This is a genomic window from Paenibacillus sp. J2R1T-4 (assembly GCF_059692235.1).
On record NZ_JCAUBA010000003.1, the window covers coordinates 288,356 to 346,026 of the forward strand.

The 57,671-nt window shown below is 49.5% G+C and carries 43 protein-coding genes (1 of these 43 cut by a window edge); 6 read left to right on the top strand and 37 right to left on the bottom strand.

Features of this window, described 5'->3' with window-relative positions; genetic code table 11:
- Positions 1-589, bottom strand: the 5' portion of a protein-coding gene (locus AC58QD_RS08100) for an NAD-dependent epimerase/dehydratase family protein (protein ID WP_497331869.1). Its footprint begins 347 nt before the window's first position; 589 of the gene's 936 nt are visible here — the first part of the coding sequence; its start codon is at positions 587-589; the stop codon falls past the left edge of the window.
- A 102-nt stretch (positions 590-691) separates the two neighbouring features.
- Between AC58QD_RS08100 and AC58QD_RS08105 the strand changes: the two genes are divergently transcribed.
- Positions 692-2,332 (top strand): glycosyl hydrolase family 28-related protein, encoded by a 1,641-nt coding sequence (locus tag AC58QD_RS08105; protein WP_497331871.1) that lies wholly within the window; start codon positions 692-694, stop codon positions 2,330-2,332.
- A gap of 9 nt (positions 2,333-2,341) precedes the next feature.
- On the opposite strand, the gene AC58QD_RS08110 is transcribed toward AC58QD_RS08105, so the two are convergent.
- The 19 genes from AC58QD_RS08110 to cas5c all read right to left on the bottom strand — a co-directional run bounded on the left by AC58QD_RS08110 (position 2,342) and on the right by cas5c (position 26,993).
- On the bottom strand, positions 2,342-3,511 hold the full coding sequence (locus AC58QD_RS08110; RefSeq protein ID WP_497332172.1) for a DegT/DnrJ/EryC1/StrS family aminotransferase: 1,170 nt from the start codon (positions 3,509-3,511) through the stop codon (positions 2,342-2,344).
- Positions 3,512-3,550: 39 nt separating this feature from the next.
- Positions 3,551-4,657, bottom strand: a complete 1,107-nt coding sequence (locus AC58QD_RS08115) for a GNAT family N-acetyltransferase (protein ID WP_497331873.1) — start codon at positions 4,655-4,657, stop codon at positions 3,551-3,553.
- Complete coding sequence (locus tag AC58QD_RS08120) at positions 4,650-5,459, bottom strand: GNAT family N-acetyltransferase (protein WP_497331875.1); 810 nt, start codon at positions 5,457-5,459, stop codon at positions 4,650-4,652. Before AC58QD_RS08120 ends, AC58QD_RS08115 begins: the two co-directional genes overlap by 8 nt.
- Positions 5,456-6,082, bottom strand: coding sequence for a sugar transferase (locus tag AC58QD_RS08125; RefSeq protein ID WP_497331877.1), 627 nt, complete (start codon positions 6,080-6,082; stop codon positions 5,456-5,458). Before AC58QD_RS08125 ends, AC58QD_RS08120 begins: the two co-directional genes overlap by 4 nt.
- Positions 6,083-6,106: 24 nt before the next feature.
- The gene (locus AC58QD_RS08130; RefSeq protein ID WP_497331879.1) at positions 6,107-7,111 is read right to left on the bottom strand and encodes an LCP family protein; all 1,005 of its coding nucleotides are present in this window, start codon (positions 7,109-7,111) and stop codon (positions 6,107-6,109) included.
- A gap of 32 nt (positions 7,112-7,143) precedes the next feature.
- Positions 7,144-9,069, bottom strand: coding sequence for a polysaccharide biosynthesis protein (locus tag AC58QD_RS08135; RefSeq protein ID WP_497331881.1), 1,926 nt, complete (start codon positions 9,067-9,069; stop codon positions 7,144-7,146).
- Positions 9,070-9,175: 106 nt separating this feature from the next.
- Entirely contained in the window at positions 9,176-10,414 is a 1,239-nt protein-coding gene (locus AC58QD_RS08140) for a glycosyltransferase family 4 protein (RefSeq protein WP_497332174.1), read from the bottom strand.
- Positions 10,395-11,669 carry an O-antigen ligase family protein gene (locus AC58QD_RS08145; protein WP_497331883.1) on the bottom strand — a complete coding sequence of 425 codons (1,275 nt, stop codon included), beginning with the start codon at positions 11,667-11,669 and terminating at the stop codon, positions 10,395-10,397. The genes AC58QD_RS08140 and AC58QD_RS08145 overlap by 20 nt, the downstream gene beginning before the upstream one ends.
- Before the next feature lie 33 nt (positions 11,670-11,702).
- Positions 11,703-12,941, bottom strand: coding sequence for an oligosaccharide flippase family protein (locus AC58QD_RS08150; RefSeq protein WP_497331885.1), 1,239 nt, complete (start codon positions 12,939-12,941; stop codon positions 11,703-11,705).
- On the bottom strand, positions 12,938-13,654 hold the full coding sequence (locus AC58QD_RS08155; RefSeq protein ID WP_497331887.1) for a CpsD/CapB family tyrosine-protein kinase: 717 nt from the start codon (positions 13,652-13,654) through the stop codon (positions 12,938-12,940). Before AC58QD_RS08155 ends, AC58QD_RS08150 begins: the two co-directional genes overlap by 4 nt.
- The gene (locus AC58QD_RS08160; RefSeq protein ID WP_497331889.1) at positions 13,602-14,369 is read right to left on the bottom strand and encodes a YveK family protein; all 768 of its coding nucleotides are present in this window, start codon (positions 14,367-14,369) and stop codon (positions 13,602-13,604) included. The genes AC58QD_RS08155 and AC58QD_RS08160 overlap by 53 nt, the downstream gene beginning before the upstream one ends.
- Positions 14,370-14,846: 477 nt before the next feature.
- On the bottom strand, positions 14,847-18,623 hold the full coding sequence (locus tag AC58QD_RS08165) for a heparinase II/III domain-containing protein (RefSeq protein WP_497331891.1): 3,777 nt from the start codon (positions 18,621-18,623) through the stop codon (positions 14,847-14,849).
- 467 nt (positions 18,624-19,090) lie between these two features.
- Positions 19,091-19,813 (bottom strand): VOC family protein, encoded by a 723-nt coding sequence (locus AC58QD_RS08170; RefSeq protein WP_497331893.1) that lies wholly within the window; start codon positions 19,811-19,813, stop codon positions 19,091-19,093.
- A 41-nt stretch (positions 19,814-19,854) separates the two neighbouring features.
- On the bottom strand, positions 19,855-21,405 hold the full coding sequence (locus AC58QD_RS08175; RefSeq protein WP_497331895.1) for an RNA polymerase sigma factor: 1,551 nt from the start codon (positions 21,403-21,405) through the stop codon (positions 19,855-19,857).
- Between the two features lie 89 nt (positions 21,406-21,494).
- Positions 21,495-22,070, bottom strand: a complete 576-nt coding sequence (locus AC58QD_RS08180) for a dihydrofolate reductase family protein (RefSeq protein ID WP_497331897.1) — start codon at positions 22,068-22,070, stop codon at positions 21,495-21,497.
- A gap of 168 nt (positions 22,071-22,238) precedes the next feature.
- Positions 22,239-22,505 (bottom strand): winged helix-turn-helix domain-containing protein, encoded by a 267-nt coding sequence (locus AC58QD_RS08185; protein WP_497331899.1) that lies wholly within the window; start codon positions 22,503-22,505, stop codon positions 22,239-22,241.
- A gap of 1,065 nt (positions 22,506-23,570) precedes the next feature.
- A complete protein-coding gene (gene cas7c, locus AC58QD_RS08190; RefSeq protein ID WP_497331901.1) occupies positions 23,571-24,452 on the bottom strand; it encodes a type I-C CRISPR-associated protein Cas7/Csd2 in 882 nt (293 codons plus the stop codon).
- A 33-nt stretch (positions 24,453-24,485) separates the two neighbouring features.
- Positions 24,486-26,324 (bottom strand): type I-C CRISPR-associated protein Cas8c/Csd1, encoded by a 1,839-nt coding sequence (cas8c, locus tag AC58QD_RS08195; protein ID WP_497331903.1) that lies wholly within the window; start codon positions 26,322-26,324, stop codon positions 24,486-24,488.
- Positions 26,325-26,336: 12 nt separating this feature from the next.
- Positions 26,337-26,993, bottom strand: a complete 657-nt coding sequence (gene cas5c, locus AC58QD_RS08200; protein ID WP_497331905.1) for a type I-C CRISPR-associated protein Cas5c — start codon at positions 26,991-26,993, stop codon at positions 26,337-26,339.
- Positions 26,994-27,367: 374 nt separating this feature from the next.
- Between cas5c and AC58QD_RS08205 the strand changes: the two genes are divergently transcribed.
- From AC58QD_RS08205 to AC58QD_RS08215, 3 genes are all read left to right on the top strand, one after another.
- Complete coding sequence (locus AC58QD_RS08205) at positions 27,368-28,051, top strand: response regulator transcription factor (RefSeq protein WP_497331907.1); 684 nt, start codon at positions 27,368-27,370, stop codon at positions 28,049-28,051.
- Positions 28,038-29,477 carry a HAMP domain-containing sensor histidine kinase gene (locus tag AC58QD_RS08210; protein ID WP_497331909.1) on the top strand — a complete coding sequence of 480 codons (1,440 nt, stop codon included), beginning with the start codon at positions 28,038-28,040 and terminating at the stop codon, positions 29,475-29,477. Before AC58QD_RS08205 ends, AC58QD_RS08210 begins: the two co-directional genes overlap by 14 nt.
- A 130-nt stretch (positions 29,478-29,607) precedes the next feature.
- A complete protein-coding gene (locus AC58QD_RS08215) occupies positions 29,608-30,645 on the top strand; it encodes a hypothetical protein (RefSeq protein WP_497331911.1) in 1,038 nt (345 codons plus the stop codon).
- Between the two features lie 70 nt (positions 30,646-30,715).
- Here the strand turns inward: AC58QD_RS08215 and AC58QD_RS08220 are convergent, their stop codons facing one another.
- From AC58QD_RS08220 to AC58QD_RS08265, 10 genes are all read right to left on the bottom strand, one after another.
- Positions 30,716-31,801 (bottom strand): sialidase family protein, encoded by a 1,086-nt coding sequence (locus AC58QD_RS08220; RefSeq protein ID WP_497331913.1) that lies wholly within the window; start codon positions 31,799-31,801, stop codon positions 30,716-30,718.
- 39 nt (positions 31,802-31,840) lie between these two features.
- On the bottom strand, positions 31,841-33,358 hold the full coding sequence (locus AC58QD_RS08225) for an aldehyde dehydrogenase family protein (protein ID WP_497331915.1): 1,518 nt from the start codon (positions 33,356-33,358) through the stop codon (positions 31,841-31,843).
- A 15-nt stretch (positions 33,359-33,373) separates the two neighbouring features.
- Positions 33,374-34,549 (bottom strand): iron-containing alcohol dehydrogenase, encoded by a 1,176-nt coding sequence (locus tag AC58QD_RS08230; RefSeq protein WP_497331917.1) that lies wholly within the window; start codon positions 34,547-34,549, stop codon positions 33,374-33,376.
- A 47-nt stretch (positions 34,550-34,596) separates the two neighbouring features.
- On the bottom strand, positions 34,597-35,643 hold the full coding sequence (locus AC58QD_RS08235) for a LacI family DNA-binding transcriptional regulator (RefSeq protein ID WP_497331919.1): 1,047 nt from the start codon (positions 35,641-35,643) through the stop codon (positions 34,597-34,599).
- 303 nt (positions 35,644-35,946) lie between these two features.
- Entirely contained in the window at positions 35,947-37,941 is a 1,995-nt protein-coding gene (locus AC58QD_RS08240; RefSeq protein ID WP_497331921.1) for an alpha/beta hydrolase family protein, read from the bottom strand.
- A 127-nt stretch (positions 37,942-38,068) separates the two neighbouring features.
- Positions 38,069-38,884: a sugar phosphate isomerase/epimerase family protein gene (locus AC58QD_RS08245; RefSeq protein WP_497331923.1), complete on the bottom strand. Its 816-nt coding sequence runs from the start codon at positions 38,882-38,884 to the stop codon at positions 38,069-38,071.
- A 24-nt stretch (positions 38,885-38,908) separates the two neighbouring features.
- Positions 38,909-40,774, bottom strand: coding sequence for a putative phage tail protein (locus AC58QD_RS08250; protein WP_497331925.1), 1,866 nt, complete (start codon positions 40,772-40,774; stop codon positions 38,909-38,911).
- 65 nt (positions 40,775-40,839) lie between these two features.
- Positions 40,840-41,721 carry a carbohydrate ABC transporter permease gene (locus AC58QD_RS08255; protein ID WP_497331927.1) on the bottom strand — a complete coding sequence of 294 codons (882 nt, stop codon included), beginning with the start codon at positions 41,719-41,721 and terminating at the stop codon, positions 40,840-40,842.
- 12 nt (positions 41,722-41,733) lie between these two features.
- Entirely contained in the window at positions 41,734-42,660 is a 927-nt protein-coding gene (locus AC58QD_RS08260) for an ABC transporter permease (RefSeq protein ID WP_497332176.1), read from the bottom strand.
- A 139-nt stretch (positions 42,661-42,799) separates the two neighbouring features.
- Entirely contained in the window at positions 42,800-44,452 is a 1,653-nt protein-coding gene (locus AC58QD_RS08265) for an extracellular solute-binding protein (RefSeq protein WP_497331929.1), read from the bottom strand.
- Between the two features lie 329 nt (positions 44,453-44,781).
- Here AC58QD_RS08265 and AC58QD_RS08270 point away from each other — a divergent pair, with 329 nt between their 5' ends.
- Positions 44,782-46,017, top strand: coding sequence for a response regulator transcription factor (locus tag AC58QD_RS08270; protein ID WP_497331931.1), 1,236 nt, complete (start codon positions 44,782-44,784; stop codon positions 46,015-46,017).
- Positions 46,014-47,834 (top strand): sensor histidine kinase, encoded by a 1,821-nt coding sequence (locus AC58QD_RS08275; RefSeq protein ID WP_497331933.1) that lies wholly within the window; start codon positions 46,014-46,016, stop codon positions 47,832-47,834. Before AC58QD_RS08270 ends, AC58QD_RS08275 begins: the two co-directional genes overlap by 4 nt.
- A 394-nt stretch (positions 47,835-48,228) precedes the next feature.
- On the opposite strand, the gene AC58QD_RS08280 is transcribed toward AC58QD_RS08275, so the two are convergent.
- The 7 genes from AC58QD_RS08280 to AC58QD_RS08310 all read right to left on the bottom strand — a co-directional run bounded on the left by AC58QD_RS08280 (position 48,229) and on the right by AC58QD_RS08310 (position 57,569).
- Positions 48,229-49,329, bottom strand: coding sequence for an MBL fold metallo-hydrolase (locus AC58QD_RS08280; protein WP_497331935.1), 1,101 nt, complete (start codon positions 49,327-49,329; stop codon positions 48,229-48,231).
- Between the two features lie 115 nt (positions 49,330-49,444).
- Positions 49,445-50,305, bottom strand: coding sequence for a tetratricopeptide repeat protein (locus AC58QD_RS08285; RefSeq protein ID WP_497331937.1), 861 nt, complete (start codon positions 50,303-50,305; stop codon positions 49,445-49,447).
- A gap of 13 nt (positions 50,306-50,318) precedes the next feature.
- The gene (locus AC58QD_RS08290; RefSeq protein WP_497331939.1) at positions 50,319-51,266 is read right to left on the bottom strand and encodes an ATP-binding protein; all 948 of its coding nucleotides are present in this window, start codon (positions 51,264-51,266) and stop codon (positions 50,319-50,321) included.
- Positions 51,267-51,450: 184 nt separating this feature from the next.
- On the bottom strand, positions 51,451-52,332 hold the full coding sequence (locus tag AC58QD_RS08295; protein ID WP_497331941.1) for a carbohydrate ABC transporter permease: 882 nt from the start codon (positions 52,330-52,332) through the stop codon (positions 51,451-51,453).
- Positions 52,333-52,392: 60 nt separating this feature from the next.
- On the bottom strand, positions 52,393-53,349 hold the full coding sequence (locus tag AC58QD_RS08300) for an ABC transporter permease (protein WP_497331943.1): 957 nt from the start codon (positions 53,347-53,349) through the stop codon (positions 52,393-52,395).
- A gap of 84 nt (positions 53,350-53,433) precedes the next feature.
- Complete coding sequence (locus AC58QD_RS08305) at positions 53,434-55,056, bottom strand: extracellular solute-binding protein (protein ID WP_497331945.1); 1,623 nt, start codon at positions 55,054-55,056, stop codon at positions 53,434-53,436.
- Between the two features lie 188 nt (positions 55,057-55,244).
- Entirely contained in the window at positions 55,245-57,569 is a 2,325-nt protein-coding gene (locus tag AC58QD_RS08310) for a helix-turn-helix domain-containing protein (protein ID WP_497331947.1), read from the bottom strand.
- Positions 57,570-57,671: the final 102 nt, after the last annotated feature.

Sequence of the window (57,671 nt, forward strand, 5' to 3'; positions counted from 1 at the left end):
GTTCACCCCGCAGCAGTCGATCGAGGAATATCGAGACTACTCCGGCTTCACCCTCTGCGATTTGGCGCGGACCATAGACATTGGCAAACCGTAAGATCGTATACGCAAGCCCGTGCATTTCGCCGAAAAGTCGGATGTACGCCTCCGGAACACTTTTGGATATCCCGTAACACGACAGCGGACCAAGAGGATGATACTCGTCGATGCTTAAGTAGTGAGGTTGGCCATAGACGGCGGCCGAGGATGCATACACCAGCTTGCGCACTTGATGGTTCACACACTGACGAAGCACATTCAATGTTCCTATAATATTCACATCAGCGTCCAGTACTGGATTCCGTTGCGATTGTCTTACATCAATCTGAGCGGCCATATGAATCACCACATCGGGTTTCTCCCGAGCGAACACTTCACCTAGCGCCTCACTGCGAATATCGTTCGTGTATAAGACCGCATGGGCATTAACGTTAGAGGAGCCTGAAGGTCCTGCCAAATGGTCCACGACTATAGTCTCTATTCTTTCCCAGATCAACCGGTCCACTACATGAGACCCTATGAATCCAGCGCCCCCTGTTATTAGTACTTTCATACTGATTTCCCTCGCTTCGTCTGAGACCGTGTTGTCCGTCCTACACGTCTCTTCTATTAGTTTCATAACATACAAGAATCATAGGAAAAGGAGTGAATGGTTATGGCACCTTCGATCCCTAACGGATCCATCACAACGGCAATGCTTGCTAATAGCGCTGTTACCTCCGAGAAGCTCGACCCGGAAACAACCGGCATTGTGAACGTTCGATCATTTGGTGCAAAAGGTAACGGCATTGCGGATGACACGGTAGCGATTCAGAAGACGATTGTCGCTGGTACGGCAGGCAATAAATTAATAGTTTTCCCAGCGGGCACCTACAAAGTGTCCTCAGCCAAAATGCGCAACCCTTCAAGCAGCGATTGGTGGTGTATACGAGTTCCATCTGGAGCTAATCTTTTGTTCGAGCCTGGATCCAAGCTGGTTCTTGCTCCGAATCCTCCCTCCGACACCCGCGTCCTGGTGCTGTCAGGCGCCTCCAACATTTCCATTACCGGTGAACTAGAGATTGATGGAAGCGCCTCAACAGTGAGGGGGAATGTGAATGATCAGCTTCACGGCTTATTCATTTACAGCGCTCAGAATGTAAGTATTGAATCTGCCTACGTCCACGATTGCTACAGCGATAACATATTCGTCGGTGGCTCTGAGGAAGTCCCATCCATTAATATCAAGATCGGGTATGCTCGATGTATGACCGCAGGCCGCAAGAACTTCGTGGTCCACTTTGTTGACCAGCTTCATGTGGGTACAGCAGTGCTCGATAACACACGCGGCGGCGCTCCAAGATTCGCAGGTGAGAATTCGCTTGATCTGGAACCGGATGATTTCAAGGGAACTCGCAGCTTCTATCAGCGATTCGATTATTTAACGACGACTGGTTATGGCAATGATCTATCGGCTGGATTATCCGAGACGATTGCCAGACAATGGACGCTAGATATCGGCACCCTCGACATGCGAGTGGCCGGTACGACCGCGCCTGCACTGCTCTCCTACGGACTAACTCTGAATATTGATCAATTGTCTATTCAATCGTCTGACAGTCAAGCGGCTTATGGCTTGCAGACTTTGTATGCCCAATTCATCAACATCGCCAAAGCCCGCTTCACCAATATTGGCGGACCCGCTATTTATGCGGCTGCAAGCGCTGGCGGCAAACCCAGGCTTAGTATCGGATCGCTTGAACTGTTCGGTGCAGGCTCCAAGCTATCAAGCGGCGTTCGAATCGACGGCGGTGATCTGAATGTAAGCTCCATCGAAGCACAGGATTTGAACGGCAGCACCTTGCATGTCTTCTCCACCGAGAACGATATGAGTGTGAATGTGGACAATATGATCGTCCGCAACAGCGGGGTCAACCAGGCTGTACTAGTATCCTCCTATGGAGCGGCAAAGCCTTATGTTCACCTTGGGAATATCGCTGTATTCGACACTCGCCCTGCCAAAGTCAAGCGGATCACCGAGTTTGAGACACAGGCTGCTATGCTAGGCACATCGCTCGGCACGATTTATAATCCTTACTCCATTCCGGAGTGGTTCTCGACATACGGTAATTTCAAACGCGTTCTTCGACTTGTTGGGGGCACCGTACTTCCCGCAGTGTTTATTGTGGAAGGCTCTCCAGAAGGCATAGTTACAGCTCCAATGGGTAGTATCGCGATGCGCACAGATGGAGGATCACAATCCTCGATGTATGTAAAAGAGAGCGGTACAAGCAACACAGGATGGAAAGCGAAGTAAGGAGCGTCGTCAATGGCGAAGCGCACTTCTCCCGTTCTGAATGCAAGTCTCGATCGTCTCGATGACACGCGCCTGCTCTCCCTCTGTTAAGGAGCTTCCGGAGGGCAGGCAAATTCCATTTGCGAATAATTGATCACTTACGCTGTAGCCCTCGAAGTACGGGAAGTAAGTCGACCTTGTGAACAGCGGTTGCAGATGAAGCGGCTTCCAAACCGGTCTAGCTTCTATATTGTTATGGGTCAGACTGGCTATGATTTGCCCAGCCGAAACCCCTAGCTCTTGTGCATCTATGGTAATCGCGGTTAACCACCTCGTACTGCGGCCGATAGGGGCCTCCGGCATGAAATGTATGCCGGGTATGGCTCCAAGCCTGTCCCAATATGTATCGCAGATGCGGCGTCTTGCTTCTACACGATTGTCTAACAGCTCCAATTGTCCTCGGCCAACTGCAGCCAGCAAGTTGCTCAACCGATAGTTGAATCCCATCTGAGAGTGCTGATAATGAATAGCCGGATCCCTTGCCTGGGAAGCCCAGAACCTTGCCTGCTCAATCGCTTCCAGATCGTCGGAGACAAGCATCCCGCCGCCTGAAGTTGTAATAATCTTGTTCCCATTGAAGGAATATATGCCATAACGTCCCCAGGTTCCGCTGGCTTTACCGTTATAGACAGCTCCCAATGACTCGGCTGCATCCTCAATAAGCACAATACCGTATCGCTCGCAAACTTCAATAATCGGTAGAAGATCAGCGCTCTGTCCGTATAAATTCACGACAATGGCCGCCTTCGCCGGAAACCCCTGATCGCTCATCTCCCGGCAAGCCCGCTCGAATGTAAGAGGACACATATTCCATGTCTCTGGCTCGGAATCTACAAATACGGGAACGGCTCCCGCATACAGAATCGGATTGGCGCTTGCTGCGAATGTCAACGTAGAACAAATGACCCGATCACCAGGGCCTACCCCGGCAAGACGCAGCGCCAGATGAATGGCTGCAGTTCCGGAGCATAGCGCAACTGCGCCTTTGGCGCCGGTGAAGGCCGCCATCTCGCGCTCGAAGGCATCTACGTGCGGACCAAGAGGCGCAATCCAGTTCGAATCGAAGGCTTCGTTCATATATTCCTTTTCCCGACCGCTCATATGTGGAGGGGACAAATAAATTCGCTGTTGCTTGCTCATTTCACTCATGCGCTGCTCCCATTCCTTCCAATTATCGATTTATTTAACAAGGTGAAGGGTTGTGCCTGTGTTACACCGCGGATCCCGATAGATCGGGAAATAAGTGCTGTCCTGCAGCGCATCCGCGTTTCTGGAACGGATTTGGTCGTATAATTCCGTGTCAAATACCCGTTTGCCTAAGTAATAATTGAGCTCGTTATGGACACCGAACCCTTTTTTGAACAAGTACAAGCTGTCATTGCCGCTATATCCTCCGCCCAGATGAAACTGTTGGATGCCAGCCTCCATTCCCCAAAGCGCTGCGCTGTGGATCAGCATCTTGGTCGGCGCCCAGTGCAAGTAATCCCGATTCCAGCCGCTTAAGTGATAATGCATTCTGGGAGATTCATGCATAATGAGACAAGCTGCTATAGTCGTGTCCCCATGCCATACCTCGAATAGCTCAAGCCGCCCTTTTAACAGCCGACAAGTATCCTCTAAGAAGGCCTGGGTGAAATAGTAGAAGGGATCTGCCCGCAAATCTATTAAAGTGCCGTAGTAGAGATGAGCGAATGTATCCATTCGATCGGCTATTTGATCTGTATGGGTGACCGTTAGCGGTGATGAACTCCATTTGCGGAGGTTGGTCTTATGATTGCGGCAGTACCGCCGGATAAGCTCAGCCTCAGACCCGACGGTCAGATCGATATAAGCTGTATTCCGGATGAGCTGCGATTCCACTGCAGAATAATCAGAAGCATTCTCAATCATGGGGTGAAACCGTACGAATTCAGTCAATATATTACGTTCGCGGCAAAAGGCAGAAAAGGCTGCATCAAAGCTGCGGTATAGCTCCTCCCGCTCCGTACCTGTAGGAACATTCGTTATCGGCCCCCCGTACCCGTAGGGTGTGCTGATGTCATACCATTCTCCCTTTAAGCCTAATTCTCGAAGAGCGGGTAGATGTGTAATACACCGGAGCAGGTACGGATACGCAATGATCAGTCCATCCCGCTTGTACACGAACAGCTCTGCTCGCTGCTCCCCTTCGACCTCATACAGCCGGCAATATTCCGCTGAGAAGTAAATATCCTTATCCGTTAATTGGCTTATATAGGCATTCCATTCCACTGTTCTTGAACTGCCTAACACCTCAAAACTATCCATAGTACACCGCCCGGTCCTCCAGCTTTTTATGCATCCGTACACTTTCACTGATCTTGATCAATCGGCTATCACACTCTGATAAACCTGGTTCTGGAGATAACACGAGCAATTTGCGTCTAGGATCAAGATGCGACAGTGCAGCAGTAAGCGAACCGTTCCAATCCCAATCAGCATTCAGTGCCCGAATCCGGAAGTAAGTTGAACCGAGGCGCCCTATCTGTACGGTTCCCCGCAGCAATCTGATCTGGAGCGAGGAGAAGCCGTACGCCGTGTGATGGGCTTCAGCCATTGGATTATCCTCGATCAAATATGGTGCAGTTTTTTCCTTGTCACGGCTATCTTCTTTTAATGGATCCTGATCCCCCTCATACCAATAGGTCCGATCCGACTCCACAAACCCAAGCCTCAAGTACCAGGCATGTGCATGTTCATTCCAGGCAAATACATCGAGATTCAGTGAGCGAATCCCTTCCTTCAGCGCAAGCACCTCTCCTAATGCCACCAAACGTCCGCCTATTCCATGACTGCGATAAGCTGTATCCACATTCAGATTGTTAAGCACCAACTGCTGATCCAGTCTTCTCCACTCGGCAAAGCCAATCATTAAGTCGCCATCGTACGCTCCAATCAGCCAAGTAGCTGAATGGATGCTGCTGCACGAAGCGGCTCGCAAATATTGGGCGTAACCGGAACAAGAAAAGATCGTACGGTCGTACTCTTTCCCGGGCATTGAATCCCTTAACAAGCTGCATGCCCTTTCGATATCGCTATCCCTTTCAATTGGACGAAAATTCACCTTCACGCCGATCCCTCCCTCGCTTGGTGCCTGTGCGCATCCAGCGGAAGATCATGCAGGCTCGGGTTCTCCACGACGTCTTCCTGTCGGATCACTTTGCGCACGGTCTTCCATAGAATGCGGACATCCTGACGGAAGCTGAGCTGCTCTACGTATGCAACATCAAGGGAAAGCCGTTCATTCCACGACAATCGGTTCCGGCCTGATACTTGGGCAAGCCCGGTAACACCAGGCCTCACCGAGAACCGGAGTCTCTCTCTGTCCGAATAATAAGGCTTATATCTCATAAGTAGCGGGCGAGGACCGATCAGACTCATTTCCCCTTTCAGTACATTGATGAATTGGGGCAGTTCATCCAGACTTAGTCTGCGAATGATGCCGCCGAACTTGTTATATCGCCGTTCATCGGGCAGCAATTGCCCGTCTGGACCATATAAGTTGGCCATCGTGCGAAATTTATAAATCTCGAATGGCCGTTCAGAGAGCCCCGGTCTTTGTTGCTTGAACAAGATCGGACTCCCCAGCTTAACCCGGATAAGCAGAGCCACTACAGCCATTAATGGAGCGAACAAGCCTAATAAAATGGCAGCCCCAGCACAATCGAAGCTTCGTTTCAACATACGGTACATGGAACCCCTCCTCTTTCCTTTTCCTTACTCGATCATCTGGAAAAGTCGTCCTCGCATCGACAGAACCTCTGCTGAATCTGCGCTCCAATAATACACATCGCTTCCGACAAGCGGATCATACCCATAACTGTCCTTGCCTGGGATTTGTTCATATGTGAAGTCGTCCGTGTCCATCCCTTTGAACAGCCAGGCCAGGCTAATCAGGTCTGAATCGGTAAAACTCGTGTCCATGATGTCCCTCCTGCCGCTCTTAATGAGTCCAGCCAGATCAGGCAAATGCTCAGGCTTAAGCAGTTGCCTGGCGACAGCCCGAACAATACGGAATTGCTCGATCTGACGGCCAAAATCGCCTCCGGAGACGGAATATCGCTCGCGGGCCAAGAATAAGGCGTGTTGTCCATCCAAATGTTGATCCCCTTGGAGGATTACAATCTCCGGTGTAATCGTAACGTCCTGCTCGATATAGAGGTCAATTCCGCCAATCTTGTCAATGAAGTTACTGACTCCTGCCAAATTCGTCTTGATGTAGTGGTGCACCGGTATGTTCAGGAAATCACTAACTGCCTGAACCAGCGTCTTCGTCCCTTGTTGGTTGCCGCCTTTAGCTTCGCCAACACTATGAGCATGGTTAATCTTCGTGTAACCCACACCTTGGACATAAACCCTCGTGTCTCGCGGCACGGATACGATATTGACCTTACGGCTGTCCGGCATGACGCGTACGACCATTATCGAATCAGCACGGGAGCTTTCGTCGCCCCAAGAATCTGTGCCGATCAGGACCACGTTGAAAGCATTGGTGTCGTCGTTCGTTGTGGGGCTTGGGCTGATGCTAGTACCTGGTATGGACACAGGCATTGGGTCAGAAGCATCCTCATCAACTGGAACTGGCTGCGGCAACGCCAACACATGTGGAACAGCAGAGCGGAAATGCCATTGCGGACTTAATCCATACAGCCCGATCCCGATCCCGATTGCCGTGAGTAGGACGAACAGCCCGAATACTTTAAACTTCCATCGATTTCTCATCTGGAGCGCCCCTTTGACAGCTTCGGAATGGATCATGTGCCTGCATGCAATCCAACCTTCACAAGCTCACGGTCGCGTTCACGCTCCACATCGGGCTGCTGCTCTTCTTGTACCCCCAGATAACTGGGGACGATTTGCTTTAACAGCTTTTTCACTTGATAGCTTCCCGCAGATTGCTCATAATTTTTGGTCAAATTCTCCAATATTCCAAGAACCATCTGGAGCTCTGCACGAGGAATGCTTGTCGGTCGACTTACCATAATCCGGTCATTGGTCGTAACCATCAGCCCTTCCTCTTCGGTCAACAGCTCTTCATAGAGCTTCTCCCCCGGCCGAATACCAGTCACCACAATTGGAATATCCTTGTCCGGCTCAAGTCCCGATAACCGAATTAAATCCCGTGCCAGATCATAGATCCGTACCGGCTTACCCATATCCAACACGAACACTTCTCCTCCTTGCACCAATACACTGGCTTGGATGACGAGTTGAACGGCTTCCGGAATTGTCATAAAATAACGGACCATCTCCATATGCGTGACGGTAACGGGGCCTCCGGCTTCAATCTGTCGCTGAAATAGTGGAATCACACTGCCGCGGCTGCCAAGCACATTGCCAAAACGCACAGCTGCGAAAGCTGTCTTGCTGGAAACATTCAAATCGTGAACAATCATTTCTGCAATGCGCTTGGTTGTGCCCATAATGCTAGTGGGATTAACCGCTTTATCTGAGGAAATCAGGATAAAACGCTTGATGCCGAATTTGTCACTTGCAACAGCTACGTTCCGCGTCCCGATCACATTGTTCTTGATCGCTTCGACCGGATTCATCTCCATAAGCGGGACGTGCTTGTGTGCAGCTGCATGATAGACAAGCGTAGGCCGGTAGCTGTGAAATACGCTCTCAATCCGCAACGAATCTTGAATATCGGCGATGATCGGATGGATCGCTTGGTTCGGGTATAACCGCCGCAGTTCGTTTTCAATCTGATAAATACTGTTCTCCCCATGACCGACAAGCAGGATTTCCTTAGGCTTGAAAGCAGCGACCTGGCGGCATAGCTCCGAACCGATCGACCCGCCAGCCCCAGTAATGAGGACCGTTTCATTTTCCAGACTTTCGCGTATCTCCAAGCAATTAATCTGCACCGGTGCCCGACCCAGAAGGTCATTAACCGATACCTCACGGATCATATTGACCGACATCTTGCCATTCAGAATATCCGACATACTGGGCAGCAGCTTAATCTGCGCCTTTGTCGTTTTGCAGATCTCAAGGATGTCTGTTACCGCATTGCGAGAAGCTGCTGGCAGAGCAATGACTATGTAATCAATATTCAGCCGCTTAACGGCCTCAGGGATCTGATTCCGCATGCCTACGATGGGCAAGCCCATAATTTCCAGATTCTGCTTCGCGGGATCATCATCTACAAAAGCAATTGGCGTCATGAACTTGAATCTGGAATGTTGGATCTCCTTGGCGACCAGAATTCCTGCCTTTCCTGCTCCGACAATAAGCAGGTTTGCCCCAGAGGCGAGCGGTTCCTTCACTTTGATGAATTTGTCACCTTGCAGACGACTGATCATGCGTGAGCCTGCAACACCCAAGAACACATATCCAGCAGCCGAGTATACCGATAAGGGTAGCCGATACGAGGGAATGAATAGATGGACAGATAGATTCACGGCGAGCACACCGGCGAACGTCAAGGCACTAACCTTTAGTAGCAGTACCATCTCCTCGAGTCCCGTATAGCGCCATATACTGTGATACACTCGGAAACCGAAGAAGCAGACAATATGCACAGTCACATGAATCAAGATGGCATATGGAAGCATGCGCAAGTACAACGCGGGTATATCGAAATCAAATCGAAGCGAAAATACGAACCAAAGCGAAGCTCCGACAATGGCTGCATCCAACAAAGCCAACCGCAATAAACGCGTCTTAATGACCATTTCTTTCACCCTTATCGACCGAATGAATTCCTTTGTAGCATGAGCCAAGTTATTAGCAATCTTAGAAAAACAGGACAGTAGTCCAATAGCGAAATGGAAGCTCTCGTTAACGCTCAGTCGGTTGTACTGCAACCGGCAGCGCGTTGTCTGCGGCGACCTCTTCTACAGCATGCTTCCGCAGGGCATCCATGTAGATGGCCTCCATCTCGTTCATCACGGATGGCAAGCTATAGTCGATCAATCTGGCTCGACCTGCTGCGCCCATCCGAGCAGAAATCACGGGCTGATTGCGCAGGCGAATCAGCGCATTAGCCGTCGCGATCTTATCCCCGACGGGTACCAGAATGCCGGATACGCCCTCAGCCACCAGATCGCGAATCCCGCGAATGTGGGTGCCCAGTACGGGCTTGCCGGCAGCCATCGCCTCCATGATCGCGCGCGGCAGCCCTTCGCGATAGGACAAAAGCGCGACCGCGTCGCAGGCTTGCAGCAAATCGGGTATGTCTCGTCTGTATCCGAGCATATGTACTCGATCCTGCACGCCTAGCCGCTCGGCCAGCTCTCGCAGCGCCGGTCCAAGATGCCCCGTCCCGGCTAGCACCAGATGGATGTTGCTCGCCTGATCGCCAGCTTCGCCCAATGCTTCAATGAGCTGCTTCTGATTCTTGTTGGCATTCAGTTCCGCAACGCACAACACGATATACGCATCACGTGCTTGATCCTGTACATGAGGCCAACCTAGCTTCCGTCTCGCATCCCGCTTCGTATCGGGATTGTCCTCGATATTACCGCCGTAGGCTTCAAGATCGATGCCGACGCCAGGCACATAGACCACTTTGCCTTGTACCGGAAAACTCAGCGCCCGCTCCCAATCCTCGCCATTCATGGTGATCAGAATATTCGTCCAGCGGGCCATAATCCTTTCGAGCGGATAATAGAGTAGCCAGTTCAGCAGCGGCGCTCCCTTGTGGAAGTGAAATCCATGGGCCGTATAGATCGTGCAAGGAACACCTGCCCTGCTTGCCGCTATTCGGCCTAATAATGCAGCAACCGGTGTATGGACATGAACAAGCTGAAACTTCTCTCGGCGGAAACTGTCGGTTAGCATCGCCAAAGCCTTCAGGTTATCCCTGCGAAACGGGCTGCGGCAAATCGGAACGTCGTGGCAGATCACCCCTATCTCTTCGAGCTGCTTGCGTTCTTCTCCAGGCTGAGCGTAAGCATGGACTTCGCAGCCCTTCTCTTGCAGAAGCTTCATGTAAGGGATGTGGAATCCAGTGAAATGCCCATAGATCGAAGCTACCCAAGCTGCTTTTAACGGAACGTTATGGCTGCTGCCCTGCATCAAGATTGTCCCTCCTCTCTATCGTTGAACCGGAATAGTCTTGCCTAGCTTGTTGCTGTGCGGTTAGTCGGATACAAGCAGCATTCAGCGCCATCATGAACCACCAATACCGTTGGTAAAGCGCCTCAATGCCCATAGACAACCCGATCATCGCAGCATGAGACAGGAGGAAAGCCAATATGACAGGTCGGTGTACTGGATCGGCTGCTTGATAGGAGCGAATACCCACGTAGAAAAACCAGACCATGAAACCGCCGTAAACCAAGAGACCGATTAAGCCGAATTCCGTCATAAACCACATGGGCGTGTTATGGATGATGATGCCAAGATTGAGATTGTACGTGCCTAGACCGATACCAAAGAGCGGGCTTTGCGCGATCCATTCCAACGCTTTGGTGATAATATCAAGCCGTGATTGGATCTGGGATGGACGGCTGGCCATGGAGCTGAAAATATCCAAGTAAGCAGTGCCTTTGTACAACAGCAAGACAGTAAAGGCGGCTGAGAATCCGATCCCGATCTTGAACAACCGGGTTGGCTTGGTAATGGAGAGGGTCATGAGAATCAGGAACAAACCAATCCATGAAGATCTGGAGAAGGTCATCATAATTCCACCAGACAATGTCAATGTTGCCAGCACACTCATCCATCTGCTCAGCAGCGGTCTTGAACCCCCGCTAGTCATGATGTGGACTGCGAATGCCGTAACTAGCAACCCCCCGTATGCATTCGGATCGATTAACATGCCGGACAAGCGACCGTCCTGCACCATGAATGGAACGGCCACACCGCTGAAGAAGGCGAACAGCGCAGTAGCATTCATCCAGAGGACACTGAGCAGGAACACTCGCAGTAACCGGTACAGACGATCCCAGCTATCGGCGGCTTGGGTCAGCATGATGTAGGTCAGCAGCAGCAGGATGAATCCGAAGTCTTTTTGCAGCAAGGCATACTTGGAGATGAACCCGTTCTGCCACATGGCTACGAACGAAGCCAAGATGAAGATAAGCAGCATGCCCCAGTGCCAGGAGCTGAACATGCGCCGGTCGATCTTAAGCTGCTTGCCAGCCGCCGACAGTCCGATCAGCAGGAACAGATCTGATGGTGCGAAGCGAAAGGCTCCGCCGAAGTCGAATTGTGCGGGCAGACATAGAACGTAACCAGCAACTGCGGTTTGGAACAGCCAGCCCGTTGTGAATCTGGTCCGTTTTGTAGCATCGAAGCGTGCAGAATGCCATACTGCGGACAAAGACATGATTTCCCCCACCCTGGGAAAGCTGTGCAAGCATTACGCAGCTGCTGCTTCCCGCTGAACTCGTTTTCTTTCCTTGTTGATTATGTAAGACAGCAGCAATACGCTTCCCCCTGTCTGAACAAGAAGGGCGATAATGGATCCCGCGGCCGCGCCAACCATTCCAAGCTTTGGCACGAGCAGAAGACAGGCTAATCCATTGCAACCCGATGCGCAGAGAAACAGCGGAATTTGCAGTATGAAGCGGCGAGTTGCCGTAATTCCGTACCATAGAAATGATGAAGTAAATACAAAGAAGGTGGAGGCTAACAGCCAGAGAAACAGCTTGATGTCTGAAGCTAGCTCACTGCTGTATAGCAGCGTGAGAAGCTGTGATCCGAATAACCAGCCCGTCGCCATAGCGAGTACACTGAGCACGGTGCCGAGCTTCAACATGCGGACTAACACCCTGACAAACTCCGTGTACTGCCCCTCTGTAAACCATCGAACCAGTCGAGGGGTATACGCTTCGCCAAGCGCAGTCACTACTACATTGCAAGCAACGATCATATATGCGAGCGAGGCATATATCCCCAGATCATGCTGCCCTCTGAAGTAGGCAATGGCGTACTGCGGGATGTTCGCATTCAAAGACATAAGCGCAAGCACAATTCCAAGCGGAGCGCTCATATGAAGAAGCGGTAACAAGAGCTTGCGAGCAAATAGGGGTCGTATGACCTCCATCTTGCGAGCACGGCGGTAGTCGTATCCGATCGTAATGCCTAACCATCCGATAATCATGGTGAGTAAAGCAAAAGAGAGGCTGTGTGTTGGTATATATACCAGAACGAAGCTGAACGTGGAGAACATGCCTTTCGCGATTCTGGAGAGGGAGATGGAATCTAGCTTTTCGTACTTCTGACATACCCCTAGGAGCATATCGCTTATAGATTCAATGAACCTGAACATACTGACAAGCACGATAACTAGACTGGTATTGCGGTCGAATCCACTGAAGCAAGCTATACCAATCGTAATTGTAAAAGCAACGGCAGTCGTGATGAGGCGAAGTCCGATGAAGGCTCCAAATTTATGTGCTCCAGCTGGTTGTACAATCCATACAGAGCGCAGATGCAGATGAGATAACATGAAGATTGGCGCCGTAATGGCAAGCCCGAGTGCGTATTGTCCGATATGCTCCGTGGAACCGAATTTATTAAGCAAGCTGACGATGACGAATTGCGCCCCCGCATATACGATGTTCCCAAGTAAATACCGGATTGCTAAAAGGGTCATCTATTCTTCCCTGCGGATGAAGCCCAAGTTGCGAAGTCTTCCCCTTTGATCGCGTAGCTTATCCTGCTGCTTCGACCTTTCCGATTCAGCACAGCTCCAAGGAGATGCGCTCCTTGCTTTTCCAGCAGCTGCTTGGCTGTGTTGGTGTGCTTCTGCAGCACTTTGCCGGATTGGACTACGAGCAAGACGCCCTCCGTCAAGCTCGATAAGGTCAATGCATCGGAAGCTGGCATCAACACAGAAGAGGAGTCGATGATCAAGGTGTCCCACTTGTCATGCAGTTCGGCTAGCAAGTGTATCATCCCGTTGGATCCGAGCAACTCCGCCGGATTCGGAGATACGGGTCCTGACGGAAGCACATCGAGTCCCGGCGAATCCCTAATGGCATACACACAATCCTTCAGCTGGGCCTGATCCACTAGAATGCTCGTTAAGCCAATTATGTTAGGGAGCTCAAAGGCTTCGTGGACTGCCGGCGTACGGAGATCTCCGTCTACAAGGAGTACGGTTCTTCCCGTTTCTGCCATGGCGACAGCCAGATTGACCGCAACCGTCGACTTCCCTTCGCCGGGGAGTGAGCTTGTAACCAAGATAGAGCGAATCTCACCGCCTACCCGGGTATAGCGAATATTAGTGCGAATGGCGCGGAACAGCTCCGCATTAGCTGATTTCGGTTCGACCAGGCAATACAATCGAGGTATCTTCTTTCTCATATCCGCTCTCTCCCTCTGTTGGTTTGCTGCGTTTGTGCAGCTTCCTCCTCTTGCGGGTCTTCAACCTCCCAACGGTTCCTAGCAATGGAAGCTGCAAGTCGAGCTCGATGTCTTTTACACTTCGGATCGTTTTGTCTGTCATCTCACGTAAGATTGATATCCCGATCCCCGCTACTAGCGCAAGACCGAATGCGACCACCATGTTGAAGAACGGCTTTGGTGTAACCGGAATAGGACTGGACGGCACTTTGGCTTGATCGAGGAACAAGATGTTCTCCACACCCATGATCGACCTGATGTTCTCGTTGAACGCCTCCGCAAAACCATTCGCTATATCGGTGGCCCTCTTCGGATCTGAGTCCGTAGCGATTACGGTGGTCAGCAGCGACTCACTGCTCGTTCTTGTCTTGATCTTGGCAAGCAGCTTCTCAGGAGTGATGTCCAGCTGGAGACGTTTCACGACCTCTTCCGCGATCCGATTGCTTCGAATAATTTCTCCGTAAGTCGTAACTAACTTTTGTCCGGCGACAATGTCATTTACGGCCTGCTGCTGTTTGTCTCCCTGAATTAACAAAGAGGCAGTCGCTTCATATTCCGGCTTCAGCACATAGTTGCTGATATACCAGGCAAAAGCGAGCGCAGCAATCGACAAAGCAGTGATAAATAACGCCCGGCGCCTCACTAGTTTCAAAATGCCGCCCAATTCAAATTCCATCCGCAATTTCTCCTTCGTTCGACTTGTTTCTGAAGCTCTTTAAACGACTGCTACACTAAACATCTTATTCCCGACCTTCCAGGTTATGTCCAAGTTAATGTAAAAACTTATTATCCTTGGACGAGTCGATCAAATGGGTTGAAATTCTCTAGTTTTGAGGTGAAAATCGGTCGGTCCATGTAGGTTTGGACAAGCGTAAAGCCTTGCACAGCAAGGGAACTCGCCTCCTCACTTCGACCTACTCCCATGGTCCCAAGCCTGTACACCGAACCACGGTTTGAATTTACCCAAATACCTAAGCTCGTACGGCAGGCTTATATCCTTCGGTCTGCGCACAAAGAACCGCCGCAGAACGAAAAGTCCCGGGCGGTATAGAATAATGTTTCTCGGCAAAGAAAATCGAGGTCAAAAGAAAACGACCGCCCCTTATTCAAGGAGCGGTCGTCTCGCTAGTCAGTCACACTGATCACTGACTCATTACAAAGTAATCTCTACACTATGCGTTGCCGCTGTTACGCTGTTAATAGTCAGCATTTTCGTTGTGGCGTTATACGCATATTGTCCGGAGGTTAAAGTCACCCCATCCAGCTTCACTGATGAAACGGACGGAGCGTACATCTGCGGAGACCCAGTACTTGTCAGTGTCACCGTTCCTGACCACACGGTTGCCGATGTCTTGCCGACAGCAATACCGCCGCCTGCAGGCATACTTACCAGCACCTGAGATCCATCAGACAATGCTGTGCCTGAAGCCGATGAATTCACTGCCGCATATCGTTCATAACCGCCAGCAGTAAGCTTGCGAGCCATGCACTGGGTAGCCGCACATGTAATCGATAGATTACTTGCTGTCGTTACTGCTGCGTTCGTCGGGTTGACGAACACTTGGTCAGACGCGCCTGTCAAAGTGATGACTAATCCTGTTGCCAGTCCGTTAGTAGCGGTATTCACTGTGTATGCTGAAGCTTTACTGATGACCGTACCCGCAGTCGTTAAGCGGATGTAGTCCAGCACACTGTTGTACCCGCTGCTGGAAGCATTTTTGCCTGTAGCTGTAATTTTCAAGGCATGCGTTCCTGCGGTAAGGGAGCGATTCAGATAGCTGCGTTCATCCGTATCCACGTAATCATCATACATATCGAGTCCGGTCCCCAATGTAACCCCATCCAACTCTACTTTCAAGATTCCGGAACCAGTCGTCTTGAGGAAACCGAGTCTCAGATCGTAGTTGCCGTTGGATGGAACGGTGAAGTTGTACGTAACATAAGAATTCACACTGCCGCCCGTATAAGTGACCGCTCTGTAAAATTTATTCATGGCGGCGGAGTTCGCACCGCCTGAGCTTGCTGCTGCAGGGAGCAACGTTTCTGCTTCGATGATGCCTTCCCTATGAACCTTAGGACGAATGAGCGTCACGAAGGATTCCGATGTTACGGTTGAGGAAGGCTTAATGCTGCCCCAAGTGCCATATTGCTCCGCGCCTGTATATTGCGTATATAATCTGGTGCTGCTGGTTGGACGAAGCAGCTGTACCGCTGCAGAAGCTTTGGCCTTCTCTATCAGGAACGATGTCGGAAGAGTCGTTCCTACTGTAAGAGGCGTGCCTCCCGAGCTGAATACGCCGCCTTTATCCGTGTGGAATAACATTTCCGGCGTACCCGCGGATGCCAATGCAACATTATCTACGATCAGATTATAGTCTGGCTTAACCGATATAATTCTTCGTTTCCACTGCGTTACATCCGGAGTAGTTGCATAAGAGGCAGTTGCATCGCCAATACCAAGCTCGAATACAGGCGAAGAGAAGTACCCTACTGTGCCGCCGCCCGTCTTGAGCGTCTGGCCTGCTCCATTCACTAACATAGCATTGTGACCAATCGTGCTTGTCGTCATTGCACTCTTCGCTGCTGTGGTGTTGTTGAAATATCCTGGATCCGTCAGCAACCATTCGCCACCTGCATTCAAGATAAAGCTGTTATCGTCCTGATGATTATGGCCATAATTGGAATCATCCGAGTAGAAGGCGAGCAATTGATCACTCTCTCCCCAACCCGTGCGGAAAGCCTGATAGCCAATATCCGAGAATTGGGCTGACTCGGGAAGCCCGGCAGTATCAGGATCCGTAAGAGCTCCAGAGTTATTCAAGTAGACGAATCGTCCCCAGTTAGCAGAATCCGAGAGCTGCTCCTTGGCATACCAACCTGCCAATCCATCTCCATTGTTAGCCAGGATAAGCGCTGGTAATCCTATATTGCCTGTCGTATCAGAATCGCTGAAATTCGCATTCCCTGTCCCTTGCGGGCCATTGAAATATACAAGCCACTTCGATAGACGATCTGAGACGAATGAATGATCAAAGGCATCATCCACGCCCGTTACTCTGCGGACAAAATCATCTGCCGCAAAAATACTGTTCAACCCTACACCCGTGTACAGAAATCCTTCGCTCTTCCCTGATGCTTCCAGCGTATCCAGATAATCCAGATGTATCTGATAAGCCTGATTCAGGTAGACATCATAAGAATCCCTTTCTCCAAGGCCGACTACGGCCGCTGCAGCCATTGAGCCGGATACAGCATAATAAATATTTTGATCGACGTACGTTAACAAATCCTTCTTCATGATCCGGATGCCCTTTTCATACATCGCATCAAGCAGCTTATCCCGCTCTGTCTGGGTCAGCATCCCATAGACCATATCGTAGACGGTAGCAACACCGCGGGTAATGTAGCTGGAGTCCAGACACGAGAACCCGCTTCCGCCTCCTAGGCAAGGATAAGCAGGGTCGCTCCAGACGTCCCAGTCGGCCAGGGCAAGCGCATAGTCCCTTGCTTTCTGTCCATAACTAACATCACCGGTTACGACATAAGCAAGCGCTAAAGTTTCGAGTCTCGTCTGAATCTGAGACCCTACAGCTGTCCAGAAAGGGTATTTACCCGATGGAGCAGACGGAGGATTCTCATGCGGAATCGGCATCACTGGCGGCAGTGGATAAGTGATTGTAATTCCATCAATATAATTTACGGAGAACGAGGATTCGGCCATGTAGATGTCCGCTTGCACTTCCACCTTACTCCAGATCGAAGCGTAAGATTCGCCGTATTGATTCGGTGAAGTATCTGTCGCTTTGGCTTGCAGAGCAGGCACATCGCTTGCTGTGAAATACAATCTAGGATGGCTTGTTACGATTGCGTTGAACGATGTGGCCGGAGCCGTGTATTTCTGCCTTACGGAAATATCGTCAAAATAGGCTGTACTCGTGCTGGCGACCGGTGTATACGCCATCACCACGAGATAATCCGTATTGGCAGGTGCTGTCCCGGTGACCGTGAGCTGCTCCCAGCTCCCTGTCGTGGTGCTGCCAATGAATTGCACACCCACTCTGGTATCCGATGCGTTCCCTACCGTACTTTGCCAAAATTCCAAGTATAACTGACCCGCACCAGACGTATTGCGAACCCACCCGGTTGCTTCATAAGTAGAACCAGCGGAAGCCGGCAGCTTTACCGATTTCATCCCGTAAGCAGCTGAGGTGCTGCTGTCCACAATTTTCAGGCTTTTCGTGCCGCTATGTGCATAGTCACTGCTAACCGAGTATGTTCCAGCCGCATAAGGAGTCCAATCAACAGGCTGATTCGAGCCATCAGCGCTCTCGAAGCCAGCATTGGACACATTGCCTACTTCGTCAATCCGCCTCATGAATATGGCATCGTAATAAGAAGCTCCTACATTCGTTTTGGGGGCATACATCATCACGCTAACCGTCGCTGTCCCGGCAGGAGCCTGCCCGCTTACTTTGATATACTCCCAGTTTCCGGTCGTTGTGGTCGATGCAAAGTTCACTCCAATTCGCGTGTTCGAGCTATCCCAGAACTCCAAATACACTTGACCGCTGCCAGACTCCGCGTATACCGACACGTAAGTTTCATACGTGGAATATGGATGTGCGGCGACTCGATCACTAACCATGCCATAGGCAGAAGAGCTCGAAGCATCATTAATTTTGAGACTCTTGGTGCCATCGATGCTTCTTACGGTTGAGATGGTCTGCTGCGTTCCCCATGTTCCGCTGAATACGGACCAGTTCGTTGGAGGCGAGCCAGACTCGAAGCTGTGGTTGTTAATGGTTACTTTAGCAGCGTCCCCCGCTCTGCTCACACTTGGAGCCCATAGAAGGGAAAGCAGGAGAGCCGTCGCCAGCAGCACAACTATTGCGAGTTTATACATGTTTTTTACTTGTACAACATTAGACATAAAAAAAACCTCCCACTTATAAATGAAGTGCTTAGGTCCATTCTGAATGTCTACTCTAGTTGTGAACTCTGTTACTGTGAATTTACTTGTTATCATTACCCTCCTTTCATAATAAAGCGTTTACATTTGCCTCCTCATTATATCACAAAATCAGGAAATGTCAGCAGGATCCTGCGTTATTATGGATTTTAATAAGTCCTCTCTTGTTGCGTGGGAGGGCAAGAAGATGAGCTCCAATCGCTTTTGAAATCATATTCCCTGAATTAAATTTTAGTTGTGAGAATACGATGTTCAAATGCGACCGCTGACGCTTTTCCACTTCACTTCTTGCCCTTTTCTGTTCAACATTGGGTGGGAATCTGTTAATCAAACTTTACTATAAAGCACGGTTTGACGGGGAGTCCGGGGGAGTAATCCCCCGTCTTACCCTACTCGAATTAAGGCAGATGCAGGTGCCGGCAATTCCGTCACACATCGGTCTGGCACACGATAAACTCGTTGCCGTCGGGATCGCTGAATACGAAGCAGCGGACGCCCATCCGGGTTTCCATACCGCGGGCGACGGTCGCTCCCTTGGCTTGCACATGAGCCAGAGCCGCATCCAGGTCAGGGGTCTCGATAATGCCGATAGGCTTGCCGGATTCGCAAAGCCGCTTGTCGTCGAAGAGCAGGTGCGCGCCCTTCTCCAACCGGATGCAGCGGAGCTCGGGGAATCTGGAGTCCGGCTCGGCGGTTCGCGCGACCAATGTTTCGTACCATTCCACGGTTTCATTCAACGTATCGGTATGGATCAGCACATGACCGATCTTCGACAGAAGCGCATGCGCCGGCTTCGATTTGGCCGTTTCCGGCATCCGGTGCGCCTGGCAAATCAGATTCGAATTGACGGTAAAGACGGAGATATACTCGTCGCTGAACACGTCGGTCAATGTGTCGTACCGCTGACCGGCGCAGAAATCGTAAGCGGAGGCGATATCCTTCGTATCGAACATGAGGGTGGACGGAGACCCCCAGGCATTGCTATCGAGGATAACCTCCGTACCGTCGAAGTCGAAGATGTATATGCCGTCTTCATGTTCTCTCGGGACAATATGCCGTTCGAGCAAATTGGCATACCATTCGGTTGCCAGCTTCAGATCGCGAACCGGTACGAACACGGACGGCACGCGAGGCGAGATCGGGTTAGACATGTTGAACTTCCTCCTTCAATTGGATATTGGGATTTTTGTCATCATGATCCGGCAATGACGGCTTCAATTCGCGCGATGCCTTCTTCTTCCGCATTCCATGCTGCCTGCAGCCCCTCCTGGATATCCCGCCACCGATTCGCGGGGCTGCCGCCGTAGCCGAACGGGAACCGCGGGTAGAGCCGCACGAACCACTTGCTTACTTGCTTGTAGCAATCGGCCGCCACCAGAAGCTGAGTCCTGCGATCTGCACTGCGGGATCTATCCGCCAGCAGTTCCAGGAAAGCTGCGGCTTGCTGGCGCGCCTCGGCCAGAATGGCGACCTGGTAAGCATGTCCGCTCAGATCGAGCGTGTTGCGCCGAGCTCCTTCCAGCCAGACACGATAACCGTCCAGACCGAAGACGTAGCCCTTGAGCGGCGGCTCCTTGCCCCGGGCATGATCGACGATCGCGCGAAGCACCGTATCCTCCGATGAAGGCGGCGACACCCTTCTTCGCAATCCGAAGACGAAGACCGGCCGTTCGTCGGTTTGGCGTCCTAACTGGTCATAACGATAAACCCACGTTTCCCCATTGTATCCCTTGTACCGGATCTCCTGCGAACGATCGTCGTACCCGTGGGCAAAGCCCATTTCGTTCCGCTCCATATTCCAAATAACGGCCGGAATCCCCCGATCGACCGATCCGTGGACGACCGAAAGCATTCGTACCTGCATGTCGGGCGTCATCGTCGTCTGCTGCGGTCTACCGACACAAACTCCGCTGAAGCCGAGCCGTTCGACGGTCCGGTAAGCCGCATAGCTCCAGTCGAACGTCAGTATGCCCCGCCAATCGCAATTTTCCGGCATATTGACGCGAAAAGCCTCCGCCGAAATTCCCATCAGTTCCGTATACGTGAAATTCGTAATATCGGCCGTGCCCAGCGCTTCGCCGATCATGGCCGAGATAAACGCATAAGGCCTCGGATAGGTCGGCGCCGGCAACAAACAACAGTTCGGGTGACCATGCGTTTCTCGTTCCAGCAAATAGGCGGCAATCTCTTCCCGAAACCGCTCGTCGTTCACTTTGAGCCGGGCTCTGGAGAGGATGTTGTAGATATTGCTTTTCTTCATATTGTAGCGGTCCGCTAGTTGTTCCGGCGTAGCTTCTTCACTGGCGGCGGCGTCCAGAACGTCCCGCGCCTGCTTGGACAGCTTGGCAAGCGAGCGGCGAACCAACTCGGCGCTGGCCTCCTGCTCTTGCCACTCACGGATCTCGTCGGACCAGCCGCGATTAGCGGGTCCCGCCTCGGGCATCTCCTCGATGACGGTCGTGCGCCGGCTGTCCCCTCCGCGGATCGAATTGATCGCCATCCGGCGGATCATCAGACGGAACCAGGCGGCGAATTTATGATCGTCCTTCAACTGGTGCAGCTTGTCTTTCATGCGGATGAACGCTTCCTGAACGATATCGTCGGCCGAGTAGGGATCGCGGACGACACTTTGCGCCCAGGACATCGCCGCCGCGCGGTACCGATTGAAAATCGTCTCATACGCCGCATGGTCGCCTTGTCGAATACGCGATAACAAGTCCTTCAAATCGAATGGGTGATCCACGATGCCTCCTTGTGACGGTGAAACTTGCTGCATTCCCACCCTATCAGGATAACTAGTTATTCGACAAATCACGCGGCGTTCCTGCCGGATTATTCCTGCACCTGATAGTGGAGGCAGACGACGCCGGATTTCGTCGTTTTGCTGTCGAGCAGTTTAAGGCGGAGCTTGTCGTCGATCCCCTTGAATAACGGCAAACCGCGGCCGACAACGACAGGCGACACCGTAATCTGATATTCGTCGATCAAGCCGAGCTGCATAAGACTGTGCCCTAACCCGGGGCTACCGAGGATCATGATGTCCTTGCCGGGCTGTTGTTTCAGTTTCATGATTTCTTCCGCCGCATTGTCTTTCACCAATCTGGAGTTGACCCAGTCTATGTTGTCCAAAGTGGAGGAGAACACGATTTTGGTCGTGCGATCCAACCACTTTGAATGTTCGACTTCGTGCGGCTTGGCCGTCGGATTCGAAGGCACGGTCGGCCAATAGTCCTTCATGATATGATACGTACCACGTCCCCACAAAATTGTGTCTACCGTACTCAGAAGGTTCTCGGCGTGTTTCGCCAAGTCGTCGTCATAGGAAATCCATTCGATGTCCATCGTTCCGTTCGGTCCTTCGACGATGCCGTCCAGCGATGCGTGCAGGAAGAGTACAACTTTTCTCATTGTTCATTTCTCCTTTGATGTGGTTTTTTCCTAATCGTAGGAACCCGCTAGGGAAGCCTTCGATAGGGATTCAACCTATAGACACAGGGGGACTTCATTTTCTATCACTGGCGTCTAAAATTTTTTTAAATTCCATTCAACATAACTCTTCGACCCTCTTTGGCGCTGCTAGATTCGGCAACGAGAGCCTTGTTGTTGGAAGTGAACTTCATCCAATGCCCATAAATCAAGATCGGTCTCCGCGGCCCATTGTTTCGTTTTTTTAAACTCCTCTTGGAGTTCAGGATTCGCACGGGCAATCTGGGGACGCGGTTTCCGCAAGCGGAACCCAAGCTGACGGAATAATCTCTGACATTGCCGAACGCCCAATTCGACTCCGAAGCTTTTTGAGATAAAAGCGTTCAGTGTTTTTCCGTCCCATAAGTTACCTGTCAATCTAACGTCAGAAGGTGAAGAACGAAGAACTTGACTAATTTGTTCGATTTGATTTTGCGTAAGTTTTCGTGGCCTTCCCGAGCTTCTGAAGAACGCCGTATTTCATCTTGTAAATTGAAGGAAAATGAACTAATTTGTCCTTTAACCGAGTCGCGGGGTGATTAGTTAACCCACCTGTTACTACTTAGGTCTCGATTGCTCGAATTCGTTGTCTAACTCCCACCTTACTCAAGCACAATATTACTATTTTTCCTTCTCCACTTCTGCGTATTGTGGCCAGTTTGGATTATAGTGGCAAGCCGTTTACAGATAAGCCATCTTACTACTGGCTATATGGGCCATTTCATCGCTCAGGAACTAATTAGCCAACCTGACTATCCCTTATTTCCTCATTGTTACCCGATTTTCCTCAGAATCAGGCCAATAACCAGTGGTAAAACAGGCTATCCGAGAAAAAACTGTCTTCTCCACACAAATAACCTATACTGGCAATGGCTATCGATCTCCACAAGACCTAAGTAGTAACACCCACCTTTACTAATTCCAAAGGTAGCCTAACTAATAGTAAAGGTGGGTTCACTATTTCGTTGATCCTCCCCTTGTAGGCTCCGATTAGTAAGGATTGGCTTACTATTAGTAAAGTTTGCTTCACTAATGCTAGCAGTAAATTGAATCCGAGTCCAAAACGTACTTACTACACTTTAAAAAGGGGGACCCTTGGTTCCACCCAAAAACTTAAAATTCTAAAGCGGATTTTCCGCTCTACAACAATCGTTTAACCTCTGAGTTCACTTCTAAAGCGGATTTTCCGCCCTACAGCAATCGTTCCACCCTCTGAGTCACTTCTAAAGCGGATTTTCCGCTCTACAACAATCGTTCCACCCCAGAAACCTATAAATTCACTATAACGTAAACAAAGACAGCGCCGCCAACAAGGCCGACACTGTCCGCTAATACTTGATATCCGCACTCCCTTGCGGGGAGCGACTTGATTCGTTTCTACATCCACTTGGACATAACCTGGTTTCAATCCACACTTCCATATGGAAGCGACAGTAACTGCCTTTACTTCAGAATAATCTTAATACCTGATGGGATATTATCCATCTCGATGTCAACTTTGTAATCACGAATCGAGCGTGCTGGCCCCTCCGATAACCGTTCGGTGCTAATACGTTCAAACAACTCATGTGCCGGCGCATTGCCAAGGCCCGACTCATGCTCGAACACGACCAACTTTCGGACTGTCATCATCCCTCGCGAAGCGGATCGGTCATGCTCGAACATATTACGGATGGCTTCCCACAGCAACTCCAGATCTGCTATTGTGAAGCCTGTCTTTCGGGCCAAATAAGCGGATATGAAGCCATCCATACGGTACAACGCATAAGGGATCGTATGCTTGCGGCCCATCTCTCGGTCCTTCTCTTCTCCTTCCTTCGTTACGGCCTGACGCGTAATCGTCACCTCTTGAGAGAAGATAGGCTCGATGCTGCGGGAGAACGTGAATTGGACGGGTCCTCTTACTTGACCGCAGTTGACTCTTGTATTCATAACCGCTCCGAATGTGCGGATATCATAGAAATTATCGCACATCCACTGGGTGAGCTCCTTCGCTTCCGCACGATCCTTAGGAGCCAATTCCGCTTTATCCGCTTCTGCCCCGCGTAAAGATCGATAGGCCATGCGATTCCTCTCGTTCAACACAGCTCCTTCGGTAACATAGATCTGATAGCCCTCTGATTGTTCTCTCGCGATTTCTACATAGTTGCGCACTTTCCGCTTCAAGCACACATCCGTTACGAGGCCATGGCCAGTCTCCGGATCGATTCGGGGCATATTGCCGGCGTCCGGATCACTGTTAGGGTTGCCGTCTTTCACATCATAGAAGAGGGAGAAGTCGAAGCGTCTATCCAGCACTTGTCGATGAGCTCCACTATCTGTCACTTGATAATCCTCCTTCCAGCCAGACTCTATCCCTTACTCCGCAACTTTTGCTTCCGCGGCCTTAGGACCGCCTGAGAAGAAATCTTGCTTCTGATGGTAATAGCCCAGCATGAATAACCCTTGCTGATTCATATCGAGCCGACTTGGAAATACATCTACTGGACCCAGAATCTCCTGGATCTCACGGTCCCGGAATTGTCCGTAATCCGCCTTCGAAATGTGATGCTGCGACAACTTCAATAGCAATGGGAATACGGCTGCAGGTGTGGCTGATGCGGCGGAGAAATAACGGTTCTTGATCGTAGTGTTCAGCTTGTTGTATCCTCCTGCTGCTTCCTGCTGTGTTCGCTCCAGAACGGCGAATAACCGACCTAGACGATAAGGCGAACTATTCGTGGACTTATTCAAGCTCACAGACAAAACCTCCTTCAGCGATTCAATATGATTCCTTCTGGCATAGCGGGACAAGTAAGCTTTTAACAGCGATGCGCGAATGGAACTGACATTTAGATCGGCTCGAATACGATTCATGATCGACACATATAGGGAATAAGGATATACCTTGCCTGTAACAATGGCAGCGAACAAGTCACCTGCAAGAGCTGGTGAAATACCGGACCCTGCCCTCTTGCCCTCTGGCCCAACCCGATTCGTCTCTGCCAGGATGCGATGAATCGATGGCAGCGGGAATTGGTGAGGCTGCGCGATAGCCATATCCGCTCTATGTTCCTCCAGCTTCTCCATTATGGTGCCGAAACCGCCCTCCCAGTGGAATCGGATGGAAAGACGCGCATTGTTCGGCGATAATCCGAGAATATGGAACGGAACGTCATCAAGTGGAAGCATATCCTCCTCGATCGGCACTCCTTTTTTATAACGGGTAAGCATTCTACGGATCTTGGTTGTCGGCGCTTGATGCTCCTCGGCTAACGGCTCAAGCGCGATAACTTCTTCGGTCCTTTGATCAGCCGTAATCCCTTCCAGGAACACACCTTCCGCAGCATTATACTCCGGTCCGCCGACACTCCAGAACACAACGGTCATATCCCCAATATCACGGATGCAATTGCGCTCGGAGGCAAGCAATGCATTAAGCGCGGTTGTATATCCAAAGGCTGCTTCCCGGCTAACCGGGGCATTATAGCTCTGTTCCTTGTTGTAAGAATCAAAGGATGGTTTATTGAAGGAGATGACCGCAGCACCGCTTGACTGAGCCCCTTTCACTCCGCGGATCTTATTATCATGAATGCGGGATATAGGAACATTCGATCGTCCTGTAACCAGACACTGCCCTAACACTCCCGACTGGCTATCCTCATGCTCCTGACTGAAAATCCACCGTTGCTGGATCGCCTCATTCTCATGGACAAACGTACTTTTACCCTCGATTCGGAACACACATACTTGATCCATCCCTGTGTCTAATGCAGCCAAATGGTCCTGAAGCATAGGCACTTTTCTCACTTCACTTCCATTCCACCGCTCAAAAAACAAGGAAACAGCCCGTGCCTCCTCATCCTCACACTCAGCTAGAATAGATAGGTGCAACTCCTGACTAAGAGCGAATTTGCGTCCAGCTTCCTGCCGCTTCGTTTCATTAGCGTAATACCCTAGTAAATACTCAACCTTGTCACATAAAAAATAAGGCTTTAGATTCGATTGTCTTGCCGATTGTTCAGGTACATGCAGGAGACGAGGAACCCATTTCTTTCCTTGCTTCTCTCTTAAATCATAGAGTCCAATGAACTCACCCTCTGCTGTGATCTCAAGTGCATAGAATACTTTGGCTAATGTGAAGTGAGGCTCACAAATAGGTGAATCAGGATCTTTTAACAGGTATTCATAGCGCTCGTACAGAGATTGGATAATCATGTTGTCGCCGCCTCATCGTCTGAGATCTGGAATTTCAACAATTCCGTTGCGCATGACTGCATGAAAAAACTGTGGTTTCATTTCATCCTTATAATCCAGATCCCACAGCATCCATCCCAGATCCTTGACCGGAATATGGTGATAATAGGATTGTGGATATATGTCTGCAGGCTCAATCAGAGCAAAGTTGGCAGCGAACTCTCTACAGCCCAAGTATGGACGGTGAAAAGTCTGTCCCATTCTGGCTCGTCGCAAAAACATGTTGATGTGTTTCTCAGGAGAGTCTGCTTCGCTTGCCTGGTCTGTCAGGACAAAATGAGCTTCTATAATATAAGCAACTTGCCTTAATAACAGCGTAGATCTCTGTTGCCTTTCTTCCGTAATAACTTGGGACAAAGGTCCCACTCCTGTCTTCATTGCCGCTTGAACGAGGCGTGTCGATATTTTGTTCTCTAGTTCGTTCCTCCTGATCGTATCGAAGCGAATTTCGTTCAGAATATGAATTCGATCTATGACCCATCGGATAGCCGGCTTCCAATGAATGGATTCCAACAAACCCCTTGCAGCAGAAGGCGTCATAACATCATAACTGACTCGTTCGACTTTCATCTCAGGCCGTGTGAAGCACGCATAATCGCCCCACACCTTCAATCTGATGCCAAATCCCATAGGGCCTCCTTGATCAAAAGGACCATGCTCGTTGTTCTACTAGTTAAATATGCCTGCATCCTTCGAATGATACCTTTTGGAAAAAAAGTGTTTTATCACACATTTTCTCTAGTTAATTCGGTGGATACGAAATGAATCCTGCTTTATTTTCAATTTTCAATAAATTTTCATGATTACAAACATTTTTGGCAAAATTTATACATTTTTCGACAAAATAATGGTTTAGAAATCTCCCACCATCCATTCCACATATGCGTTTTATCAATTAGACTAAGGGTAGTAAAATGTCACCGCTCCCGAGTAGCCTCCAGAGCCCCATCGTTCTTTAGAACGAGTCTGAAGCAGCACGTAAATTGATAATAGGAGTCTGTAAGGTGAAACCAATACTGGTTGTCGAGGATGAATTCGCCATATCGCTAGTACTGAAAGCGTATCTGGAGAAAGCCCGCTATACTGTGCTGCAAGCCTTCACTTATGAAGAAGCGTTGGACAAATGGCAGAAACATATGCCTGCGCTCGTCCTGCTTGACGTTATGCTACCCGATGGAAGCGGCTGGGACCTGCTGAAGCTAATTCGGGGGAGGAGCGCTTGTCCTGTTATCATGTTAACGGCACTTGGTGATATGCACAGCAAGCTGGATGGACTTAATCAGGGCGCCGATGATTATATTCTGAAACCGTTCGTGGTGGAAGAGGTTCTGGCGCGAGTGAATACAGTGCTTCGCCGCAGCTCTCATTTATTCGAACAAGACAGCGCTCTATTCCTCGGCAGTCTCAAGATCGATTTCAAAGCCCATCAAGTATACATGCATGGCATTCCTCTTAAACTGGCTCCCAAAGATCTGGCACTCTTCCTGTATCTCGCTGAACATCCGAACCAGACCTTGACCCGGGAGCAGCTGATTGAACGAATCTGGGGATTTGACTACGAAGGCAGTGATCGTGCAGTAGACCTCGCCATCAAACGAATCCGGCAAGCTTTGAAGGATTGGCCATCCGAGGAAGGCGATATCTTGACTTTACGGGGAGTGGGGTATCAAATCCGTGTTCAAACCTAAGAACCACCCTCATAATTTACTGCGTTACTGGACACCTCGTTATTTTCTCACCTTGCTCATCGGATTGATTCTGGTTGGTGCCGTCTCCTCTTATTGGATCCGTTATTCTACGGAAGAGCATCAGGTGGACTTATTAAAGATGATGGTGGAGGAAGCGAACAGCTTCGTTGAAGCCAATGGGAACCTCCCTCAGAACAACGAAGGTGCCTTATATCACCGTTTTCTGGACGATCAGAGGATCAGGCATAGTCTGGATTCCACACCGATGGTCTATTTCGTTGACAACAAAGGCAGACCCGTCTACGGCAGACCTGGTAATCCCCCGCTAGAGCTCCATAGAGTATTTCAGACCTATGCAGGCCTCCATAACCCCGAGCTGCAGATGGAATCGATTGTTATCCGCCAGGACGAGCATTATCGGTTAATGATCAAGACGCTTAACGTCGGCGCGGAGCTGGTCGGCCACGTCTATTATATGACTGAGGAAGAGAAGCTAACGAGTAACAAGAGCGCCATTAAGCTCATGCTCGTTATGCTGGGCTGCTCTACACTGCTCGGTTGGGCCGTTATTTATATGCTAGCGCGGCGATTAGTCCGACCGGTTCAGGAGGTAGCAGAAGCTGCCAAACAGATCGTCGCCGGTAATTATGAGGTGAATTGGAAAACGCCGGTTAATGGCCGTGAGGTGCAGGAGCTTCTGCATTCTTTTCAGGAAATGGCATCGCGGCTTAGTCAGTTGGAAAGCTTGCGGAATCAGCTGCTGGCCGGAGTGACTCACGAGCTGAAGACACCTGTGACCTCAATTAGCGCTCTCGTTCAAGCCGTCAATGATGGCGTAGTAACCGGTGAGAATGCCAAGAATTTTATGGAGATTTGCCTCAAGGAATGTGTACGCCTGCAAAAAATGATTGAGGACCTGCTGGATTTCAACTCCTTTGCTGCATCGGCTTTTCATGTTGTAAAAGAACATACGAACATGAATGAGCTGATCGAAGAAATTGCCAAGTTGGGGAGACTGGCTAGTGCGCAAAGCGATAATTCCGTTAACATCGAAATCCACGCTCCAATAGCACCTGTATTTATCACAACGGATGCATCCCGTCTGCAGCAGGTTCTGATGAATCTCGTCAACAATTCCAAAGCTGCTATTACTGGGAGCGGAGGACGGATAGAACTATCCTTGTACGAGGATCATCAATGTCTTTCTATTGAAGTTAAGGATAATGGAAGCGGCATTCCTGCAGATGAACAGCCATATATATTCGAGCGCTTCTTCAGGGGAGCGGATAAGCAGAGGAATGTCCGCGGGATGGGCCTTGGCCTGCCACTCAGTCTAATGATTGTAAGATCTCTCGGCGGGGATCTGAGGCTGAAGGAAAGCTCTCCTGCAGGATGCACATTTATTGTAACATTGCCCCGCAATTGAGCTGTTGCTGTATTGGTTCAACGGAGCCTTCGACTTCTTCTCGACACATTCCGGGACTACAATAGGAAGCGTAATTGGTATGTGTTTCCATTTCCGAATACCGGTCAATGATATCAAAGGAGTCGATCCCATGAAAGCTTTATTACTGGCAGCCATACTGGTTGCCGGCATCTCCCTGACAGGCTGCGCGGCTAGCCAAGAACAAAAGGCTTCCTCAACTGCTGGGCAATCAACTACACCAACGCAATCTACATCCAGCACAACCTCATCTTCTGCCTCATCGAATACGGAGCAAGCGAGCTTCACCCAAGGTCTAGCCAAGACCACGAACTCGGAGCTGTTGAATTGTAAAGGCGGCCGAACGGCTGCGCTTGGTGAGATAACATCCGAGGACGGACTCAAGTGGATTGTCCCCTCCGATGTGAATATGAAGATAAGCGGTGCTTCCGATCTAGCCAATTCATGCAAAAATGTGAATCTTGCCAATATCGCGGCCGTTGATCTTAAGAAAGTTCCGATTATCGAGATTGATCCGGACGGCCAACTGATTACCGGTTATATATTTGCCGACAACTACTTCGAGCTCTACATAAACGGAAAACCCGTCGCGAGGGATGCGGTTCCTTTCACCCCTTTCAACTCCCATGTTGTACAATTCAAAGCTTCCTATCCGATAACTTATGCGATTAAAGCAGTGGACTGGGAAGAGAACTTGGGGCTCGGCACGGAGGATAACAAAGGGAATGCTTACCACCCTGGAGATGCTGGGATTGTTGCGGTGTTCAGCGATGGAACGGTTACGAATGGCAGTTGGAAAGCACAAAATTTCTATATTTCTCCTCTCACGAACAAAAGTGATTTGGTTGTAGAAGAGAAAGAGGGAAAGATCGTACGTTCTACAACGAAAGCTTCTCTTAAGCCCTCCTGCGGCAAAAAATGTTATGCGGCTCACTTTAAGGTCCCCGACAGCTGGTATGCCAAAAACTTCGATGATTCCAAATGGCCAAGCGCTGCTGTATTCAAGACGGAAAATGTTGGGGTTGATAACAAGCCGGAATATACGAATTATAAATCCGAGTTCAGCAAAGGCTCTTTCATCTGGACGAATAATCTAGTTCTGGATAATGAGATCATTCTTCGCCATACGGTAGAGAAAGCGCCTAAGTAAGGAGAGACGGCTGATCCTCGGATCAGCCGTCTTTTACCTCAAAAGGCCGTGTCTTTTCCTATATTAATGCTTACACTTCCCGACTCAATGTCCCGGCAATGTAACGAACCCCTTTGTCCTCGTTGAAATAATAGTAAGTGACCAGAATGTCTCCATTGTCCAACTGTACGGAGGTGGGATAGCCGATATCGAACCCAAGCCCGTCATCGCGCAGGATCACTTCTTCGGCTTCCGCGATGTTGCTGCAATCGCTGTCGAGTACATACGCTCGGATGCCGCTTCCCGGCATATTCCGATAGCCGTAAGTTAACAGCACTTTGCCGCTCTGAAGCCGAAGGGCATGGAACGGGCTGGGAGAATATATCTTGTGTTCCGTCAAGTTGACCCATGTTCTCCCCTCGTCGTAAGACTCGCAGGTAAACAGCGGATATTTCTCCCGCTCGTCAGCGACTTCCGCGAGTTTCATCGAGCGAATAAAAGCAACCAGCTTGCCCGATGCAGTTCGGTACAGGTTCGGCTCCTGGAACAGGCAATCCTTGGACGCAGCCAGTACAGAACGCGTTTCCCATGTTCGCCCCTTGTCCTTCGTCTCGGCAACCAGCGCTTGCCCGTGGTCCTGCGGATGAACATACATCGGCAGCAGGATCGTTCCGTCGTCCAGCTCGACGATATTCCCGCGTACACACTTTCCCTGATCCACAATTCGAATCGGATCGTCCCACGTTGAGCCCCCATCGTTCGAGCGGATGGAGTAAACGCCGCCACTCCTTCTGTACCACCGATCGTACACTTTGCGCTCGCCCGGAATCGGATCCGGCACATCGGCTTCCTCGAACACTTTCCAAGTAAAGTACGTGCAGAAGATCGAACCATCCTTCAGCAAGTTAATGCACGGATCCTGGATGCCGTAATAGAAATCGTCATATAGCGTAGTTGTTTTCGCATCCCAGGTCTCTCCGTTATCGCGGGATGTCACGTACACGGCTTTCGAAGCGGGATCACAATGGGTCACTTTGCCGTATCTGTGCTGCCAATCGGGAGCTTGGCGAAAGGCAACGAGCACTTCACCATTGTCCTTCTTGATCACGCTGGGGAAAGAATTGAAGTTCTCGTCCTTGTAGATGACTATATCCTTTATTTTCTGCAATCTTGTCATTGAATCCCCACCAATTCTGATTATTTTGCTTCCCTCGGCCTACAATTGAAACGACACAAACTTCATTTCCGTCATTTCTTCTGTGGAATATTTGATGCCTTCTTTGCCCATGCCGCTATTTTTGACGCCACCATACGGCATGTGGTCAACGCGGAAGGACGGGATATCATTCACGATGACGCCGCCGACCTCGAGCCGCTCAACCGCGTCAAACGCGCGGGCGATCAATGTAGTGTAAACGCCAGCTTGCAGCCCGTAGTCGGAGCGATTGACCATTGCGATTGCATCATCCCATGTATCGTAGGGCTCCACGACGACGATGGGGCCGAACGCCTCTTTACACGAAACGGACAACGTTTCGCTCGTCCCGGTGAGAATCGTCGGTTCCAAAATGGTGCCCTGCGCCCTGCCGCCGCATACGATGCGGGAGCCGTTCAGCTTCGCTTCTTCCAGCCAACTGGCGATACGCGCCGTTTCCGCAGGCTGGATCAGAGCCGATACGTCAGTCGCAGCGTCTAGCGGATCGCCAAGCCTAAGATCGGCCGTCTTCTCCTTCATAGCCGACAAGAACGGCTCATAAAGCTGACGTCGCACATAAATGCGCTGCACAGAAATGCATACCTGCCCGGCGAAGTTGAACGAACCTTCCACACAGCGAGCCGCGACGGCAGACAAATTGTCAGTGCTGTCAATGATGACGCCGGCATTCGAGCCGAGTTCCAGCGTAACTCGTTTAAGCCCGGCTCTCGTCTTAATACCGATTCCAACCTCAACGCTGCCGGTGAATGTGACCATTTTGACCCGTTCGTCCGTAACCAGTTGATTGCCAATGGCGCCGCCTTTGCCGGTCACGACATTAAGCGCACCCTTCGGTAGTCCCGCTTCCTCAAAAAACTTGGCTATGATCAACGCGCTCAAAGGAGTCTGGTATGCCGGCTTGAGCACGACTGTATTCCCAGCGGCAAACGCTGGTCCGAGCTTATGCGCAACCAAATTGTAAGCGAAATTGAAAGGTGTGATAGCAGCAATTACGCCGAGCGGCTCCCGCTTCGTGTAGCCGAACCGGCCTTTGCCGTTTTGGGCGGCATCCATTGGGACGGTTTCCCCGTGAAGCCGCTTCGCTTCTTCGGCAGCGAACTTATACGTCTCGGCGGTGCGCTGCAGCTCGGCTATTGCCGCTTTCAGAGGTTTGGCATTCTCACGGGCGGCGATTTGCGCACACAGCTCGATGTTCTCCTCTACCAGTTGCGACACCCGCTCCAGTATGCGCGAACGTTCGAGCGCGGTAAGTTTGCGCATCGTGACCGCAGCTTTCTGTGCCGCCTGCAGCGCCTGCTCGACATCGTTTGGTTGCGCCAACGGAATACGTGCAATCAGGTGCCCGTCATAGGGGCTTCGCAGCTCGTAATGCTCTGCCCCATCCACCCAGCTCCCGCCTATAAACAGCTTGTCGGGGACGCCGCTCCAAGTGACTTCATTACCATTTATCGCTACTACCCCTGTGCCAGTTTTAAATGTATGCTGATCGCTGTTTCCTGTTGTTTTTGACGTTTCCATAGACGGCTCCTCCTTTTAAAATCCCGTATATGCTTTACAGTAAATTTGTAAAATCTTCTGTTCGGTCAATCGGTACGGCGTATTCGACAGCAGCCGATCAATCTTGGAAGCTTGATGCGCCATTTCCGGCAACGAAGCTTCGTCCACGCCGAGCTCACGCAGTGTAGACGGCAGATCTAGTATACCGAGCAGCCGATACAAATAGGCGACAACGGCTGTTGGCGCTTCATGCGGTCTGGACGTATAATCACCCAATTGCAAATAATTCGCCACATCGGCAAACGCTTCGACACACGTCGATGCAGTCACATCAAACACGTAAGGCATCAATAACGCATTGGCTACTCCGTGCTCGATATGGTATTTGCCGCCGAGCGGATATGCCAGCGCATGTACAGCACCGACTCCAGCATTGCCGAGCGCGATACCGGCCAGCAAGCTGACCATGCTCATACCGACGCGCCCCTCGACGTTGCGGCCGAAATGAACCGCCTTGGCGATATTTGGCGCGAACAGCTTCATCGCTTGCTCAGCGTACATCTTGGTTAGCGGCGTTGCCCTCACTGCCAAGTACGCTTCGATCGCATGCGTAAAGGCATCCACGCCAGAAGCGGCCGTTACCCTTGGCGGGCACGACAACGTAAGCAGCGGATCGACGATAGCCGCATCGGGAAGCAGCGCGTGGCTCACAATGCCTCTTTTCACTTCGTTTGCTTCGTCGCCGAAGATGGCATTGTATGTGACTTCCGATCCGGTTCCCGACGTGGTCGGCAGCACGATGCAAGGAACAGTGCGTTGTGGAATGAGCGCAGTGCCTGCCATATAAGGCTGCGGATCGTCTTTGTCCATCAGCGCGGCGGTGGCCTTCGCCACGTCCATCGCGCTTCCTCCGCCGAGACCGATGATCAAATCACATTTAGCGTCCCGCATGAACCGGATCGTGTCCGTAAGCATCGAAAATGTCGGCTCTCCGGCAATTTCCGTGTATGTAGTGACTCTGTATTGTGCCTCCTCCAGCATCATGACGATCTGTTTGACGATACCGGTCTTTTCCAGGCCTTTATCACTAATCAATCCGATATGCGAGGGATTAAATAGCTTCAATTCGGGAACGAGTGTCTGCAGCGACTGTGTGCCGAAACGAAGTACTTTGGGTAGACGAATTTCGCTCATTTGACCGGGTAATATCATCGTTATCGCTCCTTTATTTATGTGTCTTGCGTACAGAGGCTCCCGTCTTACTTGTCCGCAATTCCCGTTCTTATCATCGTCGGGCGTGGACCGGTCGTTTTACGGAGGATCAATTGTGGGGCGAGAATGATGTTGCGTTCCTCTTCGTCCGATGTTTGGTTCTCGATGGCGGCAAGCAGACGATCGAGGGCCAATTCGGCCATTTTCGTCTTTTGCGCCGATATAGTGGTCAATCCGATATATGGATTTTCCGCCATGTCGATGTTGTCGTATCCGACGACGGATACGTCTTCCGGAATACGCAAGCCGGAGCGCGAAGCGGCATCCATCACTGCGATTGCCATCTGATCGGTGGTCGCGAACACGGCGGTCGGCCGTTCCTCGCTACTCAGCAATTGTCCGGTGTATTCCAGCACGTCTCCATAAGTGTAAGGACCGTTGTAGATCAGACGCGGATCGTGCTGAAACCCGAATTCGTTCAGGCCGGCAATATATCCGAGATATCGTTTGTAAAACGTCGAGAAATTGAACGGTCCCGCAATAAAAGCCGCCTTCTTATGTCCGAGCTCCGCCAAATGCCGCATCACCGCATAGCCACCGTATTCGTTATCTGCCTCCACGGAAGGTACGCTGCCATTCTGCAGGTTACGGTTGTACAAGACGATTGGCATGCCTTTTGTGTAAAGCTCCTTCACCTGCTCGTCGAACCGGGTAACCGAAGCGACAATAATCCCATCGACCCGCTTAGAAACCAACGTACGCAAGCATCTAGCGAATATTGTCTCATCGTAGTCAGTATCGAGCATAATAATCTCGTAATCCCGCTCCTGCGCTTTGCGGATGATGCATTTGGCCGTTTCCGAGTAAAACGGATTCGATAAATCACCGACAATCAAGCCAATCGTGCTCGTCTTGCTTTTTACCAAGCTTCGGGCTACCGAATCGGGAGTGAATTGCAGCTCTTCGATCGCTTTTAACACCTTCTCCTTCGTTGCTGGGTGAATATGGGGATGGTTGTTGAGCACCCGAGAGACTGTCGGCTGTGATACGCCTGCTTTGCGGGCAACGTCAATAACGGTCGGCTTGTTTTTCATGATGGCTTCCTCCTTGCGTCTAGCTTGTGAATACGTATTCAGTCGAGGATTTAAAAACGAATTCGTTCATCGAACCTCGACGTTCGAATTCGCATCCCACAAGGGTTATATCTGCTTCCCGCCTGGGTATATTGACAACTAATCCTATAGCTCATAGGCTCAGCAACGTAATGAATACGTATTCAAAACCAGTATATGCGGTCGCCACCGTTTCGTCAATCATTTATGGTAAAAATCGGCATTTCCACTGCAACGGTTTTGCCTCGAATAATAGCCGTTATCGCAGCCACTCAACTCGTGCTATCACAGATCCTCTTCTGCTAACCAACGATCAAGATCAGCCAGATCACAATATTTGAGCATGCCTGGCCAGATCGCCGCAAGCACCTCTCGCCTGTTGTCATAGAGTTGTTCTCGGACCCAATCGGCTATGGATGGAATGCCCCTTTCTACCTCCACCGACAATGGGACTCTCCCATTCTTTTCACATCGCTCCCGTTCCAATAAACCGGCTATCCGAGCATACAACCCATACGAGCCTTCACCGTACAGGTGTACCCTGCCTGAATCGATTCCTTCCATGCAGGCCGCTAACTCAAGGGCTCTTAATATATCAAAGGTTCGCATAGCTGCAAGACTGTCGCCCAGCCAGAACAAATCTGTCGTCAGCTTGTGATGCGTTCCGAATTTCTCCCATAGCTCATAGGGACTGATAGCATGCGCTGCTGCTGCACCCTCCGCTGTCACATCAAGCACCAGTATGGCACAGCCAGCTTTACAAGCCTTATGGATTCGATCCATGTGCGAATGGAGTGCTCGGGTACCCTTTTCCCACACCGCAATAACGAGAGGTAGCTGCTGCTCGGCAAGACGCTGGTCACGAAACAATAGCCCCCGATTCATCACACCCGCCTGACTCCACCATAACCATTCTCTTACCTCGAGCCCATCCACAGTTCCAACCTTCAGTACCCGAGGATTAAAATCCACCCGCTCACGCCCAAAGCGCACTTGGGCATCCAACCATTCCATTGCACGCTTCCGCCTGACCGCCTCATCCATCTCAGCTCGATGCATTTCAATATATAACAATCGGTCCACATTCTCATCCCAAGGGGTTCGAGCATCAGCAAAATCACCAAGTACCTGCCCTGATCTCGTGCATTCCAGCTTCAACGATAAATCCGCTATGAATCGAGTCTCATTGCGTTGTTCTGCTGCAGCGTTCCCGAGAAGCTGCTCGACGAAAAAAGTTGCTGCAGCATTCGCCATGGCGGGGGAATAGTGATGCTCACACGTATCCTCGAACAGCGATAGCGAGCTTTCTTTCCCGTACATCGACCAATATCGCTTGGATCGAGCAACCGTATGCCTGGTGCCCTCTATAGGGAAAAAGTCATACTTCGCAGCAAGAACCAGCACAGGCTTGGGGGCCATGGCCAACAAAATATCCTCATGATCGAAGCCTGCCTTCGACATCCCCGGCCAGATCTGCTCCGCATCCTGTGCAGAGCCTGCTAGGATATAGGCTTCTCTACTCGTGATGAAAGTAGCTGGAGCTGCTGCAGCAATACGATGCTCACACAGCATCGCCATGCTGGTCTGCAGCCCTCCGCCGGAATTCCCCGTAATCCCAATCCGTTCCTGATCAATCTCCGGGCGTGTGCACATATAATCAATCGCCCTCGTTATATCATGCAAGAAATAGCGAGCCAGCCCGTCGCCGAGCGCCCAGCATTGCGCACCTGCCTGCTCGTGATCACTGGTCCCGCGCCGGATCTTGAGTTGTCCTGTGGACTTCTCATAATAGCTTGAACGCTCCCCTTGCCCAATAGGGTCAATAGCGAACACGATTAACCCTGATCGCGCAAGTGTAAGACAGACAGATCGGTATTCAGCGGCTAGACGTCCCTCCTCGAAATGACCGCAGACGAAAAGAACCGCTGCTGACGGCTCCGTCAACCCTTCCGGAATATACAGATTGGAGGTTACGAAAGTATGCGGGCGTGATTCAAAGATAATGTTGTCAATCCGCAGCCCTTCATAGCGGCATGTCCCAGTTGTTACAGGACTTAGAGGATGGCTGGACGCGGGTAACCCACCCACAGCCTCAAGAAATGCAGTTCGAATAGATTCCTTCCGTGCATTCAACTGTTCCTTCGTCATCACCGCATCCCTAGCGAGGCTGCCAGCCGCAAATGCTTCGGCAGACCGCTTGTACACATGCTGCTTGAACTGATCCTTCACGTCATAAATTTTTATAGGCAGTGACTCCAATTCATCCAAACTTAGCTCCATCCTCATTCCTCTCCTTCCAATGCTTCCACACTCAAGCATTCTCTCCCATCTTTATTGGGAAAAGAAGTTATCTCTAGTAGAAAGGACGTCTGCGCTGCAAGCGCGACGCCCTTTCTACCCTTGCACTTTAAGCCTCAAGCCAACTTCTCAAATCATCCATCGTGCGTCGGATGTCGGTTATTTGTTCCTCGCCGTCGATTTCCCGCTCAATAATGAGCTCACCTTGAAAGCCCCGGTCTTTCAACAGCTTGATCAATAGCGGGAAATTGACCTTGCCTAATCCGGCACGCACCTCCTTACCCAACTGTTCTCCGTTCGTCGGGTATACGCCGTCCTTGACATGAATATTGCGGACATAATCTCCGATGACGTCCAGCGCATCGATAGGATTGCCTTTGCCATACAGAATCAGATTGGCGGGGTCCAGATTAATACCAAGATTGGAGGTGCTGATCCTCTCGATCGTCCTCAGCAGCACAATAGGTGTCTCCTGCCCAGTCTCGAACCAGAACCCGATTCCCAGCCGCTCGCAATATAACGCCACTTCCCTGATTGCCTCTACGACAGGCGGATAAGCGGGGTCCGTCATATTCTCAGGAATGAAGCCGCAATGAGTGATAATAGCAGGAGCCCCGATGCTGTGGGCAAAATCCGCCCAACGCTTAAGCGCTTCAACCCGCTCAGCCCTATAACTCTCCGGCACAATTCCCAGTGTTAATGGCCCCGCTGTGAAATTCCATTCCGCAGGCCCGGGCACCCCTGCCCACATTGCACAAACTCGTACGTCTGCAGCCTTCGCCTCTCGTACAACCCGCTCGGCCACCTCTTTTGTTGCCTGGCTCATGTCCCAGCTAACCAACTGACATACATGAAGCCCGAGCTGACTGACTGGCTGGAAGCAATCGCCGCCCTTCGTCAATGTATGAATGACTCCAATCTCCATGCTGCCCCTCCCTCCTTGCCCTGGCTAGACTATATAGAAGGCTCCCATATTGTTGCTCGATAGGTCAAAATCTATTGTTAGATTCACCATCGCGTTCGTCAATGCCCCGCTTACAGATACGAAAGCATCGGCTCCTGACACTTGAAAATCAAGTGTAACTGTGAGAGCTCCCACCTTAACCACATCCACCTTCGGTATCGTCATACTCCAAGTACCAGCAGAAGACTTGAATGCAGCGTATACGGATTCTGCCACAATCGAATCTCCAGGTATATTCTGATTGTTAATGATTGTGTAGGAAAGCTTAACTTTTAAATGACCAAGAACGGCAGGAGTAAAGCTCTTGAATCTGGCAATGACTTCACCTGAGGTATAATTTCTCAGTCCCGTATAACGCACCGTATTAGTTTTCTTATAATCATCCGCTTCTTGCGGAAGCTGTATCCCGTCTTCCAACGCTTTGGTGGAATAACATACTACTTCTTGGCCGATTTGACTATCTGCCGGGGAAGCTCCTGGTTGAATTCCATCTTGACCCATTAAGAATCCATACACCATCGATTCGTATCGCTTCGGGTAAAGCAGCCCTCTATCATTCAGAACCTCAACGGCTCCATCAGAGATTCTTACCTTTACCAGCTTCCAATACATGGCGCTGTATGCAGGTGTCGACTGATCCGCTGCGCTTCCTATGAGATAATCCCCAACTCTAACATGGGAAGGCATGTTGATGTATTCGCCGATCTTGACAGGCGTGCCTGATGAGATATCCATGGCGACCGTCTTCGCATACAGCGTGCTGTAACCTCCGACCGTCAATATGCCGTTGTAGATCGTTCCATAACGAGGCCGATAAATACCCGGAATATTGAACACTCCCCGATTATATACATCCCCGTTCTCATCGATATCCAGCCGCGTCAAGTTATTCGTGGCCGCCCATGTAATGAGATAGTGTATGTTGCCGTTGGACACAATAGAGGCATTGCCAACCGCGCCTATGCTGAATTGGGTCTCGTTAGAGGGTACGCCATTAATCAGATCGTATCTGTCAATCTTGCCGAATCCCCAATTGGGTGCATAAATCCTTCCGTTAATAATGCTGCAGGTCTGTACAAAGCCAGCATTCTTACGGGTATACTCTAGCTTCAACTGCAGGGCTGTATCGATAATGCGGTACACCTTGATTTTATCATTCGTAAAAACAAAGACATCATCATTATGAATAGCCATCGCTCTGGCGTCCGCGCCTACACCGATATTCATTCTGAAAGAAACCTGGAGGGTATGATCTCCCACTGGTCTTACTACCGTTATGTAAGAGTTGTCATTTCCCGAATAACTTCCCTTGAACAGGCAGTAGAGAGCCCCCTTATAAGGAATAATGACTTCCGCTTCATTCGCTAGCTGTCCAGTTGGCGGAACAGGCTTCACTCTTGCATATTCATAAAGCCCATCCTCACTAAGATTAGTACGCAGCCAAGTCTGGTTAATCGGTCCGTCCGCAATGCGTTTGAATCTGGCACCGGATGTTGAGACCAGAACACTTTGTCCATTATCAGTTGATGTAGTATCCGTGGAATCATAATAGAAATGGCCCTCAAGGGCTGGATCTCTCACAAAATAAACAAGATCAGCATCAGGCGACGTGTTCGCTCGCAGCTCGGCTGCAGTCGTGGCAATGACATAATCAATATTCATAAGATCGTTCACTTTATGGCGGCCGTCGGGCGAGCTCGCGTATGCGTTCGATACGTTAACAAGCCCTGTTGAAGCTAAAGCAATACCCGCCATGCCTAAAGTGGCAAGCACCTTGCGTCTGCTGACCGCACTGTTGTCCTGCTCTTGAACATGCAACTCAGAACCTTCCTGCCTTTTGTCTTCTCCCATTGTTCGTACCTCCCTGAAATGGTTAATGGATAAACCTGCAAGCTTGCTTCCAATTGCCGCATGTCTTACTCTTTCAGAGATCCTATCAGTACACCTTTCACAAAATACTTCTGCAAGAAAGGATAGACGAATAGAATCGGCAATACCGTTACGATGATTAGCGCATACTTGATCTGAATGGAATACATCGTACGATTAATATCCTGCGCCATCTCTTTGACCATCGTATCCGAATCCTGGATCAGGATCTTGACCAGATACAGCGACATCGGATGCAGCTTCGGATCGCTCAGGTACAGCATGGCGCTAAAGTAGCTGTTCCAGTGACCGACTGCATAAAATAACGAGAGGACAGCTATAATCGGCATACTGAGCGGTACGATGATTTTGTACAGGATGTATAGATCGTTAGCTCCGTCAATCCGCGCAGACTCCATAAGACTTTCCGGTAAGCTATGCAGAAACGTTCTTGCAATAATAATAAAGTAAGCCCCTACCGCAACAGGCAGAATAAGAGCCCAACGGGTGTCGTACAGCCCAATATTCTTGATCAATAAAAAGGTGGGAATCAGCCCTCCGCTGAAAAACATCGTGATCACGATGAAAACCATGATCTGATTGCGCAAAAAAAATGTTCTGCGCGAAAGCGGATAAGCGCCAAGCATGGTCATCGTCACATTAACAGCCGTACCCACGATCGTATAAAACAATGTATTGTAGTAAGCCCTCCAAACATCAGGATTATCAAACACCTTCCGATAGGCTTCTACAGAGAAGCCCTTCGGGAAGAGCCAGACGGAACTGTTAATGACATTCTTAGGCTCACTGATCGACATGCTGAATACATAGACGAATGGGTACAGGGTGATGACGATGATAAATAGCATGAACAGAAGAATAAGAACGTCAACTGTTTTTTCTGCCGCATTTTTACGAACCGTTGCCACGTTCTTCCTCCTTTACCATAGTGAAGTTTCCGACACCTTACGGCTTATGTAGTTGACGCAGATGAGCAGAATCAGATTGATCACATTATTGAACAAACCGATTGCCGCCGAAAGACTAAAGTCGCCCCCCAATATCCCGCGTCGATATACATAGGTGCTGATTACATCTGCGGTCTCATAAGTGGTCGGGTTATAGAGCAGAATGATCTTCTCGAAGCCAACATCCATCATACGGCTCAGGCTCAGAATTAACAGGATAATAATAGTTGGCAATATGCAGGGGAGTGTGATATGCCGCATTTTTTGCCAACGGGTTGCGCCGTCCATCTGCGCTGCTTCGTACAATTGCGGATCAATACCAGCGATGGCCGCCAGGTAAATAATCGTCCCCCACCCAAATTCCTGCCATATTCCCGACGAAATAAAAATGGTGCGAAAATAGCCGGATTCGTTCATGAAATGAATGGGCTCGACGCCGAACCAACCAAGAAGCTGATTAATAATACCGTCTATGGGTGAAGTGAAATTAACAATCATCCCGGCTATGACAACGATGGAGATAAAATGCGGTAAATAGCTTACGGTTTGTACCGCCTTCTTGAACAAGTTATCCTTCAGCTCGTTGAGCAGAAGCGCAAAAATAATCGGAACCGGAAACCCCCAAAACAAGGAGTAGAAACTCAAGAGCAGCGTGTTCTTCATGATCCTCCAGAAATAAATGGAATTGAAGAACTGCTCGAAATGCTTGAAGCCTACCCAAGGGCTGCCCAGAATGCCTTGAAGCGGATAAAACTTCTTGAAGGCGATCAGAATGCCGTACATGGGCAAATAATGAAACATGATATAATACACGATTACCGGAAATATGATCAGCAATAAATATTTGTCACGACGAATATGCTTCTTGAGAGCTGCCAGCTTCCCAGTCCTTCTGTTCATCATGGATGGCCTTGCACCAGGTGAATTCAATTCTGTATGAATGAAAGTTGCTCCTCCCTCAGATCCACTGTCTGTGTGCAATCAGCCGCTCGCCCTAATTACGAATGAACCGATTGCACACGGCTATGTGGAAAGATGGTTAGTTCTTGATAAAGCGGTCGTGTTGCTGCTGCTTCACCTTGAGTATTTTATCGATCCCATACTGCTTCAGCTTGCTGACGAATTTATCCCAATCAATCGGTTCTTTGCCTGTAATGAAGCTAACGATTGTCTCATCGATGTAAGTCTGCATATCAGCGGATATGACGGACAGTTCTTCTGTTTCTTGCGGAGTTATAGCTGCGAATGGATCATTGTCTACCATCATCGTCTCTACTCGTTTTGCCAGTTCAAGCGCTTTGGGATTGTTCTTGAGCAGGGCAGCAGGCGACTTGGACAAAGGCCCTTTCGCTGCACGCACCCACGGTGTAGAAGGATACGCACCGATTGAGCGAAGCGCATTGGCCGGGTCTAGACCTTCCGGATTCTTCATAACGAAATCCGTATATTCCGGTTCCCCATTAACAAGCTTATAGGACTTGCCTTCGACACCGAACGTCATCAGTCGGTTGCCTTCTTCACTTGCATAAATATAATCCAACCATTTGATGGCCGCTTCCTTGTTCTTGGATTCCTTCGTAATAATATAATTCGAGCTAATTGGACCGTATTTCTCGTAATAAGGCTTGAAGCCCGCATTCGCTGGCGGGAGCGTAAGCAGCCAGTTAGCATTTGCGTTACCCGCTTGAACGGATAGATTATCGAACTGTGCCGATCGGCTTAAGAAATGCATTGTAGAGCCCACCTGATCTCTAGAGATTCCAGAGATAATGTTCTCCTCGGTTCTTTGCAGGAATCCTGGATCGATTAAACCTTCCTTGTACAGCTTATTGAGCCACACGACCAATTCCTTGGCTTCATTCGTCATCCATTCAAAGCGCACCTTACCGTTAGCATCCGGATAATACCCAAAGCTATAAAACAGATGAAGCCCCACGGCATTCCCGAACAGTCCTAACCCCCTATAGCCATATTGCGGCATAAACGGAATTTCATCTTGCTTGCCATTTCCATTCGGATCCTTCTCCTTAATCGCTTTCAACACGGTGTACCACTCATCCAGTGTTCTTGGTTCCTTTAGACCAAGCTTATCCAGCCAATCCTTGCGGATCTGGAAACCAAATGGGTCGAGCAGAGCTCCCCCTGTAGTAACAGCTGCCAAAGAGTATAACTTCCCGTCAATCGCTTTCATTTTCTTGTATTCGACAGGGTTATCAGCCATAAACTTCTTAATATTCGGAGCATATTTATTGATCAGATCGTCCAACGGCTCGACCACACCCGATTCCACTGCTTTTCCCAGCTCGATAGGAAGGGCAATGATGTCCGGCAGATCTTTGGCTGCTGCGAGCCTGGCCTGCATGCTGGTCGAATATTGAGTGACAGGAGCTACCTCCCACTTGATCTTGATGCCTGTTCGTTTCTCTACCTCTTGCCATACCGGCAAATTCTGTGAAAGACTCGCCGGCGCATACCAGTTATCCCATCCTGCATAACGCAGCGTCACAGAGCCGTCCTTGACTATCGGTAATGTGTAATTATTCGAATTGGCAGGGGCTGGTGATTGCGTCTGACTCGTTTTCGAACCTTCATCGGTGCTTTTGACTGTTTCCCCCGTATCCTCCGAACAACCGCTCAATACAACAACAGCTGCCAGGATTACGGCATACGAACTGATCATTGTTTTTCTCATTCTCGAGAATCCCCCTCTGCTTATTCGGTTCGGATGCTTGAGATTGACGGGCCCATCTTTTTCATAGCATCTTCACCAACCCGATCTTCCTGATAGAAAAGCGCTTCCATAATGATTGTAGCAGTCCCCTACCCGCAATAAAACGGCACTACTTTATCATTTGGTACCATACCGTTGCTATTCTCAAACCTCACTTGGAGTCTAATATATCAACTATTCATCCTCTTTTTATACTTTAAGTCAATCCTTCCTTGTTTGGTATTGACTCTCGCTCTCTTTCTAAAAGATAATACTCTTACCGAGAAAGAGATAGATAGGGGGCGGCACTAATGTCGTATCGCATTCTTATTGTGGATGATGAGGAGGACATCAGGGAAGGCTTGACCGATCTTGTAGACTGGTCTTCACTCGGATTTGAGGTGGTTGCAAGGCTCGAGGACGGACGAGATGCCATCGCATACATTCAAAGCCATTCCGTTGATGTGATCTTGACCGATATCAAGATGACATTCGTGTCGGGCCTTGAGCTAGCCAAATATGTGTATGATCACCAGTACAACATTAAGATGATTCTGCTCAGCGGGTACAAGGAATTCGAATTCGCCCAATTAGCGGTGAACTACAAGGTCGCGCATTACTTGCTGAAGCCGACCAAACTCGAAGATATGAATACTGTCTTTCGCGAAATGAAGGCATTACTGGATAAGGAACACTCAAACAAAGTGCAGTCGAATGAAATCCAGATCCGCAATGAGGAAATGGCATCTGTTCTGCGGCAGCAGTTTTTCTCCGAGCTTACCGCTGGCACCCTTAAGGAACGAGAAGAAATGGTCCGCAGACTGGAGCTGATCGGTCTGCACATCGATCCGGATAACAGCCCCTGCTGTCTATATTTCATCCATATCCCGAATCAGGAGCCTGGGTTGCACCCTAATGCCGCGAATCAACCAAACCAGATTATCAAGTTCATTCAACAAGCCCACAAAAACGAACACGAGGAAATCCTGTACACCCCGCTTCGATCCACCGAAGATAAAATATATATGATTGCAACAGCTGTCGGCCATGTAAAAAATGAATACGCTTTCAGAGCAAAAATCGCCGTTCATTTCGATGTGATTAAAGGAAAGGTTCGAGCTATCCTCGGAATTGACGCTACTCTCGAAGAAATGCAGTTCTACCCGCAGCTCTCACAGCTTATTCCATTGGAAGACAGTCTGCAGAGCTCTGATACACTCGTCATTCAGAAAGCGAAACTGTACATTCAGAAAATGTATGATAAGGAAATCTCTCTCGATGACGTTGCCGAGCATGTATATCTGAGCCCCGTCTATTTCAGCCGCATGTTCAAGAAGCAGACAGGCCGCAATCTCACCGATTACATCACCGAGATGCGGATGATTAAGGCGATGGAGCTGCTGCGACAACCTGAATACAAGGTATATGAGATTGGTTCCATTATCGGTTACAAGAGCACCAAATATTTCTTCAAGTTGTTCAAGCAGTACGCGAATTGTACACCGACCGAATATAGGAATAAACTGCAGTATGAGAGCCCTTTATGAAAGACCGCGCCAGTATTTGGTTCTATATCAAACATTTTAAGATCCACAGCATCTTCCTGAGAAACTTCCTGCTTATTGTATGTCTCGTGATTTTGCCGATCATGGGGATCAGTGGCGCCGTCTATTTATTTTACAACAAGGTGATGAAAGAGGAGATTAGTGCTGTACACTTGATCGCGTTATCCAGACTGCGGGATATGATTGATATGACCGTCAGGGAAGTCGATGATTTCTCTCTCCAGCTCGCATCCGATGAGGCGGTCACTCAATTTATCGAAGAACCGCAGGTGGAGGATTCGGACTACGGCAGCTACAAAAAAATACTGAGCCTCCGCCAGAAAATCACGCCCGGCAACAAGCTGAGCAGCCAATTCATCGATTCTGTCTACCTCTATTCGAACAAGCATGAACATATCCTGTCTTCGAATCTGGGCATGTGGAGAATGGAGTGGTACACAGACAAGGACTGGCTTGAGGAATATGACCAGAGAATAGCCGTCTCCCGACACTGGATCTCTTCAAGAACAGCTAAGCAATATGTTGGAGATCATGCATTGCGACATTTCATCTCTCTCTTCTATGCGGCTCCCCTCGACAAGAAAGAACGACCGGGCGCTGTTATTGTCAATATTGATGTGGAACGGCTCGGCAAGTATATTCACAACGTGAGCGGCAATTATCTGGAGGATATCTATATCGTGGATAAGAACGGCACCGTGCTCTACAACCGGGATTTCTCACTGCTCAATCGTCCTGTATCGGATATTGCCCAGTTGAGCGGTATTTTCAACGAGAACGAAGGCCAACCGATCCAGAAATCCGTGAGCGGGGTCACTGGATCGATTACTTATATTCAATCCCAGTATAACGATTGGCGATTCATCTCTGTGATTCCGCTCCGATTATACCAGGAGAAAAATTCTTCTTTGCTCAATTATTTGCTGCTCATCTTCACTGGAGGCTTACTCGTAGCCCTGCTTCTTGCCTTGCTGATTGCCACAAAGGTGCTTCAGCCGATTCGCAAGATTATTTCCATTGTGGAGAATCCCGATCAGTGGACCTATGTGGAGTTGGAGAAGCGGGAGCCCCGTCTGAATGAAATCCGGCTAATCGCAGCCTCTATCGCGAAGTCGCACGGGAAACGCGTCGAGCTTGAGCAGGAGCTGAGCAAGCGGCTAACCTTATTGAAGCAGGCGCAGCATGTAGCTCTTCAATCTCAGATCAATCCTCATTTTCTGTATAACACATTGGAAACGATCAATTGGAATGCAATGCGGCTAACCGGCGGAGAGAATAAGGTGTCAGGGATGATCTCCTCCCTATCCAAGCTGCTCCGGCTGTCTCTCGAAGAACCGATGAATTTGATCTCCATTCAGAAGGAGCTTGAACACGCACAGTATTATATCGATATTTTGTTAATCCGCTACAGAAATAAATTCACGATTGAATGGAATATCAGCGATGACGTTCTCTCCTGTAAAATACCTAGAATCACCTTGCAGCCGCTCGTGGAAAACGCAATCTATCATGGAATCAAACCTATGGCGGGGAAGGGAACTATTCGAATCTCCGGTTATTTGCGGGACGAGCATGTACTGTTCGAAATAGCCGACGACGGTGTTGGCATTAGTGCGGAGAGAACAGGGGAAATCAATGCAGCGATGCAAGAGGACTACAGCCAGCCAGGCGACCATATCGGGATGATTAATGTGAATCAACGAATCAAGCTGACATTCGGGGAAGCGTATGGTTTGACTATAGCTAGTGAATTGAATAAAGGGACAACGGTTAGGCTCATCCTTCCTATCGTTATTTAAGACAGGAGAGCACGATGTGGCACCGACGCAAAAAACAGACAGCCTAGGCTGTCTGCTTTTTGCGATAGGGCACTTTGCTTATAAGATAGGTGTTTTTGACATACTGTGAGCGTCGACACTTTTAACTCCTAGTGTCCACGGCTGTGCGATTCCCACTCGAAGTATTGTAGAACTCCAATAACAATGAGGAACATCGTCATGACAAGGAGCCCGTAACCTGTCCATCTCAATTGTCTACTATTCAAATTGCGATTCTGATCAGATCTTGATTGTTTGATAAATAGCAACCCGACCCCTATCAATAACGCGATTACAACCCCAGATTGCGCATTAGCGGCCAAAAAAGCACCCCTTCCTTATCAACCTATCCTATTGAGAACCAACTCACTATCCCTTATTTCCACCAAGCAGAAGTTGGGAAACCAGCAGATCCCCCTATCGTTACAGGCTCTCCAATTCGCGGTGTGCTAATAGCTGCTCCCAGCTTGTCGGCCGCCTTGACAGCGCGTTCTACCGGATCTGTCCAGTCATGCAACGCCAATGTGAACGCACCCCAGTGGATCGGGATAAGCACCTTGCCCTGCACATCGATATGGGCTTGTACGGTTTCTTCCGGCAGCATATGGATAGAAGCCCAACGAGGGTCGTATTGTCCGCATTCCATTAACGTCAGGTCGAAGGGACCGTACTTGTCCCCGATCTGCTGAAAATGCGGCCCATACCCGCTATCCCCGCTGAAGAACACCTTTGTATGCTGTCCGGCCACAACCCAGGAGCACCATAATGTAGAATTGCGATCGGTAATGCTCCTTCCAGAGAAATGTCTCGCAGGTGTGCATGCTATGGACAGCCCTTCGAATGCGAGCTCATCCCACCAATCATGCTGAGTGATCCTCTCTGCCTCTATCCCCCACCTCTCGAGATGGGCAGCAACACCGAGCGGAACTATAAACCGTTTCACCTTATGCTTCAGCTTCATAATCGAGCCGTAATCGAGATGATCATAATGATCATGTGTTAAAAGGACCGCATCAAGGGTGGGCAGCTCGGCTATTTCAATCGGAAGCTTATGGCTGTACCTTTGTCTGCCTATTCGTGAGAAGGGTGAAGGTGATCTGCCCAACATAGGATCGATGAAGAGGGTCTTCCCTTCCAGTGTAAGGAGCAGGGCAGAGTGACCGAACCATGTAAGGGATGCTTGGTCGTTCTCCTGAAAATGAGCAGGATTAATGGATTGCGGAACGATCGGTTTACTTGGCTTGCCTTGTGGATTGCCTTTCATAAATTGAATCATCACTCGCACGGTTTCGCTGAAGCTCATCTCCATGGATGTAGGGATCAGATTAACAAACTTGCCCTTGGGGGAGAAGTTGTTGGAACGATTGTTAGCCAGCTTCCTTTCTTCCGAGGGTTTCCCGCCAAGAGGGGGATAGTAATTCACAACCAGATAAGCAGCTAGTGCAATTGCAGCAATAATCGTTATAGTAAGGATCATAATCATCTACCTCTTCTTCACCCGCTTGTGCGTGGCTCTTGATATCATACGAATTATCGTATCGTATATCGCGGGTAAAGTCCAAAGCCCTGACTGTGTTTACCTGGGGGCGTCACTATCGCCCTTTGCGGGGAAAGGTCCATCCGTATACACGAATGTGAACGAGCAGCTTGCTGATCCAATGGGAGGCAACATATAACACAAGAAATAACAGCATAAGCGGTCTGAACACGATCCACAGTACAATCCACAACAAGGCAATTTGCCACATTTTTAGCCGACGCAGCAGATTCGGGAACAATAGCACTCTGTAGAACCAATATTGCTTCTGCAGCATCTCCAGATATTCTTTTCGAATCTGCGGATCATCCGGTGAAATACGCACGGCTGCATTCATATATTGCTGCGCTTTGCCATAATCGCCTCTGCTGTCGGCAGCCCACCCTGCGTACATAAGCACTGCGCTGCTCTCCGGCTCTAACCTTAAGGCATCCTCGATGGCTTGTTCAGACCTAGCAGATTGGTTGAGCTTAGCTAGAACATGTCCATACATGGCCAAGTATATCCCTGATTTATGAATGCTGATCGCTTGCTCCAGAGCCTCTCGCGCATCCTGCAGCTTGCCCTTTCCTATATGCCATTCGGCCATGTAAAAGAAAGGGTAGCTTTTATGCGGGAATATACGCAGGATTTCGTCCAGCGTCTCCTTGAAGCTCTTCATGTTGTCTTGCTCCCGGTAAATGAACATCCTCGTGCGCCAGGCATCCTCGTGCTCCGGATCTCTCCGCAACGTCTCGTTACTCCAATATAAGGCTTTTTCAGCGTCCACGGAACGATAGGCGATCGACATCATGGCGAAGGCATCGGCATCTTCCGGATAAGCTTGCAGCATAGCTCCAGCCTCTTGAATCGCTTCTTTATGCCGGCCCCACGAGATTAGCTGGTCGATCTTTGCTATATGTTGATATTTCGACACGCGTGGTCTCCCTTCACTTGAGCCGGTTTTCTTTCATGTAATCGAGCACGATCTGGTAATCCTTGTTCACATCACTGAATGTAGCGTAATTCTTCGCGGTCGCGAACCAGTCCAGTGTTGTTGGCCGGCGTCCCTTGAACGCTTTCTTGAAATCATCCTCAGCGATGGGCTGTATTTCTCCCGCTTCGATTGTCCGCTCCAACGCGGATTCAGAAGCATCCCTCACGAGCTGCTCGAGATCCGCTCCAGAGAAATGCTCAGTTTGCTCGGCAATCTTGTTCAGATTGATTCCTTTCTGAGGGAGATTGCTCAATTTCAATTCAAGAATACGAGCACGCTCTTCCTTGGCTGGAGGGGAGACGAACAAGAGATCGTTGAATCTCCCCGGTCTGCGCAAAGCCGAATCCAAATACCATGGCGTATTGGTGGCACCGATGACATACACCTTATCATTGAATGATTGCAGTCCATCCAGCTCAAGCAGCAGTTGATTAACCATCATACGCTCATGATGCTGCCGCATCTGATGCCGACTGCCCCCAAGCGCGTCGAGCTCATCAATAAAGAGCACGCAAGGTCGCTGCTCGCGTGCTTTTTCGAACACATCATGCAAGTTATGCTCACTCTCGCCCACGTACATAGACAGAATCGATTGCAGCTCCATATGAATAAAGTGAGCGTCAATTTCACCTGCTACTGCGCGGGCCAGAAATGTTTTGCCACACCCTGGAGGCCCGTATAGGAGCATGCTCCCCCCGGCTTGCTTGCCGAATGCCTTGAAGAGCTCAGGCTGCTGCATCGGAAGAATAAAGTTCATGCGAATCTTTTTCTTCACCTCTGTAAGCCCGCCCACATCATCGAACGTTTCCTTTGGCCGCTCGGATTCGATCATCGTATTTTTATCCTTGTCAAACTGGATTACCTTTAAGTTTTTGCGTCTTTGCTCCCTATCATCAGCCATAGCGGTTCCTCCAGTTCTTGTTTCCCTCAGCACTTTCCCATTATGAATAATATATAGATTCGCTGGAGGATACCGTTTTCCTGTCGAACGCTGGAATATGCTTGATGTAGTTAAACCCCGTACAATCGCCAAGGTTTATGTCCACCATAATAACGGACAGGGCCGCCATGCGCGACTCCGCCCCCTACCCTTTGATCGCCCCGACTAATGCGCCCTTGACGAAGTATTTTTGCAGAAAAGGGTACACAAGCAGAATAGGAACAGTCGCCACAATAATCGTCGCATATTTCAAAGTAACGGATAACATCGCAATATTACTTTCCGTTGCGCCGACTGCCATTGAGCTCGCTTCACCCTGCAATAAAATTTCACGAAGCACTAACTGCAGCGGATACATCGAGCGATCCTGGAGGAAAATCATCGCATGGAACCATGAGTTCCAGTGACTAACCCCGTAATAGAGCATCATAACAGCCACAACTGGCATGGACAGGGGCAATATAATCCGGAATAAAATAACGAAATCGTTAGCGCCATCCATCTTCGCCGACTCCTCCAGGCTATCTGGAATCGCTTCGAATGCTGTCTTCATAATGATGAGATTAAACGTATTAATCGCTTGCGGAATAATAAGCGCCCATAAAGTATTAGCCAGCCCAACCCCTTTAACTGTGAAGTAGAATGGAATCAATCCTCCGCTGAAAAACATTGTAAACACGATAAACAGCATGAGTTGTTTGCGATAACGCAAGCTTTTTCTTGATAAAGCGTAAGCTCCAAATGCAGTTAACAAAATATTGATGACCAGCCCAACAATGACCACAAAAAAGGTATTGCCGTATCCCTTCAAGATCATCTTGTTCTTAAATACGCTGCTATACGCCTCAAGTGAAAATCCAAGCGGTCTCCATAACATTCCGTTGTGTCCCATTAATTGTCCGGCATCGCTAATAGAAGCGAGTCCGACGTACACGATTGGGTACACCGTTACAATCATTAACAGCGTTAAGCAGATCATATTGCCCAGATCAAACAATTTGCTAGAAAATGCAGCTCGATTCAGCATCGTGTTGTTCCGCTCCTTCCTAATACTCCATTCCACATTCCTTCCGTCACTCGTCACTCATCACCAAAGACTCGTATCATTCAATCTGCGACTCAACCAGTTCGAGAAAATGACCAGCATGAAATTGATCATGGAATTGAATAAGCCGACAGCCGAGCTGAAGCTATAATTGAAATCCTGCAGACCGACCCGATACACGTAGGAGGAAATAACATCAGCCGTTTCGTACGTGGTCGGATTGTACAACAGAATAATTTTCTCGAATCCTACGTTCATCATCCGTCCGATACTTAGGATCAGCAGAATGACTATGGTCGGCATTAGCCCTGGCATAGTGATGTGTACCATCTGCTTCCACCGGCCTGCTCCATCCATTCGGGCTGCTTCGTATTGCTCAGGATCAATCCCGGTCAAGGCCGCCAAATAAATGATCGTTCCCCATCCGATGTGCTGCCATATACCCGATGATACATAGATCGTTCGGAATAGGTCCGGCTCCAGCAGCAATGAGATCCGTTCCCCGCCGAAAAATACAATCAGATCGTTAATTATCCCCTCACTATTCGTGAAGTCCTTCACCATCCCGCATATGACAACGAGTGAAATGAAATGCGGTAAATACGTAACCGTCTGAACGGTTCTTTTGAACAAAGAGGACCTTACTTCGTTAAGCAAGAGGGCCAATATAACAGGAGTGGGAAACCCGAATAACAGCTCATAGAAGCTGATCATCAACGTGTTCTTAATCGTTCTCCAGAAATAAGCACCTGTGAAGAAGGTTTCGAAATGCTCCAGGCCGGCCCAATCGCTCCCCCAAATCCCTAATCGAGGAGAGAAATCTTTAAACGCGATAAGCGCACCATACATAGGAGCATAGTGAAAAATAGCATAGAATAGCAATACGGGTAGAAGCATGACATATAGCAGTTTATTTTTGCGAATATCCAGAATTAAACCGAATGTGGACCGCTTCTTCGGCTTAAAGGGAACTCGAAGCTCTTGATTGACTATGGACAATTCATTCTCCCTCCAATCCATTTTGGCCATAGCTATACAGGGCAGAAGCAGACGCACTCCTCCCCTGTACCGGCCTATTGTTTATTAGCGCTTGTTATAACGGTCAAATGCATCCTGATAAATCTTGATAACCTTGTCGATCCCCATATCCTTGATTTGTTTCACATAGTCGTCGAATTTGTCGAGGGATTCCTTACCCATCACGAACTTGACGAACATTTCTTCTTTGTAGCTTGCAATCGCGGTGACCAGCTTCGCTACTTCCTTACTCTCGTCGACGGTTGGAGTCAAGAAGGTTGGCATGACGTGCTTCGCCGCATCGGTTTCCAGCCAAATCTTAAGCGCCTCATCTTGTTCCGGAAACGTATTAAACGTCTTCCTTCCGTCTCCAAGGAAAGGGCCATTCGGTTTGGTGTATTGCGACACCATTTGTTGGAAGTTGTATTTGCTATCCTTCTGGATTTTATCCGTAAAAGCAGGGGTATTGTTCTTCATCGTGTAGCTGTCGCCTTCAATCCCGAAATTGAAGAGCAGGGCACCCTTCTCACCGTATGCATAATCCATCCATTTCACGGCCAGCTCTGCATTCTTCGTGCCCGCTGTAATCGCCTTGCTTCCGGCTGGAGCGTAGGTGAAATCACGCTGCCCGATAAACGCACGCTCGCCCTGCTTAAGCGTCGGATACTTCGTGGCGACTAGCTGGAACTTCGGATCTGCCTTTTTGCCTGTCTCCATCCAGCGTCCCATTCCCCCGCTTAGCAAACCAACCGTTGCTCCTGAGCTGTTGCTCATCATCTTATTGTCCAGCGCTTTGGAATCGGTATTCAGGGCAAAGTCTTTATCGAGCAGTCCTTCCGCATACCATTTGCGCAGTAAAGTCAGTGCTTCCTTGAATTGCGCATCGATGGGTCCGTATTTCACTTTGCCTGAATCATCGATATAGAACCGATTAGCCGTCTTGTACGCGCCTATGAAGGCATCCTGGATATTCAGTTCATTGTTGTACTGGGCGGTCAGCGGAGCCGATGCACCCTTCTTATCCTTAAACGCCTTCAATACGGTATACCATTCGTCGATTGTCGTTGGCACTGCCAGCTTCAGCTCATCCAGCCAATCCTTACGGATCATCGGTCCACGGAACACGAGACCGTTATCTGGACGAATCATAGGGAACACATAATATTTGCCGCTATCTGTCTTGATCATTTTGTCCAATTCCTTGTTCTGCTGCAGCAGCTTCTTCAGATTAGGCGCATGCTTATCGATCAATTCGTTGAGCGGCATAATAACCTTGTCTGCGATCGCTTTCTCCGGTCCGCCAGGGTAGGAGCTGTTCCAATCATATTCCACTACATCAGGCATATTGTTCGACGCAATCATCAGGTTGAACTGCTCTTTGGACTGTCCGTCTGCCGGGTGGGTATACTTCACTTTTACACCCGTTTCTTTCTCCAGCTGTTTGCCGAATGGAGTCTCTGACAAATTGCTAACAAACGTAATCAAGTTGGTATTCATTTGCTCCCATGAGGTTAACGTCTCCTGCGAGCCGATCGGATACACGGGAGCTGACTGTGCGGAAGAAGCGGCCGGCTTCAGCGTTTCTTTGCTTACCTCCGTATTATCTTTGGAACATGCAGCCAACATGCTGGACGCCAGAACAAGGCTGACTGCGACGCTAACTGGCTTTTTGCCAAAACGTTTTCCCATACCCATCCCCCTGATTATCAAAAGTTAAAATGTGCATCCCTCTGCACCTATTGCCAGTATGGGGCGGTTAACCCCGAAATGAATATATTCAAAACCGTGATTCCATCATCAAAACCTTAACTCGGCGATCTGTAATTTCCTTACTGCGTATGCAAAAAAGCGAAAAGCCGCACAAGGCGGCCTATCCCCTACAAAATCCCTTTATATTTCCCTGGCGTGATGCCCTCGAATTTCTTGAATATCCGGTTAAACGTATTGATGTCCGAATACCCCGCTCTCCTGGCAATCTCCGCAATCGGCAGCTTCTGCTCGGCAAGCAGCTTTTTCGCTTCCTCGAGCCGAATTTTATTAATGAAATCGAGCAGTGCTTCACCGGTCTGGGTCTTGAATTGCTTTGACAAATAGGAGGGGGTAAGTCCGAACGTCTCCCCAATCATGGATATATTCAGATTCTCGTTGCTGTAATGCTGCATGACATATTGGATTACCTGCTGACTAATCGGATTATGCTCCAGCTTACGATCCTCTTCAATCGTCCGGCATACCCGCTCCAAAACATCACTGATCTGTATTTTCATATCTTTAATAGTCTCGCAGGCTATCAAGCGATTAATCGGGTCCACATGCTCCATCACCTTGCGTTTGCTCTCCGTCCCGATCTCGTCCATCGTCTTCAGCAAAGTACTGATCAGATCGAACATAAGGCATTTGGCCAATGGCACTGAGATGGAGGCGTTGCTCACATTGATCGAGATGATCTCCTCCATCAAATCCTTGGAGCGTTGGAAATCGCCAGTCTTCACAAAATTAATGAGCTGCTGTTCCGTGTGCAGAGGGTAATAGTAGCTGCCTCCTGAATAATCAATAGCAATAGCTTGCGTGTGCGGTAGATCCGCGTATCGAATAATCTCCCCGCTGCCCATCACAAGCCGGTACTCCATCGCCTCTAGTGTTTCCTGATAAGCTTGTGGCAGACTGTATAGATCTTGGTGAACTCCGCTGATTGCTATTGTCAGGTTAACGTGAAAATGGTCCAGCAGGAATAGCTTCACTTGCCCTGCCAAGCGAGCCAACTCATGATCAGAAGGGTCCTTCACAAAATTAACGATACAAACCGGTGTATCATCGATCTCCGCAGTGAACGCTTGATGCTGCATGCTGATTACTTCCTCTGTGACGTTGCGAATAATGAAATGCAGCATTTTGAGCTTATGATGATCCCCATACCCCTCTTCAGCTTCGAACTTTCCATAGTTATCAATATGCATGAGCAATACTGCAAAGTAAGGCGTAGCAAGCAGGATATCATGGACAGCAAGCGATTCATGCACGGGAACACTGCGGTCCAGTCGGCCTTTCAACAGCCCTTGGAGAAAATGACTCCTAATCGCGCTATGATTCTGTTTCAGTCGCAGGTCTGATTTCTCCTTCTCTGCAAAAGTATGTTGAAGCGCATCCTCCAGATACATATATTCGTTCGACTGTTCATTATAGGAAACACCCGATCTTAGGGACAAGCTGCGTATAAGCAGGTTGATCGGATTATAGTTACGCTTAAGAAATATATAAGTAACCAGTCCACCGACCGCCAAACACAGCACAATACTGATGTAAATCAGCTTTTTCATATATTTCATTTTCTCATCGAAGAGCTCAGCGGGAATCATAGATACATATTTCCAGCCCGTGGTGCTAGAAGTAGTGTAAGAAACGGCTACCTGGTTTTCCCCAGCATGCTCATAGAAAAATCCATTCTGATTGGTAAGTCTCTCGTATTGCAGAAATCCAGGTGTATGCTCGAAGCCGGTCGAGGCGACCAGTCGATTCTGCTTATCCAGAACAGCGATAGATGCTTGATTGGCGGGAGCAATGTTCTCCAGCAGCTTGGAGTCCTTAATTACGAACAGGATGACAGCGCCAGGCTGATCCGGGTTGTCCAGGATCACCGATTTGGCATATAGGACAGCCTTCACAGGCTTACCGTCCTCCCAAAGCTCCACGGGTGCGTATTCCTGAATATATCTTTTATCAAAAAAAGTCTTCCATTCCTCATAGCTCATGTCTTCCTTCTGGCGCACATATTGGTGTAGGGATCGACTGTTCATACGCTCTCTTGTCGATAGGACGACGTCGCTATTCTTGTAATAAATGTAGATTTGTTCGAGATAATCATTGGCTACTTTGTAGACACGAAGATCATTCGCTATGCTGAATAATTCGTAATAGTCATTATCCGTCAGCGGCTGTGCGGCATTAATGAATCCTGCCACCCGTTTGCTCAGAGCAATCTCTACACTTAATCGTTCCAGCCCTCTAAGGCTGTTGTCGATCGCTTGCTCCATCTGCCGGAGCAAAGACTCGTTAGTCCGGTTAATCTCCGTCTCTACGACATGCCAGGCAGCTGCATATATAATTCCACTGATGATGATCGGAACGAGCAGGACTGATATGTAGGACACGAGCCACGTGACAATTACACTGCGTTTGTGGAATCGCATTCGTTTCAGATTCATCTATGCAGCCCCTCATTATCCCATATTCTCTTCCAGACGCAGCTGTTATTCTTATCGTAGCTTAAGAGCGCACGCTTCCAATATGGGGAATCTACACTACCT

Bases quoted from the DNA above. Each gene is read 5' to 3' on its own strand.
- cas8c (WP_497331903.1), bottom strand. From the start codon at position 26,324: ATGATTATCCAATCTCTGTACGAGCGCTATGAATACCTGTTAAAAGAT.
- AC58QD_RS08275 (WP_497331933.1), top strand. From the start codon at position 46,014: ATGAAAGACCGCGCCAGTATTTGGTTCTATATCAAACATTTTAAGATC.
- AC58QD_RS08280 (WP_497331935.1), bottom strand. From the start codon at position 49,329: ATGATCCTTACTATAACGATTATTGCTGCAATTGCACTAGCTGCTTAT.
- AC58QD_RS08260 (WP_497332176.1), bottom strand. From the start codon at position 42,660: ATGAACAGAAGGACTGGGAAGCTGGCAGCTCTCAAGAAGCATATTCGT.
- AC58QD_RS08130 (WP_497331879.1), bottom strand. From the start codon at position 7,111: ATGAGAAATCGATGGAAGTTTAAAGTATTCGGGCTGTTCGTCCTACTC.
- AC58QD_RS08225 (WP_497331915.1), bottom strand. From the start codon at position 33,358: ATGGAAACGTCAAAAACAACAGGAAACAGCGATCAGCATACATTTAAA.
- AC58QD_RS08310 (WP_497331947.1), bottom strand. From the start codon at position 57,569: ATGAATCTGAAACGAATGCGATTCCACAAACGCAGTGTAATTGTCACG.
- AC58QD_RS08220 (WP_497331913.1), bottom strand. From the start codon at position 31,801: ATGACAAGATTGCAGAAAATAAAGGATATAGTCATCTACAAGGACGAG.
- AC58QD_RS08235 (WP_497331919.1), bottom strand. From the start codon at position 35,643: ATGAAAAACAAGCCGACCGTTATTGACGTTGCCCGCAAAGCAGGCGTA.
- AC58QD_RS08250 (WP_497331925.1), bottom strand. From the start codon at position 40,774: ATGGGAGAAGACAAAAGGCAGGAAGGTTCTGAGTTGCATGTTCAAGAG.
- AC58QD_RS08150 (WP_497331885.1), bottom strand. From the start codon at position 12,941: ATGACCCTTTTAGCAATCCGGTATTTACTTGGGAACATCGTATATGCG.
- AC58QD_RS08240 (WP_497331921.1), bottom strand. From the start codon at position 37,941: ATGGAGCTAAGTTTGGATGAATTGGAGTCACTGCCTATAAAAATTTAT.
- AC58QD_RS08110 (WP_497332172.1), bottom strand. From the start codon at position 3,511: ATGAGCAAGCAACAGCGAATTTATTTGTCCCCTCCACATATGAGCGGT.
- AC58QD_RS08265 (WP_497331929.1), bottom strand. From the start codon at position 44,452: ATGAGAAAAACAATGATCAGTTCGTATGCCGTAATCCTGGCAGCTGTT.
- AC58QD_RS08215 (WP_497331911.1), top strand. From the start codon at position 29,608: ATGAAAGCTTTATTACTGGCAGCCATACTGGTTGCCGGCATCTCCCTG.
- AC58QD_RS08105 (WP_497331871.1), top strand. From the start codon at position 692: ATGGCACCTTCGATCCCTAACGGATCCATCACAACGGCAATGCTTGCT.
- AC58QD_RS08125 (WP_497331877.1), bottom strand. From the start codon at position 6,082: ATGTACCGTATGTTGAAACGAAGCTTCGATTGTGCTGGGGCTGCCATT.
- AC58QD_RS08145 (WP_497331883.1), bottom strand. From the start codon at position 11,669: ATGTCTTTGTCCGCAGTATGGCATTCTGCACGCTTCGATGCTACAAAA.
- AC58QD_RS08160 (WP_497331889.1), bottom strand. From the start codon at position 14,369: ATGGAATTTGAATTGGGCGGCATTTTGAAACTAGTGAGGCGCCGGGCG.
- cas5c (WP_497331905.1), bottom strand. From the start codon at position 26,993: ATGGGATTTGGCATCAGATTGAAGGTGTGGGGCGATTATGCGTGCTTC.
- AC58QD_RS08245 (WP_497331923.1), bottom strand. From the start codon at position 38,884: ATGGAGATTGGAGTCATTCATACATTGACGAAGGGCGGCGATTGCTTC.
- AC58QD_RS08270 (WP_497331931.1), top strand. From the start codon at position 44,782: ATGTCGTATCGCATTCTTATTGTGGATGATGAGGAGGACATCAGGGAA.
- AC58QD_RS08170 (WP_497331893.1), bottom strand. From the start codon at position 19,813: ATGTCTAACCCGATCTCGCCTCGCGTGCCGTCCGTGTTCGTACCGGTT.
- AC58QD_RS08140 (WP_497332174.1), bottom strand. From the start codon at position 10,414: ATGCAGGGCAGCAGCCATAACGTTCCGTTAAAAGCAGCTTGGGTAGCT.
- AC58QD_RS08180 (WP_497331897.1), bottom strand. From the start codon at position 22,070: ATGAGAAAAGTTGTACTCTTCCTGCACGCATCGCTGGACGGCATCGTC.
- AC58QD_RS08155 (WP_497331887.1), bottom strand. From the start codon at position 13,654: ATGAGAAAGAAGATACCTCGATTGTATTGCCTGGTCGAACCGAAATCA.
- AC58QD_RS08290 (WP_497331939.1), bottom strand. From the start codon at position 51,266: ATGGCTGATGATAGGGAGCAAAGACGCAAAAACTTAAAGGTAATCCAG.
- AC58QD_RS08295 (WP_497331941.1), bottom strand. From the start codon at position 52,332: ATGCTGAATCGAGCTGCATTTTCTAGCAAATTGTTTGATCTGGGCAAT.
- AC58QD_RS08165 (WP_497331891.1), bottom strand. From the start codon at position 18,623: ATGTCTAATGTTGTACAAGTAAAAAACATGTATAAACTCGCAATAGTT.
- AC58QD_RS08230 (WP_497331917.1), bottom strand. From the start codon at position 34,549: ATGATATTACCCGGTCAAATGAGCGAAATTCGTCTACCCAAAGTACTT.
- AC58QD_RS08115 (WP_497331873.1), bottom strand. From the start codon at position 4,657: ATGGATAGTTTTGAGGTGTTAGGCAGTTCAAGAACAGTGGAATGGAAT.
- AC58QD_RS08135 (WP_497331881.1), bottom strand. From the start codon at position 9,069: ATGGTCATTAAGACGCGTTTATTGCGGTTGGCTTTGTTGGATGCAGCC.
- AC58QD_RS08305 (WP_497331945.1), bottom strand. From the start codon at position 55,056: ATGGGAAAACGTTTTGGCAAAAAGCCAGTTAGCGTCGCAGTCAGCCTT.